General features: G+C 74.1%; 52 protein-coding genes (1 of these 52 only partly in view). 18 read left to right on the top strand and 34 right to left on the bottom strand.

From position 1 onward, the window contains the following. From ACGFZL_RS00260 to ACGFZL_RS00240, 5 genes are all read left to right on the top strand, one after another. On the top strand, positions 1–555 hold the 3' portion of the coding sequence (locus tag ACGFZL_RS00260) for a radical SAM protein (RefSeq protein WP_393687761.1). 318 nt of this gene lie to the left of the window's left edge; only the last 555 of its 873 coding nucleotides appear in the window; its start codon lies off the left edge, out of view; its stop codon occupies positions 553–555. 7 nt (positions 556–562) lie between these two features. Beyond that, positions 563–1,369: a protein kinase gene (locus ACGFZL_RS00255; protein ID WP_393687759.1), complete on the top strand. Its 807-nt coding sequence runs from the start codon at positions 563–565 to the stop codon at positions 1,367–1,369. Positions 1,370–1,501: 132 nt separating this feature from the next. Continuing rightward, complete coding sequence (locus ACGFZL_RS00250; protein ID WP_393687757.1) at positions 1,502–2,878, top strand: alpha-amylase family protein; 1,377 nt, start codon at positions 1,502–1,504, stop codon at positions 2,876–2,878. A gap of 133 nt (positions 2,879–3,011) precedes the next feature. Beyond that, the gene (gene pulA / locus ACGFZL_RS00245) at positions 3,012–8,447 is read left to right on the top strand and encodes a pullulanase-type alpha-1,6-glucosidase (protein ID WP_393687755.1); all 5,436 of its coding nucleotides are present in this window, start codon (positions 3,012–3,014) and stop codon (positions 8,445–8,447) included. Positions 8,448–8,515: 68 nt separating this feature from the next. After that, positions 8,516–8,866 carry a 5-carboxymethyl-2-hydroxymuconate Delta-isomerase gene (locus tag ACGFZL_RS00240; protein WP_355166807.1) on the top strand — a complete coding sequence of 117 codons (351 nt, stop codon included), beginning with the start codon at positions 8,516–8,518 and terminating at the stop codon, positions 8,864–8,866. Between the two features lie 31 nt (positions 8,867–8,897). Here the strand turns inward: ACGFZL_RS00240 and ACGFZL_RS00235 are convergent, their stop codons facing one another. The 5 genes from ACGFZL_RS00235 to ACGFZL_RS00215 form a co-directional block, all read right to left on the bottom strand. Further along, positions 8,898–9,596 (bottom strand): TetR/AcrR family transcriptional regulator, encoded by a 699-nt coding sequence (locus ACGFZL_RS00235; protein WP_355166809.1) that lies wholly within the window; start codon positions 9,594–9,596, stop codon positions 8,898–8,900. A 36-nt stretch (positions 9,597–9,632) separates the two neighbouring features. Next, the gene (locus tag ACGFZL_RS00230; protein ID WP_393687752.1) at positions 9,633–10,718 is read right to left on the bottom strand and encodes a PDR/VanB family oxidoreductase; all 1,086 of its coding nucleotides are present in this window, start codon (positions 10,716–10,718) and stop codon (positions 9,633–9,635) included. Beyond that, on the bottom strand, positions 10,718–11,629 hold the full coding sequence (locus ACGFZL_RS00225; RefSeq protein ID WP_393687750.1) for a metal-dependent hydrolase: 912 nt from the start codon (positions 11,627–11,629) through the stop codon (positions 10,718–10,720). The genes ACGFZL_RS00230 and ACGFZL_RS00225 overlap by 1 nt, the downstream gene beginning before the upstream one ends. 61 nt (positions 11,630–11,690) lie before the next feature. Then, entirely contained in the window at positions 11,691–13,643 is a 1,953-nt protein-coding gene (locus ACGFZL_RS00220; RefSeq protein WP_393687748.1) for a hypothetical protein, read from the bottom strand. Between the two features lie 45 nt (positions 13,644–13,688). Beyond that, positions 13,689–14,234, bottom strand: coding sequence for a tetratricopeptide repeat protein (locus ACGFZL_RS00215; RefSeq protein ID WP_393687746.1), 546 nt, complete (start codon positions 14,232–14,234; stop codon positions 13,689–13,691). A gap of 95 nt (positions 14,235–14,329) precedes the next feature. On the opposite strand from ACGFZL_RS00215, the gene ACGFZL_RS00210 reads away from it, so the two are divergent. Further along, positions 14,330–14,731, top strand: a complete 402-nt coding sequence (locus tag ACGFZL_RS00210) for a hypothetical protein (RefSeq protein ID WP_393687744.1) — start codon at positions 14,330–14,332, stop codon at positions 14,729–14,731. 64 nt (positions 14,732–14,795) lie between these two features. On the opposite strand, the gene ACGFZL_RS00205 is transcribed toward ACGFZL_RS00210, so the two are convergent. The 7 genes from ACGFZL_RS00205 to glnII all read right to left on the bottom strand — a co-directional run bounded on the left by ACGFZL_RS00205 (position 14,796) and on the right by glnII (position 21,434). Continuing rightward, positions 14,796–16,268: a DUF1996 domain-containing protein gene (locus ACGFZL_RS00205; RefSeq protein ID WP_393687742.1), complete on the bottom strand. Its 1,473-nt coding sequence runs from the start codon at positions 16,266–16,268 to the stop codon at positions 14,796–14,798. Positions 16,269–16,344: 76 nt separating this feature from the next. Next, on the bottom strand, positions 16,345–16,998 hold the full coding sequence (locus ACGFZL_RS00200; RefSeq protein ID WP_355166823.1) for a response regulator transcription factor: 654 nt from the start codon (positions 16,996–16,998) through the stop codon (positions 16,345–16,347). Beyond that, the gene (locus tag ACGFZL_RS00195) at positions 16,983–18,290 is read right to left on the bottom strand and encodes a sensor histidine kinase (RefSeq protein WP_393687740.1); all 1,308 of its coding nucleotides are present in this window, start codon (positions 18,288–18,290) and stop codon (positions 16,983–16,985) included. Before ACGFZL_RS00195 ends, ACGFZL_RS00200 begins: the two co-directional genes overlap by 16 nt. A gap of 51 nt (positions 18,291–18,341) precedes the next feature. Continuing rightward, on the bottom strand, positions 18,342–19,361 hold the full coding sequence (locus tag ACGFZL_RS00190; RefSeq protein ID WP_393687739.1) for an NAD-dependent epimerase/dehydratase family protein: 1,020 nt from the start codon (positions 19,359–19,361) through the stop codon (positions 18,342–18,344). A 61-nt stretch (positions 19,362–19,422) separates the two neighbouring features. Next, entirely contained in the window at positions 19,423–20,004 is a 582-nt protein-coding gene (locus ACGFZL_RS00185) for a winged helix-turn-helix domain-containing protein (RefSeq protein WP_393687737.1), read from the bottom strand. Between the two features lie 131 nt (positions 20,005–20,135). After that, entirely contained in the window at positions 20,136–20,258 is a 123-nt protein-coding gene (locus ACGFZL_RS00180; RefSeq protein WP_393687735.1) for a hypothetical protein, read from the bottom strand. Positions 20,259–20,402: 144 nt separating this feature from the next. After that, a complete protein-coding gene (gene glnII / locus ACGFZL_RS00175) occupies positions 20,403–21,434 on the bottom strand; it encodes a glutamine synthetase (RefSeq protein WP_355166831.1) in 1,032 nt (343 codons plus the stop codon). Between the two features lie 287 nt (positions 21,435–21,721). Here glnII and ACGFZL_RS00170 point away from each other — a divergent pair, with 287 nt between their 5' ends. After that, a complete protein-coding gene (locus ACGFZL_RS00170; RefSeq protein ID WP_355166833.1) occupies positions 21,722–22,036 on the top strand; it encodes a hypothetical protein in 315 nt (104 codons plus the stop codon). Positions 22,037–22,312: 276 nt separating this feature from the next. Here the strand turns inward: ACGFZL_RS00170 and ACGFZL_RS00165 are convergent, their stop codons facing one another. Together ACGFZL_RS00165 and ACGFZL_RS00160 are read right to left on the bottom strand one after the other, a co-directional pair. Beyond that, complete coding sequence (locus ACGFZL_RS00165) at positions 22,313–23,497, bottom strand: winged helix DNA-binding domain-containing protein (RefSeq protein ID WP_393687732.1); 1,185 nt, start codon at positions 23,495–23,497, stop codon at positions 22,313–22,315. A 3-nt stretch (positions 23,498–23,500) separates the two neighbouring features. Next, entirely contained in the window at positions 23,501–23,764 is a 264-nt protein-coding gene (locus ACGFZL_RS00160) for a hypothetical protein (protein WP_393687730.1), read from the bottom strand. Between the two features lie 227 nt (positions 23,765–23,991). On the opposite strand from ACGFZL_RS00160, the gene ACGFZL_RS00155 reads away from it, so the two are divergent. Then, a complete protein-coding gene (locus ACGFZL_RS00155; RefSeq protein WP_393687728.1) occupies positions 23,992–24,381 on the top strand; it encodes a nuclear transport factor 2 family protein in 390 nt (129 codons plus the stop codon). A 72-nt stretch (positions 24,382–24,453) separates the two neighbouring features. On the opposite strand, the gene glnA is transcribed toward ACGFZL_RS00155, so the two are convergent. Next, the gene (glnA, locus tag ACGFZL_RS00150; RefSeq protein WP_355166839.1) at positions 24,454–25,863 is read right to left on the bottom strand and encodes a type I glutamate--ammonia ligase; all 1,410 of its coding nucleotides are present in this window, start codon (positions 25,861–25,863) and stop codon (positions 24,454–24,456) included. Between the two features lie 209 nt (positions 25,864–26,072). Here glnA and ACGFZL_RS00145 point away from each other — a divergent pair, with 209 nt between their 5' ends. Then, on the top strand, positions 26,073–26,543 hold the full coding sequence (locus ACGFZL_RS00145) for an RDD family protein (RefSeq protein ID WP_393687726.1): 471 nt from the start codon (positions 26,073–26,075) through the stop codon (positions 26,541–26,543). A gap of 82 nt (positions 26,544–26,625) precedes the next feature. On the opposite strand, the gene ACGFZL_RS00140 is transcribed toward ACGFZL_RS00145, so the two are convergent. The 4 genes from ACGFZL_RS00140 to lipB all read right to left on the bottom strand — a co-directional run bounded on the left by ACGFZL_RS00140 (position 26,626) and on the right by lipB (position 29,696). Further along, positions 26,626–27,330: a DUF4191 domain-containing protein gene (locus ACGFZL_RS00140; RefSeq protein WP_355166843.1), complete on the bottom strand. Its 705-nt coding sequence runs from the start codon at positions 27,328–27,330 to the stop codon at positions 26,626–26,628. A gap of 45 nt (positions 27,331–27,375) precedes the next feature. Further along, entirely contained in the window at positions 27,376–27,591 is a 216-nt protein-coding gene (locus ACGFZL_RS00135) for a hypothetical protein (protein WP_355166845.1), read from the bottom strand. A 215-nt stretch (positions 27,592–27,806) separates the two neighbouring features. Further along, positions 27,807–28,784: a lipoyl synthase gene (gene lipA / locus ACGFZL_RS00130; protein ID WP_393687724.1), complete on the bottom strand. Its 978-nt coding sequence runs from the start codon at positions 28,782–28,784 to the stop codon at positions 27,807–27,809. Between the two features lie 111 nt (positions 28,785–28,895). Continuing rightward, positions 28,896–29,696 (bottom strand): lipoyl(octanoyl) transferase LipB, encoded by an 801-nt coding sequence (lipB, locus tag ACGFZL_RS00125; RefSeq protein WP_393687722.1) that lies wholly within the window; start codon positions 29,694–29,696, stop codon positions 28,896–28,898. Between the two features lie 213 nt (positions 29,697–29,909). On the opposite strand from lipB, the gene ACGFZL_RS00120 reads away from it, so the two are divergent. Beyond that, a complete protein-coding gene (locus ACGFZL_RS00120; protein ID WP_393687720.1) occupies positions 29,910–31,397 on the top strand; it encodes a regulator in 1,488 nt (495 codons plus the stop codon). Positions 31,398–31,403: 6 nt separating this feature from the next. Here ACGFZL_RS00120 and ACGFZL_RS00115 read toward each other — a convergent pair whose 3' ends face one another. Then, entirely contained in the window at positions 31,404–33,083 is a 1,680-nt protein-coding gene (locus tag ACGFZL_RS00115; RefSeq protein WP_393687718.1) for an FAD-dependent oxidoreductase, read from the bottom strand. A gap of 192 nt (positions 33,084–33,275) precedes the next feature. Then, a complete protein-coding gene (locus ACGFZL_RS00110; RefSeq protein ID WP_355166855.1) occupies positions 33,276–34,172 on the bottom strand; it encodes a TIGR01777 family oxidoreductase in 897 nt (298 codons plus the stop codon). Between the two features lie 72 nt (positions 34,173–34,244). On the opposite strand from ACGFZL_RS00110, the gene ACGFZL_RS00105 reads away from it, so the two are divergent. Both ACGFZL_RS00105 and ACGFZL_RS00100 read left to right on the top strand, forming a co-directional pair. Next, positions 34,245–34,736, top strand: a complete 492-nt coding sequence (locus ACGFZL_RS00105; protein ID WP_393687715.1) for a GNAT family N-acetyltransferase — start codon at positions 34,245–34,247, stop codon at positions 34,734–34,736. 71 nt (positions 34,737–34,807) lie between these two features. Next, positions 34,808–35,608 carry a peptidoglycan recognition protein gene (locus ACGFZL_RS00100; protein ID WP_393687713.1) on the top strand — a complete coding sequence of 267 codons (801 nt, stop codon included), beginning with the start codon at positions 34,808–34,810 and terminating at the stop codon, positions 35,606–35,608. Positions 35,609–35,614: 6 nt separating this feature from the next. On the opposite strand, the gene ACGFZL_RS00095 is transcribed toward ACGFZL_RS00100, so the two are convergent. Continuing rightward, positions 35,615–36,136 carry a DUF4240 domain-containing protein gene (locus ACGFZL_RS00095; RefSeq protein WP_393688633.1) on the bottom strand — a complete coding sequence of 174 codons (522 nt, stop codon included), beginning with the start codon at positions 36,134–36,136 and terminating at the stop codon, positions 35,615–35,617. 151 nt (positions 36,137–36,287) lie between these two features. Between ACGFZL_RS00095 and ACGFZL_RS00090 the strand changes: the two genes are divergently transcribed. Further along, positions 36,288–36,680: a hypothetical protein gene (locus tag ACGFZL_RS00090; RefSeq protein WP_355166861.1), complete on the top strand. Its 393-nt coding sequence runs from the start codon at positions 36,288–36,290 to the stop codon at positions 36,678–36,680. A 40-nt stretch (positions 36,681–36,720) separates the two neighbouring features. On the opposite strand, the gene ACGFZL_RS00085 is transcribed toward ACGFZL_RS00090, so the two are convergent. From ACGFZL_RS00085 to ACGFZL_RS00055, 7 genes are all read right to left on the bottom strand, one after another. Further along, positions 36,721–37,695, bottom strand: a complete 975-nt coding sequence (locus ACGFZL_RS00085) for a helix-turn-helix transcriptional regulator (RefSeq protein ID WP_393687711.1) — start codon at positions 37,693–37,695, stop codon at positions 36,721–36,723. 56 nt (positions 37,696–37,751) lie between these two features. Further along, the gene (gene aceE / locus ACGFZL_RS00080; RefSeq protein WP_393687709.1) at positions 37,752–40,454 is read right to left on the bottom strand and encodes a pyruvate dehydrogenase (acetyl-transferring), homodimeric type; all 2,703 of its coding nucleotides are present in this window, start codon (positions 40,452–40,454) and stop codon (positions 37,752–37,754) included. Positions 40,455–40,758: 304 nt separating this feature from the next. Further along, positions 40,759–41,382: a GntR family transcriptional regulator gene (locus ACGFZL_RS00075; RefSeq protein ID WP_355166867.1), complete on the bottom strand. Its 624-nt coding sequence runs from the start codon at positions 41,380–41,382 to the stop codon at positions 40,759–40,761. Between the two features lie 205 nt (positions 41,383–41,587). After that, on the bottom strand, positions 41,588–43,423 hold the full coding sequence (gene sucB / locus ACGFZL_RS00070) for a 2-oxoglutarate dehydrogenase, E2 component, dihydrolipoamide succinyltransferase (protein ID WP_393687707.1): 1,836 nt from the start codon (positions 43,421–43,423) through the stop codon (positions 41,588–41,590). Between the two features lie 64 nt (positions 43,424–43,487). Then, positions 43,488–44,876 (bottom strand): dihydrolipoyl dehydrogenase, encoded by a 1,389-nt coding sequence (gene lpdA, locus ACGFZL_RS00065; RefSeq protein WP_355166871.1) that lies wholly within the window; start codon positions 44,874–44,876, stop codon positions 43,488–43,490. A gap of 288 nt (positions 44,877–45,164) precedes the next feature. After that, positions 45,165–46,685, bottom strand: a complete 1,521-nt coding sequence (locus ACGFZL_RS00060) for a leucyl aminopeptidase (RefSeq protein WP_393687704.1) — start codon at positions 46,683–46,685, stop codon at positions 45,165–45,167. 156 nt (positions 46,686–46,841) lie between these two features. Continuing rightward, positions 46,842–47,627 carry an adenosylcobinamide-GDP ribazoletransferase gene (locus ACGFZL_RS00055; RefSeq protein ID WP_393687702.1) on the bottom strand — a complete coding sequence of 262 codons (786 nt, stop codon included), beginning with the start codon at positions 47,625–47,627 and terminating at the stop codon, positions 46,842–46,844. Between the two features lie 69 nt (positions 47,628–47,696). On the opposite strand from ACGFZL_RS00055, the gene ACGFZL_RS00050 reads away from it, so the two are divergent. Continuing rightward, positions 47,697–48,455 (top strand): hypothetical protein, encoded by a 759-nt coding sequence (locus ACGFZL_RS00050; protein WP_393687700.1) that lies wholly within the window; start codon positions 47,697–47,699, stop codon positions 48,453–48,455. 185 nt (positions 48,456–48,640) lie between these two features. On the opposite strand, the gene cobT is transcribed toward ACGFZL_RS00050, so the two are convergent. Further along, entirely contained in the window at positions 48,641–49,699 is a 1,059-nt protein-coding gene (cobT, locus tag ACGFZL_RS00045) for a nicotinate-nucleotide--dimethylbenzimidazole phosphoribosyltransferase (RefSeq protein ID WP_355166879.1), read from the bottom strand. A gap of 149 nt (positions 49,700–49,848) precedes the next feature. Between cobT and ACGFZL_RS00040 the strand changes: the two genes are divergently transcribed. After that, entirely contained in the window at positions 49,849–50,622 is a 774-nt protein-coding gene (locus ACGFZL_RS00040; RefSeq protein ID WP_393687697.1) for a methyltransferase domain-containing protein, read from the top strand. Between the two features lie 6 nt (positions 50,623–50,628). Here ACGFZL_RS00040 and ACGFZL_RS00035 read toward each other — a convergent pair whose 3' ends face one another. Then, complete coding sequence (locus ACGFZL_RS00035) at positions 50,629–51,408, bottom strand: response regulator transcription factor (protein WP_393687695.1); 780 nt, start codon at positions 51,406–51,408, stop codon at positions 50,629–50,631. 149 nt (positions 51,409–51,557) lie between these two features. Here ACGFZL_RS00035 and ACGFZL_RS00030 point away from each other — a divergent pair, with 149 nt between their 5' ends. Both ACGFZL_RS00030 and ACGFZL_RS00025 read left to right on the top strand, forming a co-directional pair. Beyond that, complete coding sequence (locus tag ACGFZL_RS00030) at positions 51,558–51,983, top strand: ATP-binding protein (protein ID WP_393687693.1); 426 nt, start codon at positions 51,558–51,560, stop codon at positions 51,981–51,983. Positions 51,984–52,066: 83 nt separating this feature from the next. After that, positions 52,067–52,747 carry a Pr6Pr family membrane protein gene (locus ACGFZL_RS00025; RefSeq protein WP_393687691.1) on the top strand — a complete coding sequence of 227 codons (681 nt, stop codon included), beginning with the start codon at positions 52,067–52,069 and terminating at the stop codon, positions 52,745–52,747. 77 nt (positions 52,748–52,824) lie between these two features. On the opposite strand, the gene ACGFZL_RS00020 is transcribed toward ACGFZL_RS00025, so the two are convergent. After that, the gene (locus tag ACGFZL_RS00020; RefSeq protein WP_393687689.1) at positions 52,825–54,024 is read right to left on the bottom strand and encodes a bifunctional adenosylcobinamide kinase/adenosylcobinamide-phosphate guanylyltransferase; all 1,200 of its coding nucleotides are present in this window, start codon (positions 54,022–54,024) and stop codon (positions 52,825–52,827) included. A gap of 132 nt (positions 54,025–54,156) precedes the next feature. Between ACGFZL_RS00020 and ACGFZL_RS00015 the strand changes: the two genes are divergently transcribed. Continuing rightward, the gene (locus ACGFZL_RS00015) at positions 54,157–54,369 is read left to right on the top strand and encodes a hypothetical protein (RefSeq protein WP_355166889.1); all 213 of its coding nucleotides are present in this window, start codon (positions 54,157–54,159) and stop codon (positions 54,367–54,369) included. A gap of 39 nt (positions 54,370–54,408) precedes the next feature. On the opposite strand, the gene ACGFZL_RS00010 is transcribed toward ACGFZL_RS00015, so the two are convergent. Both ACGFZL_RS00010 and ACGFZL_RS00005 read right to left on the bottom strand, forming a co-directional pair. Continuing rightward, complete coding sequence (locus tag ACGFZL_RS00010) at positions 54,409–55,482, bottom strand: S1C family serine protease (protein WP_393687686.1); 1,074 nt, start codon at positions 55,480–55,482, stop codon at positions 54,409–54,411. 69 nt (positions 55,483–55,551) lie between these two features. After that, positions 55,552–56,016 (bottom strand): integrase core domain-containing protein (locus tag ACGFZL_RS00005; RefSeq protein ID WP_393687684.1); only part of this gene is annotated, 465 nt, incomplete at its 5' end.

The following is a 56,016-nucleotide window of genomic DNA, read 5'->3' as shown; positions in this document are numbered from 1 at the left end:
TGGTGGAGGCTGCTGCGGCGGGAGGGCGTCAGCCTGGCCACGTCGTACTACGGCCCGGAGAGCACTCACAACTCCTTCACCCGGCGGAACAGCCACGCCCGCACCCAGGCGAACATCGCTGCGGCCGTTCAGGCGCAGGTCCCTCTCCGCGTATCGGTGATCGTGTCCGACCCCTCCGACACCGGCGACGAGGCTCGGCGAGAGTTGGCGGCCCTGGGAGTGGAGTCGGTCCGTGTCGACCGGGTTCGGCCCTTCGGGCGCGCGGCAACCGGGCAACCGCCATGCACGGACGGGCTCTGCGGCCGGTGTGGAGACGGGCGCGCGTCCATTGGCCCGAACGGGTCGGTGTCTCCATGCGTGTTCTCCACCTGGATGGGCGTGGGTAACGTCCAGGACGCCTCGCTCGGCGCTATCCTCGGCGGTCCTGAGATGGCGCGCGCCAACGCGGCCGTCCGAGCGGGACGGAACTTCGGCGGCGGTGAGTCATGCAGCCCCGACACGGATGACGAATGCTCGCCGGGGACCCCCGGAAGTGAGTGCACTCCGAGGAACTGATGGGCTGATGGATACCGACCTCTCCGCGTCCGCGATTCTCCCGCTCATCCAGGAGCGCACGGGCCGGGCGGTCGGTATCCAGCGGACCGCACGCGGGTTCAGCTCTGATCTGACGGCAATCGTCGAGTGCGAGAAGGGCCCCTTCTTCGTCAAAGCCGTCCGCAACCGGCCCGGTGGGCGACGTGATTCCCTCATCAGGGAACGGGAGATCAACGCCCACCTCACAGGCATCGCGCCTTCGCTGCTCTGGGATGTCGTGGACGACTGCTGGCTCGTCCTCGGCTTCGAGGCGGTGGAGGGGCGCTCATCAGACTTCGCCCCCGGCTCTCCCGACCTGGCCGAGGTGGCCGATCTGGTGGGCCGCATCGGTGAGACGCCCCTCCCTGCTGTCGCCCGGGGCTGGGCGGAGACACGTTGGGATCGTTTTGCCGGGGACTCCGCCGAGGCGCTGGCCTTTCGTGGAGACTCCTTGCTCCACACGGACATCAATCCGAGCAACGTCCTCGTCGGGGAACGCACCTGGGCCGTCGACTGGGCCTGGCCCACTCGCGGGGCCGGCTTCATCGACCCGGCGCTTCTGGTCATCCAGCTGATCGCGGCCGGACATGATCCCGCTTGGGCGGAGCAGTGGGCGTCCCGGTGCCCGGCGTGGCAGCGGGCCGACACCGGGGCGGTCGATGCCTTCGCCGCTGCCAACCTGCGCATGTACCGGGCCCGAGCGGCACGCAAGCCGGAGGCGCCCTGGCTGACGGCGATGGTCGAGGCATGCCTCGCCTGGAGCGATCACCGGGGCGTTGCCACATTCCCCCGTTGAATCTCGTACCGCCCCCTGCCCTTCCGGGCGACGGGCCCTTACGATCTGCGGCACCGCAAGTTGCCGGAATGTTTCAGCAAGAGCCTGCAACGGCACCGGCACCCGTCCCCCTTCAACGACGAAGGACCCCCCATGCCCCGCAGATCCCTCACCGCGGCCGTCGCCCTCGTGGCCGCTGCCCTCGTCATGACCCCGACCCCGCAGGCGCAGGCCGCCCCGCCCGGCGGCAAGGACGTCACCGCCGTCCTCTTCGAGTGGGACTTCGCCTCCGTCGCCCGCGAGTGCACCGGCACCCTCGGCCCCGCCGGGTACGGCTACGTGCAGGTCTCGCCGCCCGCCGAGCACATACAGGGCGCGCAGTGGTGGACCTCGTACCAGCCCGTCAGCTACAAGATCGCCGGTCGGCTCGGGGACCGGACCGCCTTCCGGAACATGGTGAACGCCTGCCACGCCGCCGGCGTGAAGGTCGTCGCCGACTCCGTCGTCAACCACATGTCGGCGGGGAGTGGGACGGGCACCGGCGGGTCCGCGTACACCAAGTACGACTACCCGGGGCTCTACTCCTCCTACGACTTCGACGACTGCACCGGCCAGATCACCAACTACCAGGACCGCTGGAACGTCCAGCACTGCGAACTGGTCGGCCTCGCCGACCTCGACACCGGCGAGGAGTACGTCCGCAAGACCATCGCCGGGTACCTCAACGACCTGCTCTCCCTCGGCGTCGACGGCTTCCGGATCGACGCCGCCAAGCACATCCCCGCCGCCGACCTCGCGAACATCAAGTCCCGGCTGAGCAATCCGTCCGCGTACTGGAAGCAAGAGGTCATCTACGGCGCCGGCGAGGCCGTCCAGCCGGGGGAGTACAGCGGCACCGGGGACGTGCAGGAGTTCCGGTACGCCTACGACCTCAAGCGGGTGTTCCAGAGCGAGAAGCTGGCTTATCTGAAGAACTACGGGGAGGGGTGGGGGTACCTCCCCGGCGGCGGGGCCGGCGTCTTCGTCGACAACCACGACACCGAGCGCAACGGCAGCACCCTCAACTACAAGAACGGCGCCGACTACACCCTGGCCAACGTCTTCATGCTCGCCTGGCCCTACGGCGCCCCCGACATCAACTCCGGCTACGAGTGGTCGAACGCCGATGCCGGCCCGCCCAACGGGGGCCGTGTCACCGCCTGCTGGCAGGACGGCTGGAAGTGCCAGCACGCCTGGCCGGAGATCCGCTCCATGGTCGCCTTCCGCAACGCCACCCGGGGGCAAGCCGTCACCGACTGGTGGGACGACGGCGACGACGCCATCGCCTTCGGGCGGGGAGCCAAGGGGTACGTCGTCGTCAACCACGAGGCCGGCAACCTGAGTCGGAGCTTCCAGACCTCCCTCCCCGCCGGGACCTACTGCGACGTACAGCGCAACGCGACGGTCCAGGTGGACTCCGCCGGCCGCTTCACCGCCACCCTCGGCGCCAACACCGGCCTCGCCCTGTACGCCGGCCGCTCCGCCTGCTGAACCCCCGTCCCACGCAAGGGTCGTGAAATCTCTTGCCGCTGCTTTCACGACCCTTGCTGCAACCCTTGCACGGGCGCTACCGTCACGCCGGGGTCGGACCCAGATGAGCCGCGAACACGAGGAGTTCACACCCGTGATACCGAGATGGCCGGCGCCCCGCGCGCGCCGCCGCACCACCACCTCCGCCGCCCCGAGGGTCGCGACCGTCGCCGTCGCCGCCCTCACCGCGGCCCTCCTGCCACCCCTCGCCGCCCGGGCCGACGCCCCGCCCGCGCCCCCGTCCGACGCCAAGCTGGCGAAGACCGCCGCCCGGCACGACGCCACCCGCGAGCAGTTCTACTTCGTCCTCCCCGACCGCTTCGCCAACGGCGACCCCCGCAACGACCAGGGCGGCCTCACCGGCTCCCGCCTCGCCACCGGCTACGACCCCACCGACAAGGGCTTCTACCAGGGCGGCGACCTCAAGGGCCTCACCAACAAGCTCGACTACATCAAGGGGCTCGGCACCACCGCCATCTGGATGGCGCCCATCTTCAAGAACCAGCCCGTGCAGGGGACGGGGGCGAACGCCTCCGCCGGCTACCACGGCTACTGGATCACCGACTTCACCCAGGTCGACCCCCACTTCGGCACCAACGCCGACCTGAAGAAGCTCATCTCCACGGCGCACGCCAAGGGCATGAAGGTCTTCTTCGACGTCATCACCAACCACACCGCCGACGTCATCGACTACGAGCCCAAGTCCTACGACTACCTCTCCAAGGGCGCCTTCCCCTACCTCACGGCGAAGGACGGCGAGCCCTTCGACGACGCCGACCACGCGGACGGGCGGCACGGCGGCTTCCCGTCCGTCGACACCGGCTCCTTCCCCCGCACCCCCGTCGTCCCCGCCGGCAAGCGGCACGCCAAGGTGCCGGACTGGCTCAACGACCCGACCATGTACCACAACCGCGGTGACTCCACCTACGCCGGCGAGTCGGCCACGTACGGCGACTTCTCCGGTCTGGACGACCTGTGGACCGAGCGCCCCGAGGTGGTGCGCGGCATGGAGCGGATCTACCAGCGCTGGGTGAAGGACTTCGCCGTCGACGGCTTCCGCATCGACACCGTCAAGCACGTGAACATGGAGTTCTGGACCCAGTGGGCGACGGCGCTCGACGCCTACGCCGCCGACCACGGCCGCGACGACTTCTTCATGTTCGGCGAGGTCTACTCCGCCGACCCCGCCGTCACCTCCCCGTACGTCACCCGGGGCCGCCTGGACGCCACCCTCGACTTCCCCTTCCAGGACGCCGCCCGCTCCTACGCCTCCCAGGGCGGCAGCGCCCAGAAGCTGGCCCAGGTGTACGGCGACGACTACCGCTACACCACCGACAAGGCCAACGCCTACGAGCAGGTCACCTTCCTCGGCAACCACGACATGGGCCGCATCGGCACCTTCCTCAAGCAGGACAACCCCGCCGCCGGCGACGCCGAGCTGCTGAAGAAGGACCGGCTCGCCAACGAGCTGATGTTCCTCGGCCGCGGCAACCCCGTCGTCTACTACGGCGACGAGCAGGGCTTCACCGGCGCCGGCGGCGACAAGGACGCCCGCCAGCCGATGTTCGCCTCCCGCACCGCCGACTACCTGGACGACGACCAGCTCGGCACCGACCGCACCCACGCCGAGCCCGCCTACGACACCGCCGCCCCGCTCTACCGGCAGATCAGCGCACTCAGCAGGCTCCGCAAGGCCCATCCCGCCCTCGCCGACGGCGTCCAGCAGGAGCGCTACGCCGCCGACGGACCCGGCGTCTACGCCGTCACCCGCACCGACACCCGGACGCGCACCGAGTACGTCGTCGCCTTCAACAACGCCACCGAGCCCCGCACCGCCGCCTTCGCCACCGACACCCCCGGCGCCGCCTTCCGCGGGATCTACGGCACCGACGCCACCGCCCGCACGGACGGCGACGGCCGGACCTCCCTCACCGTGCCCGCCGGTTCCGCCGTCGTCCTCAAGGCCGACCGCCCCGTCCCCGCCCCGGCCACCGCGCCCGCCCTCACCCTGCGCGCCCCGGCCCCCGGCGCCACCGGCACGGTCGAGCTGAGCGCCGGCGTCACCGGCGGCCGCCTCAACCGCGTCGTCTTCGCCGCCCAGACCGGCGACGGCAGGTGGCGCACCCTCGGCTCCGCCGACCACGCCCCCTACAAGGTCACCGACACCATCGGCGAGGACGTCCCCGCCGGCACCGCCCTGCGCTACAAGGCCGTCGTGGTCGACTCCGCCGGCCGCACCGCGAGCGCCCTCGCCGCGAGCACCACCGGCACCCCGCCCGTCGAGCAGCCGCCCACCGCCACCTCCCGGGACTACGCGGTCGTGCACTACAAGCGGCCCGCCGGGGACTACGCCGACTGGGGCCTCTACGCCTGGGGCGACCTGGCAGAGGGCGAGGCGACCACCTGGCCGGCCAGCCACCCCTTCACCGGCCGCGACGCCTACGGCGCCTTCGCCTACGTCAAGCTCGAGCCCGGCGCGACCAACGTCGGCTTCCTCGTCGTCGACAAGGACGGGAACAAGGACGTCGCCGCCGACCGCGCCGTCGACGTCACGAAGACGGGTGAGGTCTGGATCGAGCAGGGGAAGGACGAGGTCCGCACCGAGCGGCCCGCGTACCCCGCGCCGGACACCGGCAAGGCCGTCCTCCACTACCACCGCGCCGACGGGGACTACGACGGCTGGGGCCTGCACGTCTGGACCGGCGCCGCGAACCCCACCGACTGGGCGAAGCCCCTCCCGCCGACCCGCACCGACTCCTACGGCGCGGTCTACGAGGTCCCGCTCACCGCGGGCGCGACCAGCCTCGGCTACATCCTCCACAAGGGCGACGAGAAGGACCTGCCCACCGACCAGTCCCTCGACCTCACGACCCACGCCGGGCACGAGGTCTGGCTGCTCGGCGGCCAGGACAAGCCCCTGCTCCCGCAGCCGGCGGGCGGCTCGGCCGCCCTCGACCTGAAGACGTCCAAGGCGATCTGGATCGACCGGGACACCGTGGCCTGGAACGGCACCGAAGGGGCCGCCTCCACCCAGCTGCTCTACTCCCGCGACGGCTCGATCAGGACCGAGAACGCCACCCTGACCGGCGACGACACCCGCTACCTCCGGCTGACCCGGACCACCCTCACCGACGCCCAGAAGGCCAAGTACCCGCACCTCGACGCGTATACCGCCTGGTCCGTCGACCCGCGCGACCGCGACCGGGTCCGCCAGGCCCTGCGCGGGCAGCTCGTGGCGGCGCAGCACGCCGCGAACGGCGCCGTCCTCGCCGCCACCGGCGTGCAGACCGCCGGGGCGCTTGACGCCCTCTACCCGGGCGCCCGGAAGGCCGCCCTCGGCCCCGTGTTCCGGCACGGGAAGCCGACCCTGTCCGTCTGGGCGCCCACCGCGCAGCAGGTGTCCCTGGAGATCGGCGGCGACACCGTCCGCATGCGCCGCGACGACGCCACCGGCGTCTGGTCGGCCACCGGCCCGGCGTCCTGGAAGGGCAGGACCTACCGGTACGCCGTGACCGTGTGGGCGCCCAGCGCCGGCAAGGTCGTCACCGACCGGGTCACCGACCCGTACTCCCTCGCGCTCACCACCGACTCCGAGCGCAGCCTCGTCGTGGACCTGGCCGACAAGTCCCTGGCCCCCAAGGGCTGGACGGGCCTCGCCAAGCCGGCCGCCGTGCCGCTGCGGGACGCCCAGATCCAGGAGCTGCACATCCGCGACTTCTCCGCCGCCGACGACACCGTCCCGGCCGCCGACCGGGGCACCTACCGCGCCTTCACCGACAAGGACACCGACGGCTCCAGGCACCTGCGTGAACTGGCGCAGGCCGGTACGTCCTACGTGCACCTGCTGCCCGCCTTCGACCTGGCCACCGTCCCGGAGAAGAAGGCCGACCAGGCCGTCCCCGACTGCGACCTGGCCGCCTACCCGGCCGACTCCGACCGGCAGCAGGCGTGCGTGGCGAAGAGCGCCGCGAAGGACGCCTACAACTGGGGCTACGACCCGTACCACTACACGGTCCCCGAGGGCTCCTACGCCACCGACCCGGAGGGCACCGCCCGCACCGTGCAGTTCCGCGAGATGGTCAAGTCCCTGAACGAGGACGGCCTGCGGGTCGTCATGGACGTCGTCTACAACCACACCGCCGCGAGCGGGCGGGAGCGGGGCAGCGTCCTGGACCGGATCGTGCCCGGCTACTACCAGCGGCTCCTGGCCGACGGGTCGGTGGCGAACAGCACGTGTTGCGCGGGCACCGCCACCGAGAACGCCATGATGGGCAAGCTGGTGGTCGACTCGATCGTCACCTGGGCCAAGGAGTACAAGGTCGACGGCTTCCGCTTCGACCTCATGGGCCACCACCCCAAGGCCAACATCCTCGCCGTCCGCAAGGCGCTGGACGCGCTGACCGTCGCCAGGGACGGGGTCGACGGCAAGAAGATCATCCTCTACGGCGAGGGCTGGAACTTCGGCGAGGTCGCCGACGACGCCCGCTTCGTGCAGGCCACCCAGCAGAACATGGCCGGCACCGGCATCGCCACCTTCTCCGACCGGGCCCGCGACGCGGTGCGCGGCGGCGGCCCCTTCGACGAGGACCCCGGCGTCCAGGGCTTCGCCTCCGGCCTCTACACCGACCCCAACTCCTCCACAGCCAACGGCACCCCGGCCGAGCAGAAGGCCCGTCTGCTGCACTACCAGGACCTCATCAAGGTCGGGCTCTCCGGGAACCTGGCCGGCTACACCTTCACCGACACCGCCGGCAAGGAGGTCAAGGGCAGCGAGGTCGACTACAACGGCGCCCCCGCCGGCTACGCCGCCGCCCCGGGCGACGCCCTCGCCTACGCCGACGCGCACGACAACGAGTCCCTGTACGACGCGCTGACCTACAAGCTGCCGGCCGGGACCGGCGCCGCCGACCGGGCCCGTATGCAGGTCCTCGCGCTCGCGACCGCCGCGCTCTCGCAGGGCCCGGCGCTCTCCCAGGCAGGCACCGACCTGCTGCGCTCCAAGTCCCTGGACCGCAACTCCTTCGACAGCGGCGACTGGTTCAACGCGATCCACTGGGACTGCGCCGACGGCAACGGCTTCGCCCGCGGGCTGCCGCCGGCCGCGGACAACGCCGCGAAGTGGCCATACGCGAAGCCTCTGTTGAGCCAGGTGCCGGTCCCGGGGTGCGCCCAGATCGAGGGCGTCTCGGCGGCCTACCGCGACCTGCTGAAGATCCGTACGACCGACAAGGCGGACTTCTCCCTCGCCACCGCCGGCCAGGTCCAGTCGCGGCTCTCCTTCCCGCTCTCCGGGACGGACGAGACACCCGGCGTGATCACCATGCGCCTCGGCGGCCTGGTCGTCGTCTTCAACGCCACGCCCGACGAGCAGCGCCAGCGCGTCACGGCGGCGGCCGGCGCTCGCTACCGGCTGCACCCGGTCCAGGCGGCCGGCGCGGACCCGGTGGTGAAGCGGTCGGCGTACGCGGCGGACACCGGCACGTTCACCGTCCCGGCCCGCACGGTGGCCGTCTTCACCCAGGCCCGCTGACGGCCTGACCAGGCGGTTAGGGTGGGCCCTGCTGTTCACGCACGGCTGTGCACGCAACGGGAGGGCCCATGCCGCAGATCACCGTCGACTACTCCGCCGAACTGGCGGACGGCTTCGACCGCCCCGCGTTCGCGGGCGCCCTGCACACGGCCGTGGTCGAGATCGCCGCCGCCCGGCCCGCGGCCTGCAAGACGCAGTTCCGCCGGGCCGAGGACACGGTCGTCGGCCCCGACGCCGAGGGCCACGCCGTCGTCCACGTCACCCTTGGCCTGCTGGCCGGCCGCACGGAGGAGACGCGGAACCGGCTCGCCGAGACCACCCTGGAGCTGCTGCGCCGGTACGCCGTCCCGGCCGCGGGCACCACCCTGCACGTCTCCGCCGAGGTCCGGGACCTCGACCCGTCGTACCGGAGCGCGTGACCGCGCTGGATCGCCGCGACCCGCGCCCGCGTCAGCCCCGCGGCTCCGCCAGCGTGACCAGCCGGCCGACCAGGTCCCCGAACGGGCCGTCGGCCGGCTCGTCGGCGATGAGGCGGCGGACCAGGGACGCCATCTCCGCGTCGTAGGCGGCGCTGACCGCCGTCAGGGCCGCGAAGTCGTGCACGAGCTGGGCCTCCAGCTCGGCGCGCGGGATGCGGCGGCCGTCCAGCCAGATCAGGGCGGTCGACTCGGCCAGCGAGATCCAGGAGCGGACCACCAGCTCCAGGCGGGCCGGCGGGTCGGTGACGCCCAGGTGGGACAGGATCTGCACGTAGGCGGCCTGCCGGACCGAGTCGACCAGCGCGTTGGTGGTCGATGAGCCCACCGCCGGGCCGCCGCGCATCAGGGCGGCGAAGCCGGGGCCGTGCTCGTCCACGAAGTCGAAGTACCGGGCCATCACGCGCAGCAGCCGCGTCCCGAGCGGCCCCTCGGCGGGCTCCACGAACCGGGCCGCCAGGTCATCCGAGGCGCGCTGCAACGCGGCCTCGTACAGGCTGAGTTTGCCGGGGAAGTAGTGGTAGACCAGCGGGCGCGAGATGCCCGCCGCCGAGGCTATCTCGTCGATGGAGACCTCGTCCGGCGAGCGGCGGCTGAACAGGTCGAGCGCGACGCCGATCAACTGCTGCCGCCGCTCCTCGACGCCCATGCGCCGGCGTACCCCGGTAGTCATACGAACACCTTACCGAGCGGCTCTCGCCCCGCCGGTTCACATGTCCAGCACCAGCCGCCCGCCGCGCGCCCGCGAGACGCAGATCAGCATCGAGTCGGCCCGCTCGGCGTCCGTCAGCAGCTCGTCCCGGTGATCGATCTCGCCCTCCACCACCCGCTGTTGGCACGTCCCGCACCAGCCCTGCTCGCAGGAGTACGGCGTGCCCGGCAGCGCGGCGCGCACCGCGGCGAGGACCGAGCCGTCGGGCGGCACGGTGAGCGTGCGCCCGCTGCGCCGCAGCTCGACCTCGAACTCCACCTCGCCGTCCGCCGAGACGCGCGGCGCGAACCGCTCCAGGTGCAGCGGCGTGTCCTCGGGCAGCCGCGCCTCGACGGCGTCCATCAGGCCCTGGGGGCCACAGCAGTACACGGCGGTACCTGCCGGGAGTCCGGTCCCGGTCCCGGTTCCGGCTCCGGTGAGGAAGGCGTCCAGGTCGGGCAGCCCGGCCTCGTCCTCGGCGACGACCGTGACCCGCTCCCGCTCCGGGTCCAGCTTCGCCAGCTCCTCCAGGAACGGCATCGAGGCGCGGGATCGGCCCCCGTACAGCAGTCGCCACTCGGTGCCGCGCGGCAGGGCGCGCAGCATCGGCAGGACCGGGGTGATGCCGATGCCGCCGGCCACGAAGAGGTAGCCGGGGGCGTCGACGAGGGGGAAGCGGTTGCGCGGGCCGCGGACCTCCAGCTCCATGCCCTCCCGCACCTGCTCGTGCACCTCGCGCGAGCCGCCCCGCCCGGCCGCGGCCAGCCGGGTCGCCACCGTGTAGGAGGAGGTGTCCTCCGGGTCGCCGCACAGGGAGTACTGGCGCACCAGGCCCGAGGGGAGGACCAGGTCCAGGTGCGCCCCCGGCTCCCAGCGCGGCAGGTCGTGGCCCTCCAGGCGGAGCCGCACCACGCCGTCGGCGACCTCCTCGCGCGCGGTCACCAGCAGGCGCAGGGCGCGCGAGCGGGGTCGCCCGGAGACCGGCGGGTCGAGGGCGGGCAGCGGCCACAGGGGCGACGCCTGGATCCGGCGCCGCAGCGCCCGCCGGACGACGAGGGCGGCACCGGCGCCGGCCACGGCGGCCACCGTCCGCCCGCGCGGCATCACGCCCGCTCCTCGGCGGCCTCGGCCGCGCGGGCGGCGGGAGAGGCCGCCAGGTAGGCGACGGCCTGCTCGGTGGAACCCTCCTGGGAGGGGTGGTAGGCACGGTTCAGATAGCGCGGGATCGAGCGGGCCACCGCACCCGTCGAGGGCAGCAGGCCGCTGCGGCCACGCCGGTGGAAGTCCCGGAAGGAGGCCCGGCCGTCGGTGAGCGTCGGGTCGTTGGCCATGAAGAAGCGGGACCCGCGCTGCCACAGGAACACCAGCGCCGCGAACGCCGTCGCCCAGGTCCGCGCCCGCCGCGCGTATCCGCCGTCCACGTGCTGGAACAGCTCGAAGGCGACCGAGCGGTGCTCGACCTCCTCCGCGCCGTGCCAGCGCAGCAGGTCCAGCATGGTCGGGTCGGCGCCCCGCCGGTCGAGCGCCTCGGCGTTGAGCACCCAGTCGCCGAGGAACGCCGTGTAGTGCTCGATGGCCGCGATCAGCGCCACCCGCTCCATCAGCCACCAGTGGCGCGCCCTGCCCGGCGGCAGGGTGCGGTCGCCCAGCAGCTTCTCGAACAGCCAGTCCACCTGCGCGGTGTACGGCGTCGGGTCGAGGCCCTGCTCGCGCAGGTGCGGCAGCACCTCGTCGTGGGCCTGGGAGTGCATCGCCTCCTGGCCGATGAAGCCGACCACGTCCTCGCGCAGCCGCTCGTCCCGGATGAGCGGCAGCACCTGCTTGTACACGTGCACGAACCAGCGCTCGCCGGCCGGCAGCAGCAGGTGCAGCACGTTGATGGTGTGCGTGGTGAACGGGTCCCCCGGCACCCAGTGCAGCGGGGTGTCCTCCCAGGCGAAGGACACCTTCCGCGCCTTGAGCGGTATCCGCTCGGACTCCACCGGCCGGGGCTGCCGGGCCTGCGTATTAGACATGGCGTCAATGTACTGACGGGTACGGCTCCGGGGAACCCCTCGGATCCGGGGAACCCGCGCGTCACCGCAGGCCGCTGATCGTCTTCCCGTCCGCCAGCCGCCCCGTCAGCTCCGCCCGCGCGCCCTGCTCGGCCTTCGCGGTCAGCAGCCGCCCCTCGCCGGAGGCGTTCACCCCGCCCGAGGCCTTCAACGACTCCGTGCCCCGGCCCGCGGCGGCGAGCAGGTACCAGTGGCCGCCCTGCGACTTCCACAGCACCCCGGCGAGCACCTGCGGATCGCGCGGCCCGCAGGCCGGCCCGTCCTGCGCCCGCGCCGCCACCGCGCCGTACCGCCCGCCGGGCGTCTGGAACTGCGCCTGCACCACCGGTCCGTCGCCGCGCCAGGTCTCCGCCCGCGTGCACACCCAGGACGCCGTCCCGCTCGCGTCGGGCAGCGGCTGCTCGGCGAACTGCCAGGCGTTCACGCTCCGTACGCCCTGCCCGCGCACGCTCCCCAGCGAGCAGGCGTACGGCGCCCAGGTGCGCAGCGCCGCCGCGCCGGAGACGTCCTTCGCCGAGCCGGGACGCCCGGCGGTCAGGCGGGCCGGCACCAGCTCGCCGAGGTCGGTCATCAGCCGGGTGCGCGAACCGTCGGTCAGCTCGAGGACGTTCCACGAGGCGCACGCGCCCGGCTGCTCCCGCACCGGGCCGGCCAGCGGCGCGGTGACGCCGTCGGTGAGGTCCAGGTCCATGGCGCCGGCACCCGGCTTCGCCAGGTCGCGCTCGGCGGCCTTCGTCACCCAAGGGGCGGTCAGATAGCGCACGTTGCCGTCGGCGCGGCCTAGGACCAGCGCGCCCGCCTCGGCCCGCCCCGCCCCGTCGGCCCGCGCGAAGTCCAGGGCCGCGCCCGCCGTGCCGTCCTTCGGCTCGGCGTAGCGGGCGATGCGCAGGCCGTCGGTGAGGATCACCACCCGCGCGCTGTCCACCTCCCCGGCGAAGAGGAGCTGCGGCGGTCCGGCCGGGCCGCCGGTCTGGGTGCCGGGCGTCGCGGACAGCCGTACGGTCTCGCCGGGGCGGGCCCACACCGCGAGGGCCCGGCGCAGCAACTCGTCGTCGCCGGTGAGGCCGCCGCGGGCCGGCCACACGGAGAAGTCGGTGCGCGCGGAGGTCTTCCACGCGCCGGGCGCGGCCTCGACCAGCCGGCCCGGGTCGAGGGCGGCCTCGGCGGCGGCGTTCTCCGCGTACGGCGGGGCCGCCGCGCCGTCCGGACCCCAGCCGTCCCCGCCGGGCAGCCCGAGCAGCGCCCCGCACACCACCAGGGCGGCCCCCGCCACCAGGGCGGCCCTGGTGTGCTGGCGGCGCCGCATCAGGTCGGTCGGCCTGGCCTGCAGCGCGCAGGGGTCGAACTCCGGCGAGGCGAGCAGCGCGTGCGCCTCGGGCACCTCGTCGGCCTCGGCGAGGGCCGCGCCCGGGTCGGCGGCGCCGGCGGCCGAGAGCACCTGCCGGACCTCCTCGTCGGGCAGCCGCTCCAGGCCGCGCAGCACGTACGCCGCCCGGCCGGGCCCGGACAGGGCCGACAGGTGCTGGTCGAGGGCGAGTTCCTCGGCGCCGCCGCTGCGCGGGAAGAGCTTCAGGCCCCACACCCGGGGCAGCGCAGGCGGCAACTGGGAGCGCCGCGGCAGCCCCCGGCGGCGCAGCGGCCGGCCCGCCTCCAGGGCGGTGCGCACCACCCGCAGGCGGATCAGCGCGTACCCGGGGTCGCCCTCCCGGCCGCCGCCCTGGGCGGGGATCACGGGGGTGGTCGTGCGGTTCCTCGGCAGCGCGCGCTGGGTGAGGGCGTGGGCGGTCAGGACGCGGCGGCTGCGGCCGAGGTCCGACGGCAACACCAGGTAGGCGAGCCGCACCAGGCGCGGATAGTGCTCGACGAGCGCGGCCTCGGCCTGCTCGACGTCGACGACCGGATCGGCGCCGGGGGTGAAACCGGTACCGGTGGCGGGGCTTGAGGCGGGGCGCGGGGCGACATCCTGTGGCTGCACGTCCAGCGCAACGAGCGAACCCGCCTCAGGTCACCGCCGCCCGGCTCACTCCGCCGGCTCGACCAGCGCCCGGGCGTAGTTGGCCATCGAGCGCTGGTAGCGCGGGAGATGGGGCGCCAGCGCGCCGAGCACCAGGGACAGGCCCTCCCGGTCCCGGCCGAGGCCGGACAGGCACAGGGCGAGACAGGCCCGTACGGCGTCGTCCAACTCGTCCGACGGAGCGACCAGTTCCGGCGACAGCAGGGCCACGCCCTCCTCCGGATGCCCGGTGTTGCGCAGCGAGCTGGACAGCTGGATCTTGGCCCGGCGGCCCTTGTAGCCGCTGGCCTCGCTCAGACCGGCCGCCAGCGCCGCCCGGTACAGCGGCACCGCCTTGTCCGAGTGCCCGGTGGAGTCCCACGCGCAGGCCCGCTCGAAGGCGCCGAGCGGGCTGTCCGGGGGCAGCTCGCCGGCCAGCGCGTCGATGACGGCGCGGAACTGCCCGGCGTCCTCCTCGGCGTAGTCGTCGAAGGTCGCCCAGGCGGCGTTCACACGGTCTTCCCAGTCCTGATCCACGGCGCCACTCTCACACGGAGAGCGCACCGAGGTCATCCCCTTTCCCGCGACCGCGCCTGAGCGCTGCGCCGCCCGTGCCCGTATCGAGTACGGGAGCCCCGCCCCGGGGTTCGGACGGACCGGAGGAACACATGAGGCTGACCCGACCGACCCTGGCGCTGGCGGCACTGGTCCTCACCGGTTGCGGGGCCGGGTCGCACGGCGACGGGCACGCGGCCATGCCGGCCACGGCGACCGGCAGCCTGGAGCACCTGGCCGCGCGGGCGCGCTGCGAGCCGGACATGCAGACGGACGCCGACACCATCCGGCAGGCACTCTGCCGGCGGGGCGCCGAGACGTACGTGCTGGCCACCTTCGCCACCGACCGCGGACAGCGCGACTGGATCGACACGGCCGAGGACTACGGCGGTTACTACCTGGTCGGCCCCAAGTGGGTCGCCGTCGGCCACCAGGACGTCGTGGCCGGGCTGCGCGGGCGGCTCGGCGGCACGCTCGAGCGGGGCGCCGACCACGGGGGTCATCACGGGGGCTGAGCGGCGGCACGGCGAGGGGCCGGCGGCGTGACATCCCGCCGCCGGCCCCTCGCCGTGTGCCGGTCTAGCGGCAGTCCTTGCCGCTGTTCACGCACTCCACGACCCGGTTCATCAGGTCCTCGTCCATCACGTTGATGAAGTCGTTGTGGTCGGTGACCGGCTTGTGCAGCTGCTCCGGGAAGCCGTCCACGGCGTACGGGGCGCGCACCCGGCCGCCCGCGACCTTCGGCGCCGGCACGGCGTACACCAGGCGGATCTGGAGCTGCGGGATTGCCTGGAAGCCGTTCGGGCAGCTGCCGTCCGGCTGCACGAAGGCCACGTGGTCGCGGTGGTTGGCGCTGTCGATGTTGCGGCCGTCCCAGCAGCTCTGGAAGTTGGCCGTGCGCACCACCTTGCTGCCCCGGGGGCACAGCACGTACTTGTCGGTCACCTGCCGGTCCTCGAAGCCGGTGCAGCTGAAGGAGCTGTTGGCGTTCGCGACGCCGTTGGTGAATGCCTTGGCGTCGCCGGTGATGACGCGCAGGAACCTGGGCATCGCCACCACGTCGCCGCGCTTGTTCCCGACGAACCTGATCTGCGCCTGGCTCGCCCTGAGGATCCGGCCGACGTTGCCCTCGGCGCCGCCGCCCAGGTCGCCGGCGTCGAACTCCTTGGTGCCGTCCTGGAGGCGCAGCACCGGCCAGTAGTAGGTGGAGCGGTCGGCCCGGTTCCGGCACGTGGTGTCCGCGTTCGCCAGGTCCTGGTCGCTGGAGAAGGCGTCGTTGTCCTGGTTGCCGACGTAGTCGTGGGTGTGGTGGGCGCCGTTGTCGACGCCGGGGGCGACGATGATGTTGTCGCTGTTGTGGAGCTTGTTGCCGTTCACGCCGCAGGCCGTGGTGAAGGAGCCCGTCGAGCCGGTGTCGCCGTTCGCGGCCAGGCCGTTGGCGGCGCCGCGGGAGTTCGGCGGGACCTTCTTGATGTCGACGAAGTCGGCGGCGACCGGCCCGGCGGCACCGGCACCGCTTCCGGCTCCACCTCCGGTACCGGCGCCGCCGCCGCTGTCCGGACGTCCCGCCGGCATCCCCTTGCATCCGGCGAGCCGGCCCAGCCAGCCCGGCGTGCTGCCGCCCACACGGCGGAAGTTGACGCCGATCCGGTCCAGGGACGCGGTCCGCCGGGACTTCAGCGGCCCGAGAATCGCGTTCTGGACGTACGCCGCGTCACCCGCCTGCGCGCCGCGGGTCGCCGCGAGCCGGGCGTACGCCTCGGTGATCTGCCGGTCCAGGACGGCCAGTTCCCTGTCCACGCCGGCCCGCGCCCCGCGCGGCACGTTCCGCAGCCATTGGCCCACGTCCGGGCACTTGATGGTGGCGACCGGTGTGCCGGCCGCCGCCGTGGTGCGGCCGTGGGCCCCGCCGCCCGGCTCGTGCGCCGAGGCGTGGAAGTCGGCCCACAGCAGCCCGCCCCCGCCGACGGCCAGGGCCGCCGCCCCGGCGATCATCCTGGTCGCCAGCGGCGCACGGCGCCGTCTCGTGTTGCGTCTCGTGTCGCGTCCCATGGGAGTCCATACGCGGGCGCCCCCACGGGTGTTCAACGCGCGCCGTGATTCAGGGGGCCGGCGGGACGGCCGGGGCTCAGCGACCGCGGTCCAGGTAGGCGAGGACCGCCAGCACCCGCCGGTTGTCGTCGTCCGAGACCTCCAGGCTCAGCTTGGCGAAGATGTTCGCGGTGTGCTTGGCCACCGCCCGCTCGGTGACGACCAGCTTCCCGGCGATAGCCGCGTTGGTCCGCCCCTGCGCCATCAGCTCCAGGACTTCCAGCTCCCGGGGTGTCAGCCGCTCAAGGGGCTGGTCCGCCGCCGCCCGCCGGGACAGCAGCTGCTGGATGACCTGCGGGTCCATCGCCGTGCCGCCCGCCGCCACCCGCCGTACGGCGTCCACGAACTGCTCCGCGTCGAACACCCGGTCCTTCAGCAGGTACCCCACCCCGCCGCTGCCGTCGGCCAGCAACTCCCGCGCGTAGAGCTGCTCCACGTGCTGGGAGAGCACCAGGACCGGCAGTCCGGGGCGGCGCCGGCGGGCCTCCAGGGCGCACTGGAGGCCCTCGTCGGTGTGCGTGGGCGGCAGCCGTACGTCCACCACGGCGACGTCCGGCGCCAGTTCGGCCAGCGCCCGGGACAGCTCGGGGCCGCTCTCCACGGCCGCGGCGATCTCGAAGTCGTGGGCCTCCAGGAGCCGGACCAGACCGTCGCGCAGCAGGAAGAGGTCTTCGGCTAGGACAACGCGCAAGGGATCTCCACGGTGACCAGGGTGGGGCCGCCCGCGGGCGAACTGACGGCCAGGACGCCGTCGAATGTACCCAGTCGCCGCTCCACGCCGGTCAGCCCCGAGCCCGCCCCGAGCACCGCCCCGCCCCCGCCGTTGTCGGTCACCGTGACCCGCAGCCGCCCGCCGCCCGCCGGCTCGTGGTGCACGTCGACCCAGATCCGGTCGGCCCCCGAGTGCTTCACCGCGTTGGTGAGGACCTCGCTGACCGCGAAGTACGCCGCCGACTCGACCGGCGCCTCCGGCCGCCCCGGCAGGTCCACGGCCACGTCGACCGGCACCGGCAGCCGCAGCGCGAGGGCTCGAACGGCGTCGCCGAGGCCGCGCTCGGCGAGCACGGGCGGGTGGATGCCGCGCACCAGGTCGCGCAGCTCGGCCAGGGCGTCGGCGGAGGACCGCCGGGCCTGCGCGAGCAGCTCCCGGGCCTTGGCCGGGTCCTTCTCGATCAGGGCCTCGATCGTCCCGAGGTCCATGCCCATGGCCACCAGGCGGGCCTGCGCCCCGTCGTGCAGGTCCCGTTCGATGCGGCGCAGTTCGGCGGCGGAGGTGTCCACCGCGTCCCGCCGGGTCTCGGTCAGCACCCGTACCCGCTCGGCCAGTTCACCGGCGTTCGGCCCGAGGGCGGCGGCGGTCAGCCGGAAGTGGGCCCGCAGCAGCAGCGGGGTCAGCCACTGGGCGGCGACCAGCAGCGCGGCCCCCAGGGCGGCGGCGCCGAGCGCGGACGCCTGCCCGGTCACGTGCACGAAGCCGTACCAGTAGCCGTCGGGCAGCACCCGCCACAGCGCGACGGCGATGGCGAACCCCTCCAGTGGGTAGAGCGCCAGGGCCCAGGTCAGCACGGCGGTCACGAATCCCGCCGTCATGTCGGCGAGCAGCCACCGCAGGTCCCGCCAGGTCGCCGGGTCGCGGAGCATGCCGAAGGTGCGGGCCCACGGGTTGGCGTCGGCCGGCAGCGGCCGGTAGGCCGGGGGGATCCGCACCCCGCCCCAGCGGGCCGCGAGCAGCCGCCGCCGGTTGGCGAAGGCGCGCACCCGGTCCAGGACGAGCGGGGTGGTGACGATGCCGACGCCGATCGGGACGAGGGCGATGGACACCACGGACAGGCAGAAGCACACCACCGACACCGGCAGGCCGACCAGCGTCAGCACGAAGGCCCGGCCGGCCGCCGTCGCCGTGGCCCGCAGCCGGGCCCGCACCGTCCCGCCGTCCGGGTCCCGCCGCTTCGCCGCCAGGTCCGTACCGTCTCTGAGATCCATGCCGACAGTCTCGGGCAGGCGCCCGGCCGGGTCACTGGCCCGACCCCCCGGTCAGGGGGTGGTGCCAGGTACACCCCCGCCGGCCGCAAGGATCTTCGCCTCGGTCTCCGGGTCGACGCCCTTGAGGGTCCGGTCGGGGCGCTGCGGCGCCACTCCGCCGATCTCCGTCAGCCACCGCCAGGTGTCGGCCACCGTCTCGGCGGCCGGCCGGCACACCAGGCCCGTCGCCAGCGCCCGCGAGACGTCCGCGCGGTGCACGGCGTCGTACATCTCGCCGCCCGGCGGCACCCACACCGGCAGCTCGGTCCACGGCTCGACCCCGGCGTCCAGGATCGGCTGCGGGTCGGTCCAGCGCAGGTCCGCGTCGGCGCCGGTGGCGGCCACGCACGTGTCGAGCAGCTCGCCCATGGTGGCGTGGCCGGCCGGGCTGACCAGGTTGTACGGCCCGCTCAGTTTCTGCTCCAGCGCGCCGAGCAGCCAGTCGGCGAGGTCGCGTACGTCGATGTACTGGATCGGCAGGTCGCGCGGGCCCGGGGCCAGGACCGGGCCGCCGCGGGCGATGCGGGTCAGCCACCAGGGCAGCCGGCCGACGTTCTCGTACGGGCCGAGGATCAGGCCCGCCCGTACCAGCAGGGAGCCCGCCGCGCCGAAGGCGCCGACGGCGGCCAGCTCGCCGCCGCGCTTGTCCTTCGCGTACTCCGTCGCCTCGGCGTCGGCCGCCGCGCCCTCGACCAGCGGGGTGTCCTCGCCGGCGCCGGCCGGCCAGGGCCAGCGGTACACCGACCGGCTGGAGACGTAGGCGTACCGCCCGGCCCGGCCGCGCAGCAGGCGGGCCGTCGCGTCCACGGCCCGGGGCGCCGCCGACCAGGTGTCCACGACCGCGTCCCAGGTGCCCTCGGCCAGCGCGGCGAGGCCGTCGCCGGCGGTGCGGTCGCCGTGCAGCGACCGCGCGCCCGGCGGCGGGGCGTGCCGGCCGCGGTGGAAGACGGTCACCTCCCAGCCGCGCCCGAGCGCCGCCTCCACCACGGCCCGCCCCACGAACTCCGTACCGCCCAGCACCAGTAGCCTCATGCCGGCCACTGTGCCGGACGCGGGGCCGCCGGGGGGAGCGGATCTGCCGAGGGCAGAGGCGTCAGTCCGCGCGCGGGGGCGTGTACTTGTAGCCGACCCGCCGCACGGTGGTGATCGCCCCCCGGTGGGCGGCGCCCAGCTTGCGCCGCAGCCGGGCCACGTGCACGTCGACGGTGCGGCCGTCGCCCACATGGCCGTAGCCCCACACCGTGGTGACCAGCTGGTCGCGGGTGTGCACCCGGTGCGGGTGCGCGACGAGGTGGGCGAGCAGTTCGAACTCCAGGTACGTGAGGTCGAGTTCGCGCCCGTCGACGGAGGCGGTGCGCCGGGCGGCGTCGATGCGCACGAGGGCGTCGCCGTCGGTGGCGGCCGGCTCCTCGGGCTCCGCCGGCTCGGGGACCGCCGTCACCGGGGCGAACGGCTGCTGCTGGTCGGCGGGGACGAGCAGCAGGTAGCCGACCATCGGCGGGCGGCCGGGCAGCGCCGGGAGGGCGTGCGCGGGCGCGGGCAGCCAGGTCGCGCCCGGCGGCAGCAGGCCCGCCACGTCCGGGTGCGCGACCTCGTCCTGGTCGACGGCGCGCAGGCGCTGCCGGGGCGGCACGGGGGAGGGAGGGACGGGGGAGAGGGATCGGGTGGTCGCCATGAGACGTCAGCTCTTTCGCGCGAGAGGTTCGCCGGGAGGGGCGACGGCCGCGGGAAGAGAGGATCGGCGGCGCGTCGCGGGGACGTACGTCGTGCGCGCCGTGGGGCGAAGGGCCGGGTGGGTACGGCTGCCTAGCGGGCCGGCGCGATCAGCGCGCGGCAACACACCCGGTCGAAGTCGTGGTGCTGACGGGACGGCCAGAAGGGCTCCAGGTCAAGGCGACCCGTCGCTGCGGACTTCCGGAAGCTGGCCATGGGGCCATTGAAGCAGACGCCGGCCCCGCACAGCAGACCGCTCTCACTGCGTGGACGCCGCCGTGGCCGGAAACCGACCTCCGGGGCAGCGCGAAGGGCGCCCACCGCGAGGGTGGACGCCCTTCGAAAGCCCGGGGACGTGGCTCAGACCTGGCCGGCCTTCTCCAGCGCCGCGCAGCAGGTCTCCACCAGCAGGCGGGTCACCACGTACGGGTCGACGTTGGCGTTGGGCCGGCGGTCCTCGATGTAGCCCTTGCCGTCCTTCTCCACCTGCCACGGGATGCGCACCGAGGCACCGCGGTTGGAGACGCCGTACGAGTACTCGTTCCACGGCGCGGTCTCGTGCAGGCCGGTGAGGCGGTCGTCGATGCCGGCGCCGTAGTTCTTGACGTGGTCCAGCGGCTTGGAGCCCTCGCCGAGGGACTCGGCGGCGGTGATGATCGCCTCGTAGCCCTCGCGCATCGCCTTGGTGGAGAAGTTGGTGTGCGCGCCCGCGCCGTTCCAGTCGCCCTTGACCGGCTTGGGGTCCAGGGTGGCGGAGACGCCGAAGTCCTCGGCGGTGCGGTAGAGCAGCCAACGCGCCACCCACAGCTGGTCGGAGACCTCCAGCGGGGCCAGCGGGCCGACCTGGAACTCCCACTGCCCGGGCATGACCTCGGCGTTGATGCCGGAGATGCCGAGGCCCGCCTTCAGGCAGTTCTCCAGGTGGGCCTCGACCACGTCGCGGCCGAAGATCTCGTCCGAGCCGACGCCGCAGTAGTAGCCGCCCTGCGCGGCCGGGAAGCCGCCCTCGGGGAAGCCGAGCGGGCGGGAGCCCTTGAAGAAGGTGTACTCCTGCTCGATGCCGAAGATCGGCTCCTGCGCGGCGAACCGGCCCGCCACCTCGGCCAGCGCGGCGCGGGTGTTGCTGGGATGCGGGGTGAAGTCGGTGTCGAGCACCTCGCACATCACCAGGACGTCCTCGCCGCCGCGGATCGGGTCCGGGCAGGAGAAGACCGGCTTCAGCACGCAGTCCGAGGAACTGCCCTCGGCCTGGTTGGTGGAGGAGCCGTCGAAGCCCCAGATCGGCAGCGCGTCGAGTCCGGCCGGGGCGTCCGTGATGATCTTCGTCTTGGAGCGGAGCTTCGCCGTCGGCTCGGTGCCGTCGATCCAGATGTACTCAGCCTTGAAGGCCACGGGGCCACATCCTTCGGGTGTCTCTCGGCGCACTTGCGGGTGCCAGATGCTGTGCTGGTTGCTGTGCCGCAGTGTGTCAACGGGCGATTTCCCGACCGTTGCTCTCATGTGAATCCCGTGTTACCCCGCGCCGCGCTCACAGGAGCGTCCGCGAGCCCCATCCGTACCACCCCCAAAGCCCCTGTGACCAGGGGAGATTGTCAGTGGGCCGGGGTAGAATAGAAGCAGTGTTCGAGGGTGTCGCCGGGGAGTCCGGTCGGCGCCCTGACCGCGACAGGAGGATGCCCGTGCCCGCTGCCGCACTGAAGCCGAAGCCGCTGCCCACCCAGTCCACCGCCAGGCGGCCCGTCCTGCTCGACCTGCCCTACGAGCCCGTGGAGAAGCGCCCGCTGCCGCCCGGCCGCCCCCGCGAGTGGTACGTCACGCACAACCGCCGACTCAAGGCGATGCGCCTGGCCATCGCCCTGCTCGACTCCGGCGTCTACCTGCCCGGCCAGGCGCGCAACGAGACGATCCGCGGCACCGCCCTGACCATCGGCGTCCACCCGCCGTCCGACACGACGTGCCACATGGTGCGCGCCCTGATGCGCTACTCGCGCTGACCGGAGCGCCCCGACGGTGCCGGCGATCGCCCAGCGCCGGTCTCCGGCACCGCCCGCCTCTCAGCGCAGCACCGCCGCCAGCAGGTCGCCCCCCAGCGCCGTCAGCTCCGCCAGATTGACGGTGTGGCCGTCGAGTGTGCCGACCGCCGACTGATCGCGGCCTCCGTCCGGCGGCCGACGGGCAGCGAACGGGACCGAGCCGCGTGCGGCCCGTGCCGGTGAGCGGGTTCTCGGCCGTGTGTCCGCTGCCCCCGGGCGAGACCCAGCCGCCCGCCCCTACGCCGACAGCTCCCGTTCCAGCGGCGTCCGGAAGCGGGGTGTCACCCGGGTCGTCCCCAGCACGGCCGCCAGGCGTGCCGCCTGTGCGGTGATCGCGGCCTCCGCCTCGCGTCCGACGCCCTCGGTGTCCAGCAGGCGCCAGACGATCCGGCCGTCCGGGGCCTGGGCCCAGCCGCCGATCACCCGGCCGCCCCACCACACCGTCGGCCCCACGTTGCCGCTGCGGTCGAACAGCGCCGGCCGCAGTCCAGGGGACAGGTACCAGTCCCGGTGCCGCCAGCCCATCGCCGTCGGGTCGAGGGCGGGCAGCAGCGCCGCCCACGGCTCGTCCGGCGCGGCGGCCGGCCCGGCGTCACCGGCGACGACCCACCCCGCGCCCTCGTCCAGCGCGACGGCCTCCGCGCCGGTGGCGGCCAGCGCCCGGCGCACCTCGGTCACCCGCCACCCCGTCCACCACTTGAGGTCGTCCTCGGTGGCGGGCCCGCACGCCGCGAGCCACCGGCCGAGCAGCCCGGCCTGCGCCTCGGCGGGGTCCAGCTCGGGGTGCGGGGGCGCGGCGGCCCAGCGGAACTGGCTGGACGTCCAGGAGCCGAGCGGCCGGCCCCGTACGACCTTGCCCTCCACGCCCAGCACCCTCAGCAGCCGGGACGAGACGGTGTGCACGCCCTCGTAGCTCTTGCCGGCCGCGTACGCGAACTGCTCCTTCAGGCGCGGCTCGTCCCTGGCCAGCTCGGCCGCCGTCGCCTGCCCGCGCCGGGCCAGCGCGGCGAGCACCGACGCCTCCACCTCCGCCAGCCACCGCGCGTCCGGGGCCCCGGCGGCCGCCATGTCCTTCACCAGCTTGGCCCGCTCCTTCGCGGCCACGGTCAGGCCGGTGGAGGCGTGCACGACGGCGGTCAGCGCGGTCGGGAAGACGAACACGGTGTGCCGCATGCCGTGCATCCGCACCAGGGTGCCGTCCTCGTACAGCGCCCGCTCGGTCGCCGCCACCGCCCCGGCCGGGTCCGCGAGCCGGGCCGCGACGGCCAGGTGCACCGCGGCCGGATCCGTCCCGTGCAGCGCCACCAGCGCCTCGGCGGCCTCCTCCGGACTCCCCGCCCGGGCCGCGCCCGCCAGCCGGTGCCGCACGGCTAGCCGCCCCCGCCGCTCCTCCGCCCCGATGTGCCTCAGCGCGTCACCCATCGCCTAGTACGGCGCCCGGAAGTCGATGTACCCGAGCAGCACGATCAGCGCCGCCACCGAGCCGAGCACCACGGCGGTGGACACCCAGGACGACCGTCTTCCCGACGCCCTCCCGTACTCCGGTTCGGCCCGGAAGGGCACCGGCCCGGGAGGGTTCTCCTTCCACCGCGCGGCGAGCATCCGTGCCCGCGCCGAGGGCTCCTTGTGCTCGGCGCCCTCGGCCCACCTCAGGTCGAACTCACGCTGACCGTCGCCCTGTTCGGGCATGCCCGTACCCATTTCCCCGCCCCCTGGACCTCGTCTCGGAACAACGGACGCACACTACACAGGCCCTCTGACACCCTCACCCGGGACCTTGGCCTTTTGCCGCATTACCCATCAAATCGTACGCTGAAAGCGCGACAGGACATCACAGCCCCCTGGCTGCGGATCCCGCCGTGAGCCCCGCAGTGCCACCCGGGAACCGATCCCATCGCATCCCGAGAGGTGAACTCATGTCGGATGTGGAGCGCAACAAGCAGGTCGTCGTCGACTACTACCGGACCGCCTTCGGCGGCGACCCGGAGAAGGCGGTCAAGGACCACTTCGGCGACCGCTACGTCCAGCACAACCCCGACGCCCAGGACGGCCCCGAGGCATTCATCGGCTTCGTGCGCTGGCTGCGCGGCGACTACCCGGACCTGAGGCTGGACATCAAGCGCGTCATCGCCGAGGGCGACATGGTCGTCACCCACTCCCACCTGGACCTGGAGCCGGGCAACCCGGACAACCCGGGCCGCGCCCTGGCGGACTACTTCCGCCTGGCGGACGGCAAGGTCGTCGAGCACTGGGACGTCATCCAGGACGTCCCGAAGCAGGCCGCCAACGACAACGGCATGTTCTGACGCCGCACACGGCAAGGGCCGCCGCCTCCGGAGGTACCGGAGGCGGCGGCCCTTGGCGTCGGCCGGGTCGGCTCACACGTCGAAGTACAGCTCGAACTCGTGCGGGTGCGGGCGGAGCTGGAGCGGGGCGATCTCGTTGCCGCGCTTGTAGTCGATCCACGTCTCGATCAGGTCCGGGGTGAAGACGTCGCCCTGGAGGAGGAACTCGTGGTCGGACTCCAGGCGGTCCAGGACCGCGCCGAGGGAGGTCGGGACCTGGGCCACGTTCGCGTGCTCCTCGGGAGCCAGCTCGTAGAGGTCCTTGTCGATCGGCTCGGCCGGCTCGATCTTGTTCCGGATGCCGTCCAGGCCGGCCATGAGCAGCGCCGAGAAGGCCAGGTACGGGTTGCCGGAGGAGTCGGGCGCGCGGAACTCGACGCGCTTGGCCTTCGGGTTCGAGCCGGTGATCGGGATGCGCATCGCGGCGGAGCGGTTGCGCTGCGAGTAGACCAGGTTGATCGGCGCCTCGAAGCCGGGGACCAGGCGGTGGTAGGAGTTCACCGTCGGGTTGGTGAAGGCCAGCAGCGACGGGGCGTGGCGCAGGATGCCGCCGATGTAGTAGCGGGCGGTGTCGGACAGGCCGGCGTAGCCCTGCTCGTCGTAGAAGAGCGGGTCGCCGCCCGACCACAGCGACTGGTGGACGTGCATGCCCGAGCCGTTGTCGCCGAAGATCGGCTTCGGCATGAAGGTCGCCGTCTTGCCGTTCTTCCACGCCACGTTCTTCACGATGTACTTGAAGAGCTGGAGGTCGTCCGCGGCGGCGAGCAGCGTGTTGAACTTGTAGTTGATCTCGGCCTGGCCGGCGGTGCCCACCTCGTGGTGCTGGCGCTCGACCTTGAGGCCGGAGCGCTCCAGCTCCAGGGAGATCTCGGCGCGCAGGTCGGCGAAGTGGTCGACCGGCGGGACGGGGAAGTAGCCGCCCTTGTAGCGCACCTTGTAGCCGCGGTTGTTCTCCTCCTTGCCGGTGTTCCAGGCGCCGGCCTCGGAGTCGATGTGGTAGAAGCTCTCGTTCGCGCCGGTGGCGAAGCGCACGCTGTCGAAGACGTAGAACTCGGCCTCGGGGCCGAAGTACGCGGTGTCGGCGATGCCGGTGGAGGCGAGGTACGCCTCGGCCTTCTTCGCCACGTTCCGCGGGTCACGGGAGTACTGCTCGCCGGTGATCGGGTCGTGGATGAAGAAGTTGATGTTCAGCGTCTTGTCCCGGCGGAACGGGTCGATCCGCGCGGTGGACAGGTCCGGGCGCAGGGCCATGTCGGACTCGTGGATGGCCTGGAAGCCGCGGATGGAGGAGCCGTCGAAGGCCTGCTCGTCGTCCGGGTCGAACGCCTCGGCGGGCAGCGTGAAGTGCTGCATCACGCCCGGCAGGTCGCAGAAGCGGACGTCGACGAACTTGACCTCCTCGTCCGCGATGTACTTCTTGGCGTCGTCGGCGTTCTGGAACATCCAGCTCCTCCTACTCCCGACCGTCCCGCCGGGGTGGTAGATCGTCCGTGCGGCCAGTGCGGGTGGCACACGCTGCCCCCGACCCTAGGGACGGGTGATTTCTCGGGCGTGACCCGTTTGTTTCGCAGAAGTTAACCGGCCGCCCCTCCACCGTAGCCCCGACCCACCCTGGCCGCGGCGCGGGGCGCCGGGCGCAGTACCGTGGTCGGGTGGACAACAGGCAGGCACTCGGATCGTGGCTCTCCGGACCCCGCGCGGCCATGGAGGGCGACGGCGCCGACTTCGGCTACCGCGGCAAACAGCTCGGCCTCCCCGAGGACGGACCGGGCTCCGTCGCCCGCCCGGGGCGGCGCATCGGCGCGCTGGCCGTCGACTGGGGCCTGTGCTTCCTGATCGCATACGGTCTGGTCACCCGCGGCTACGACCCCGGCGCGACCGGCAACTGGACCCTGCTGATCTTCTTCGTGCTGAGCGTGCTCACCCTAGGCACGGTCGGCTTCACCCCCGGCAAGCGCCTGCTGCGCCTGCGCGTGGTGGAGCTGGGCACCGGCCGGGTCAGCCCGCTGCGCGCCCTGCTCCGCTCGGTGCTGCTGTGCCTCGCGATCCCCGCGCTGATCTGGGACCGCGACGGCCGCGGCCTGCACGACCGACTGGCGCGCACGGTGGAGGTGCGGATCTAGTACGTGCCGACGTCGTATGCCGCATACGGCGAGGGGCGCCCGGAATCACTCCGGGCGCCCCTCGCCGTATGAGCCGAAGGCGTCAGCGCTGGCGCGGGTTGCCGCCGCGGGGCATCCGCATGCCCTTGGGCATCGGGCCCTTCGGCAGCGGCATGTTGCTCATCAGGTCGCCCAGGGCGCGCAGCCGGTCGTTGGTGACCGTCACCTGCGGTCCGGACAGCACGCGGGGCAGCTTCAGCATGGTGGTGCGCAGCTTCTTCAGCTCCACCTGGCCCTCGCCGGTGCCCACGATCAGGTCGTGCACCGGGACGTCGGCCACGATGCGGTTCATCTTCCGCTTCTCGGCCGCGAGCAGGGACTTCACCCGGTTCGGGTTGCCCTCGGCGACCAGCACGATGCCGGCCTTGCCGACCGCGCGGTGCACCACGTCCTGGTTGCGGTTCATCGCCACCGCGGGCGTCGTCGTCCAGCCCCGGCCGACGTTGTCGAGCACGGCCGCCGCCGCGCCCGGCTGTCCCTCCATCTGCCCGAAGGCCGCCCGCTCGGCCCGGCGCCCGAAGACGATCGCCATCGCGAGGAAGGCGAGCAGCAGGCCCAGGATGCCGAGATAGATGGGGTGACCGATCAAGAAGCCGATCGCGAGGAAGACACCGAGGACGACGATGCCGACAGCCGCGAGCACAAGACCGATCTTCTTGTCGGCCTTGCGGGTCATCTTGTAGGTCAGAGCGATCTGCTTCAGTCGCCCGGGGTTCGCGGCGTCCGCCGCGGGTTCCTTCCTCGCCATGCCGTGAAGTCTACGTGCCCCCGGAGGCGCTCACGACGGCGGTGGTCAGGGGCGGCCGGCGACCGCCGCCTGGCCGAGCACGCGCTCGCTCTCGACGCGGTCCTTGGCGCGCCGGCGGTCCTCCAGGACGGAGTTCCAGGCGTTGCGCCGAGCGGTGCGCTGGCCGCTGCTCAGCAGCAGCGACTCGACGGCCCGCAGGGCGTCGGTGAACGACGGGATGGCGGTGGCGCGTACGGGCGCGACGGGCGCGGCCTGCTGCATGGCGGAGGTCCCCCCTCGGTGCGGGTGCACGTGGCGTGAGTCCAGGGTCACTGACTGGTGTTACCAGCGCGTGACCCGCGGGTCAAACGGACATGAAGCCGCGATGCGGGCGCCCCCGCACGCGGCCGCGGCCCCGGTCGCGCCCCCAACTGCGGGGACGGGCCGGGGCCGCGGACCCGCGGCCGCTACCGCCCGGTAGGGCCTTGTGCGTGAATTCACACGGCGGCGGGCGCCACCGCCGGGGCGGACGCCTGCGTGCGCTGCTCCATCGCCATCCCGTACAGCCGCCCGGCGCGGTACGAGGAGCGCACCAGCGGTCCGGACATGACGCCGGAGAAGCCGATCTCCTCGGCCTCCTCCTTCAGTTCCACGAACTCGGCCGGCTTCACCCAGCGCTCCACGGGGTGGTGGCGCACCGAGGGCCGCAGGTACTGCGTGATGGTGATCAGCTCGCAGCCGGCCTCGTGCAGCTGGGTCAGCGCCTCGCTGATCTCCTCGCGGGTCTCGCCCATGCCGAGGATCAGGTTGGACTTGGTCACCAGGCCGTAGTCGCGGGCCGCGGTGATCACCTGCAGGGAGCGGTCGTAGCGGAAGCCGGGACGGATGCGCTTGAAGATCCGCGGGACGGTCTCGACGTTGTGCGCGAAGACCTCCGGGCGGGAGGCGAAGACCTCGGCGAGCAGCTCGGGGACCGCGTTGAAGTCGGGGGCGAGCAGCTCGACCTTGGTGCGGCCGGCCTCGCGGTCCGCGGTCTGCTGGTGGATCTGGCGCACGGTCTCCGCGTACAGCCAGGCGCCGCCGTCGGGGAGGTCGTCGCGGGCGACGCCGGTGATGGTGGCGTAGTTCAGGTCCATGGTGACCACGGACTCGCCCACCCGGCGCGGCTCGTCGCGGTCGAGCGCCTCGGGCTTGCCGGTGTCGATCTGGCAGAAGTCGCAGCGCCGGGTGCACTGGTCGCCGCCGATGAGGAAGGTCGCCTCGCGGTCCTCCCAGCACTCGTAGATGTTGGGGCAGCCGGCTTCCTGGCAGACCGTGTGCAGGCCCTCGCCCTTCACCAGGTTCTGCATCTTGGTGTACTCGGGGCCCATTTTCGCCCGGGTCTTGATCCACTCGGGCTTGCGCTCGATGGGGGTCTGGCTGTTGCGGACCTCCAGGCGCAGCATCTTGCGTCCGTCGGGTGCGACTGCGGACACGACCGGCTCCCTAGCGATTGATTCTTCGGCGTTCTTCAGGGTACGCCCGTTGATTTGTCGGCCGGCGGGCGCGCGGGCCCTGCCGTCCCGTCAACGCCGCACGCGCGTGGTTTATGCCACCGGCGTTTTCTCGATCACCCGCGGCTGCGGCTCCGCGCCCTCCAGGACGTCCCGCAGACGGCGTTCCACCACCGGCAGCACCTCCTCGATCGTCACGTTGCGGCCCAGTTCGTTCGCGAGCGAGGTCACGCCCGCGTCGCGGATGCCGCAGGGGATGATCCGGTCGAACCAGACGTTGTCCGGGTTCACGTTGAGCGCGAAGCCGTGCATGGTCACGCCCTTGGCCACCCGGATGCCGATCGCCGCGATCTTGCGGTCCTCGCGGCGCTGGCCCGCGTTGGACGGGGCGTACTCGGGCCCGTTCAGCCGGGCGTCGAACTCCTCGTCGGCCAGGCGCGGGTCGAAGTCCAGGGAGAGGCCGCCGAGCGCCGGCCGGCTCGCCACCGGGTCGCCGAGCACCCACACCCCGCTGCGGCCCTCCACGCGGGTGGTCGCGAGGCCGAACTCCGCGCAGGTGCGGATCAGCGCCTCCTCCAGGCGCCGCACGTGCGCCACGACGTCCACCGGGCGCGGCAGCTTCTGGATGGGATAGCCCACCAGCTGGCCCGGGCCGTGCCAGGTGATCTTGCCGCCGCGGTCCACGTCGATCACCGGGGTGCCGTCCAGCGGGCGCTCGCTCTCGGCGGTGCGGCGCCCCGCGGTGTAGACCGGCGGGTGCTCCAGGAGCAGCACGGTGTCCGGGACCTCGTCGGCGAACCGCGCGGCGTGCACGCGGCGCTGCTCGTCCCACGCCTCCTGGTACTCGACGCGCTCGGCGCCGAACCCCATCCGGACGAACCGCAGCTCACTCACGACACGTGCCTCCCTGGAAGGTCGTCAGGCACGAACGGTGCCCATGCCACTGTACGACCGCCCGCGCGTCGTCAGCCGGGCGGGCGATGCTCATCCGATCGGATGGATCCCGGGCGAAAGGTGAGATGAGGTGCTTACTCCCCGCTACATTCGCGCCGTCCGCGCGCCCGAAGAGCCCGAGCAGCACCGGAGAGCAGGAGACCGCACCGCACCATGACGGATCGACCCGCGCAGCGCAGCACCCGCACCCCCAACAGCCGGCTCGCCGCCCTCATCGCCGAGGCGGGCTTCTCCCACGCGGGTCTCGCCCGTCGCGTCGACCAGCTCGGGCTGGAACACGGCCTGGACCTGAGATACGACAAGACCTCCGTCACCCGCTGGCTGCGCGGGCAGCAGCCGCGCGGCACCGCGCCGGCCCTGATCGCCGAGGCGTTCACCCGGCGCCTGGGCCGTCGGCTGACCCCCGAGGACCTCGGCATGGCGGCCTGCGCCCCCGTCTACGCGGGGCTGGAGTTCGCCGCCGGCCCGGAGGAGGCCGTCGACATCGTCGGCGCGCTGTGGCGCAAGGACTCCGGCAGCCACGCCGAGCTGCGCCGCATCGCCTTCAGCCCGGCCGGCCTCGTCGTGCCCAGCCGGGACTGGCTGATCGGCCGGGCCGACGACAAGGTGGCCCGCGCCGCGCCCCCCGAGCCGCCCGTCCGCGTCCCCGCGCAGGGCCGTGGCCGCCGGGGCGGCGCGCTGGTCCCCGCCCCGTACGACCCCGCCCGCCGGCCGGGCCCGGGCGAGCGCGGCCCCGGGCAGAAGGTCACCGGCGGCGACCTCGCCGCGCTCCGCTCGGTCGCCGAGCTGTTCCGCGGCCTGGACGACCGCTACGGCGGCGGCCACGCCCGCCAGGCCCTGGTCCGCTACCTGGAGCACGAGCTGGAGCCCATGCTGCGCGGCAGCTACGGCGAGCAGACCGGCCGGCGCCTGTTCGCCGCCGCCGCCGACCTGACCCGGCTGGCCGGCTGGACCTCGTACGACATCGGGGCGCACGGCCTCGCCCAGCGCTACTTCGTGCAGGCGCTGCGCCTCGCGCAGGCCGCGGGCGACCGGGCCCTCGGCTCGTACGTGCTGGTCACCATGAGCCGGCAGGCCGTCTACCTCGGGCACGGGCGCGAGGCCGTGCAGCTGGCCCGGGTCGCCCAGCAGGGCATGGCCACCGCCGCGCCGCCGGTGGCGCAGGCCCTGCTGCACGCCGCCGAGGCACGGGCGCACGGGGTGCTCGGCGAGGTGCGGGCCTGCACCTCGGCGCTGGTGCGGGCCGAGCGCGCGCTGGGCGCCGCCCGGCCGGGCGACGAGGTCCCGCACTGGGCGCGCTTCTTCGACGAGGCGCAGCTCGCCGACGAGTTCGGCCACTGCCACCGCGACCTCCAGCAGTTCCGCGCCGCCGCCCAGCACGCCGAGCGTTCGCTGCGGCTGCGCGCGCCCGGCTACGCCCGCAGCCGCCTGTTCTGCCAGGTCGTCCTCGCCACCGCCCGGCTGGGCCTCGGCGAACTCGACCAGGCGTGCCTGCTCGGCGCCGACGCGGCCGGGCAGGCGGCCGAGATGCGCTCGGCCAGGGCGACGGAGTACGTCCGCGACTTCGAGCGCCGCCTCGAGCCGTACCGGGACGCGGCGCCGGTGCGCGGCTACCGGGAGAAGGTCGCCGCGCTGCCGTAGACGTCCCTAAGCGGCCGTCGGCAGCGGGTCCGCCGTGTGCATCGGACGGTCCGCGCCCAGGTCGGCCAGGATCGCCGCCGAGGCCCGCCGCCCCGAGCGCAGGGCGCCCTGGACGGTGCTGGTGTCGCGGTGGTCGCCGCAGACGTACAGGCCGGCGAGGAGACGCACCGGCCGCCGGGGGTCGTGCGGGGGACGCATGACCGGCACCGCCTCGGCGGTGTGGTGCACGGCGAGGGTCTCCCAGCGGGCGGTCGGGGTGCCGTAGAGGCGGGCCAGGTGGCCGCGCACGGCGGTGTCCACGTCGGCCGGCGGCGGGCCGAGGACGGTGGAGGAGACCAGGGCCCGGCCGGCCGGCGCGCGGGACGGGTCGACCTCGCTGACCACCGCCGTGTGCGCGACCGGGCCGCCGCGGTCGGCGTCGAGCAGCAGCCAGGCGCCGGTGGCGGGCGGCTCGTCGGTGGTGTGGTGCACCACTGTCACCGGGTGGAAGTCCGGCACCCGCAGCCCGGGCAGCAGCTCGGCGGCGGCCCCGGCGTCGGTCGCCACCAGCACCGCCCGGCACCGCACGACCCCGTGCTCGGCCGTGGTCACGGCGTTGGTCGCCACCGACACGGCCCGCACGCCGGTGCGCACGGTGCCCGGCGGCAGGGTGCGCGCCAGCAGCTGGGGCAGCGCCTCGGCGCCCCCGGCGGACAGCCCGAGCCGCCCGCTCGCGAAGGCGCGCAGTGCGAGGTCGGCGCACCGGCTGGAGGTGGTGAGGTCCGGGTCGCACAGCAGGGCGGCGAGCAGCGGGCGCAGGAAGCCGTCGACGGTGCGGGCGGGCAGCCCGCGCGCCGCCAGCGCCCGCGCGGCGGGCAGTTCGGGGCGGGCGAGCAGCCGCTCCACCGGCGTGTGCGCGAGCCGGGCCAGGGCGGCGCCGAGCCGTGCCTGGTCGACGGCGGTGCCGAGCGGGGCGGCGGCCCGGGCGCGGGGCACGGACGCGAGGCCGACGGTTCCCCGCCCGGAGGTCCGGCCAGGTGCCCATGCGGGGGTCCTGCCGGGTTCCCCCGCAGGGGTCCTGCCGGGTTCCCCCACCGGGGTTCCGCCGGATCCGCCTACCGGGGTTCCGCCCGATCCCCCCACGGGCGTGCCGCCGGATCCCCCCGTCGGGGCCCGGCCCGGTGCCCACCCCGGCGTCCGGCCCGGGACCCGGGCCGGGGCCCGTCCCGGGATGCGGCCCGGGGCCCAGCCCAGGACCCGGCCCGGTGTCCACCCCGGCCCGGGGAGCACCGGGGCCGGGTGCCGCGCGGCCGGGAGCGCTCCCGCGGGACCCGGCCGGGGCGCGCCCGCCAGGGCCCGCACGGCGTGCAGCGCCCCTCGTGCGCCCCGTGCGCCCCCCGTGCCCGCGGGGGCGCCCACGCGGTGGTGGCGGCCCTCGCCGTGCAGCAGGACGCCGGGCGCGAAGGGCAGCACCGCCAGGCCGTCCAGGGCGGGGACGCGGTGCAGTTCGGGGTGGGCCGTGGACAGCAGGTGGCCGATCCGGTCGAGCCGGAAGCCGTCGACCTTCTCGGTGGTCATCCGGCCGCCCACCCCGTGGGCGGCCTCCAGGACCACGGTCCGCACTCCTGCGCTGGTCAGCCGATGCGCCGCGGCGAGTCCGGCGATCCCGGCCCCCACGACGACGACGTCCGCCTGGTGCTCGTGCACGTGCCCCTCCTAGGGGTTGCGCGGTCGCTGGGGACGTCATGCCCCCGACCGGCTTGAGGGATACCCGAGTTCGGCACGAGGTTAGGGCGGTGACCGGTCTTCGTCAGTCGCGCGGGAGCAGAGCACGGTCGCACAGCGGTCGCATGCGGACGCGAAACGGTCGCCCCCGATCGCGCGGATCGCCCCGGCGCGTCACAGCGCCGCGCGGATCGCCCCGTCGATCTCCGGGAACGCGAACCGGAACCCCGACTCCTCCAGCCGGGCCGGCACCACCCGCTGGCTGCCCAGCACGTCGCCCGCCATCTCCCCGAGCGCGGCCCGCAGCACCGGGGCGGGCACCGGGAACGGCGTCGGCCGGTGCAGCACCCGCCCCATGGCCGCGGTCACCTCACGGTTCGTCACCGGGTGCGGGGCCGTCAGGTTGAAGGGCCCGGACAGGTCGGCGCGCTCGAGGAGGTGCCGCAGCGCCGCCACCTCGTCGTGCAGCGCCACGAACGACCAGTACTGCGAGCCGTCCCCGAGCCGGCCGCCCAATCCCGCCCGGAACAGCGGCATCAGCCGCCCCCAGGCGCCGCCCTTGGACGAGACGACCAGCCCGGTGCGGGCGAACACCGTGCGCACCCCCGCCTCCCGGGCCGGCGCCGCCGCGGCCTCCCACTCCACGCACACCGACGGCAGGAAGCCCTCGCCCGCCGGGGCGCCCTCGTCCACCTGCCGGTCGCCGGTGTCGCCGTAGTAGCCGATGGCGCTGCCGTTGAGGAGCACCCGTGGCCGCAGGTCCGGCTCGATGGCGGCCAGCGCCTCCGCGAGCGCCGTCGTGCCGTGCACCCGGCTGGCCCGGATCCGTGTCTTGTACGCCTCCGACCAGCGGCGGTCCCCGATGCCCGCCCCGGCCAGGTTGACCACCGCCGTGCAGCCGGCCAGGCCCGCCGCGTCCACCCGCCCCGCCTCGGGGTCCCAGCGGACCTCGGAGGCCCCCTGGGGCGGCCGTCGGACCAGCCGCACCACGTCGTGTCCGTCGGTCTCCAGGGACCGCACCAGGGCGCTGCCGATGACGCCGGACGCGCCGGCCACCGCGATTCGTTCCATGGACTCATCCTGCCCGGCACCGCCGCGAAATCCCGTGACCCGGCGCCCGGACCGCGTCGTACAGTGACCGCCATGTCCGCAGCACACATACGTCCCGGCCGGTACGACGACGACGGGCCGCTGCGCCGGCTCGACGCGGAGACCTGGTCCCCCCTGCACGCCGTCTCGCCCCGGCCGGAGCCCGACGAGCCCTTCTTCCGCGAGCACGCGAGCCCCGCGGACCACCTGGTCGCGGAGGTCGACGGCACACCCGTCGGCTACGTCCGCCTCGGCTTCCCCACCCCCCTGGCCTCCAACACCCACGTCCGCCAGATCCGCGGCCTCGCCGTCTCCGACACCGCCCGCGGCAGGGGCGTCGGCCGCGCCCTGGTCCGCGCCGCCGTCGCCGAGGCCCGCCGGCTGGGCGCCCGCCGCATCACGCTGCGCGTACTGGGCCACAACACGGCGGCCCGCAAGCTCTACGAGTCGGAGGGCTTCGTCGTCGAGGGCGTCCAGCCGGAGGAGTTCCACCTCGCCGGGGAGTACGTGGACGACGTCCTGATGGGGCAGCGGCTGCACCCCTGAGCGGGCCCCCGGTTCCACCGGGTGGCACAGCACGCGTCGCGCACCGGGCGCGGGCGGCGGACAGTGGGGACATGTCGGTCTCGGGAGGACGGGGAACGCGGGGGCGCGGCGCCGCCCGCGCCCGGGGGGCCGCCCTCGTGCTGCTCGCCTGCCTGCCGGGGCTCGCCGCCGTCGCCGCGCTCGGGCTGTGCGCCGCCGGGGTGGAACACGCGGTGGACCGCACCCGCACCACCGCCGCCGCACGGCCCGCCGCCGGCCACCGCGCGCCCCGCCCGCCCGTCGTGCCCCGCTCGGCCTGGCTGGGCGACGCCGCCCGCAAGCAGCCCCCGCCGCGCTACGACGACTCCGTGCACGCCGTCTTCGTGCACCACACCGACACCCCCAACGACTACGACTGCGCCGACACGCCCGCCGTCCTGCGCGGTGTCTACCAGGGCCAGACCGGCGCCCGGGACTGGGACGACATCGGGTACAACTTCGTCGTCGACCGCTGCGGCACGATCTACGAGGGCCGGGCCGGCGGCATCGACCGGGCCGTCACCGGCGCCCACACCCAGGGGTTCAACCACCGCACCGCCGGCATCGCGGCCCTGGGCACCTTCACCGCCGGGGTGCCGGTGCCGAAGGCGCTGACCGACGCCATCGCCGCGGTGGCCGCCTGGAAGCTCGGCACCACCGACACCGACCCCCGCGGGCGGGTGCGCCTGGTCTCCAGCAACGGCCTGAGCCGGTTCGCGGCCGGCGCCACCGCCACGCTGCCCGCCCTCGCGGGCCACGGCGACGGCTACCAGACCGACTGCCCGGGCGCGGCCCTCAGCGCCCGCCTCCCGCACATCAGAGAGGTCGCCGCGCGCCTCCAGGGCCGCCCCTGAGCGCCGTCAGCCGTCCCCGAACCGCTCCCACAGCCGGGGCAGCCGCGCCGCCAGGGCGCTGTCGTCCTCCAGGTCGACCGGGGCGCCCAGCGGCTCGGCCGGGGCGGGGGAGATGCCCAGTTCGGGCGTGACGGTGCCGGTGAGCTGCTCGTACGCCTCGTCGGCCGCGTAGCCGATCTCCTCGCCGTCGCCGTCCAGCTCCTCGTCGAAGTCGTCGAGCAGCTCGGCGAGCGCGTCGGGCTCGTGCACGGCGCCCTCGTAGACCTCGCGGCCCTGGCCGATCAGCCAGCAGCGGAAGGCGTCGAAGGCGTCGTCGCTCGCCCCGCCGAGCAGGATCCAGGCGGCGGCCCACAGGTCCCAGGTGCAGGCCCGGTTGTAGCGGGCCTCGAAGTGGCGGGCGAAGTCCAGGACCATGTCCGGGTCCAGGTCGAGCAGCCGCTCGGTGAGCAGGTCGGCCTGGTCCTCGGGGTCGCCGTCGGCGGCCCGGCGGGCGGTGTCGATCAGCTCCCAGAACTCCGTCTCGTCCATCACGGGTCCAGCATCGGGCCTCGGCGGGCCGTACGCACGCGGAGTGGGGCGGATCGTTATGGAGGCAGACGGGGGAGCGGGCCCGGGTACTCAGATCAACCTGAGTACCCGGGCCCTGGCCGGGGCCCGGGGGCCCGGCGACCCTGGAGTCATGCGCCGAGAGCAATGGACGAAACCCGCCCTGCACCTGCTGTCGATCCCCGCCCTGGCCGTCGTGTCGGCGGCCCTGTGGGCGGCCTGGCTGGGCTGGGACCAGCACCGCGACACCCACCCCGACGGCAGCGAGACCGGCCCGTACGCCGGCTGGCAGGTGGCCGGCCTGGTGCTGACCCTGCTGGCGGCGGTGGCCTGGACCGCCTACCGGCACCACTTCGTGGCCGCCGTGCTCGGCACCTCGGCCGGCCTGACCGCCGCCGCCTTCGCCGACTGGTCGGACGACTCCAGCGGCCTCTTCGCCATCGGCGTCGGCCTGGTCGCGCTGGGCAGTCTCGCCGGGACGATGGTGGTCACCGCGGTGATCGACACGGCCACACGTCAGTCGTGACGGCCACACGTCAGCCGTAGCGGGCCCTCCGGGGCCGGGCTCAGACCCCGTACATGCCCCCGAGCCGCCGCGCCGCCGACGCCATGCGGGCGCGCAGCGCCTCGGGGGCCAGCACCTCCACCTCCGCGCCCAGGGCGGTCAGGTGGGAGTGCGCGACCTCCTCGGACTCCACCGGCAGGGTGACCGTGAGCCAGCCGTCCGGGCCGGGGTCCGGCGCCGCGGCGAGGGACTCCTCGGCCGGGACCGCGCCCACCACGTGCGGCAGGACGCGGGCGCCCTCGGGGGAGAGGCGGACCGTCACCTCGGCCCGCAGGATGGAGCGGGCGAACTGCTCGGCGCGCTCGGCCCAGAAGGCGGGCAGGTCGAAGTCCTCGACCCGGGTGAAGCGCTCCTCGCCGGGGTCGACCGAGGTGAAGCGGTCGATGCGGTAGACCCGGAAGGAGCCGGCGTCCGCCGCGCGGGCGCACAGGTACCAGACACCCGCCTTCAGGACGAGCCCGTACGGCTCCAGCTCCCGCACGACCTCCTCCCCGCCCCGCAGATAGCGGGCGGCGACCCGGCGGTCGTCCCACACCGCGTCGGCGACCGCCGGCAGCAGCGCGGGCGTCTCCGGCTCGCGGAACCAGTTCGGGGCGTCCAGGTGGAAGCGCTGGGCCGCCGTGCGGGAGGCGTCCCGCAGCGAGGGCAGCAGCGCGGCGGAGACCTTCAGGCGGGCCGCCGAGGCCGCGTCCTCCAGGCCCATCTCGCGCAGCGCCCCCGGCACCCCGGACAGGAACAGCGCCTCCGCCTCGCCGCGGGCCAGGCCGGTCAGCCGGGTGCGGTAGCCGCCGACCAGCCGGTACCCGCCGGCCCGGCCGCGCTCCGCGTACACCGGCACGCCCGCCTCGGACAGCGCCTGCGCGTCCCGGGTCACGGTGCGCTCCGAGACCTCCAGCTCCCGGGCCAGCTCGGCGGCGGTCATCGACGGCCGGGACTGGAGCAGCAGCACCATCTTGATCAACCGGGCAGCGCGCATGGTCCACATCATGCAGGAGGCCCCCCGCCACCGGCGGGGGGCCTCCTGCACAGGTCTCAGAGACCGTAGCGCTCGCGCGCCTCCTTCACGGACGCCGCCTGCACCTCGCCGCGCTTGGCGAGCTGGGCGAGGGCCGCGACCACGATGGACTCCGCGTCGACGCCGAAGTGGCGGCGGGCGGCCTCCCGGGTGTCCGACAGGCCGAAGCCGTCGGCGCCCAGCGAGGACCAGTCCTGCTCGACCCACTGCGCGATCTGGTCGGGGACCTGGCGCATGTAGTCGGAGACCGCGAGGACCGGGCCCTCGGCGCCCTGGAGCGCCTGGCGGACGAACGGCACCCGCTCCTCGCCGCGCAGCAGGGCCGCGTCGGCGTCCAGCGCGTCGCGCCGCAGCTCCGTCCAGGACGTCGCGGACCACACGTCGGCGGCCACGCCCCACTCCTCGGCGAGCAGCTTCTGCGCCTTCAGCGCCCAGTGGATCGCCGTGCCCGAGCCGAGCAGCTGGAGACGCGGGGCGTTCGCCGCCGGGGTCAGGCCCGCCGACTCCGCGGTGTTGAAGCGGTACAGGCCCTTGACGATGCCCTGGTCGACGCCGGGCGCGGACGGCTTGGCCGGCTGCGGCATCGGCTCGTTGTAGACGGTGAGGTAGTAGAAGACGTCCTGGTCCTCGCCGGGCGCCGCCTCGCCGTACATCCGGCGCAGACCCTCCTTGACGATCGCCGCGACCTCGTAGGCGAAGGCCGGGTCGTACGTCAGCGCCGCCGGGTTGGTCGCCGCGATGGCCGGGGAGTGGCCGTCCGCGTGCTGGAGGCCCTCGCCGGTCAGCGTGGTGCGGCCGGCCGTGGCGCCGACCAGGAAGCCACGGCCGAGCTGGTCGCCGAGCTGCCACATCTGGTCGGCGGTGCGCTGCCAGCCGAACATCGAGTAGAAGATGTAGAACGGGATCATCGCCTCGCCGTGCGTCGCGTACGACGACGCGGCGGCGATGAAGTCGGCCATCGAACCGGCCTCGGTGATCCCCTCGTTGAGGATCTGGCCGTTCTTGGCCTCCTTGTAGTACATCAGCTGGTCGCGGTCGACCGGCTCGTACGTCTGGCCCTTGGGGGAGTAGATCCCGAGCGACGGGAAGAGCGACTCCATGCCGAAGGTGCGCGCCTCGTCGGGGACGATCGGCACCCAGCGCTTGCCGGTCTCCTTGTCGCGGACCAGGTCCTTGACCAGGCGGACGAAGGCCATGGTGGTCGCCACGCTCTGCGAGCCCGAGCCCTTGTCGAAGGCGGCGAACGCCTTGTCCGCCGGGGCGGGCAGCGGGCCGACCGGGTGCAGGCGGCGGGCCGGGGCCGGGCCGCCGAGCGCCGCGCGGCGCTCCTGGAGGTAGCGGACCTCGGGGGAGTCGGCGCCGGGGTGGCCGTAGGGGACCACGCCGTCGACGAAGTCGCTGTCCTTGATCGGCAGGCCGAGCAGGTCGCGCATGCCCTTGAACTCGTCCACCGTCAGCTTCTTCATCTGGTGGTTGGCGTTCTTGGACGCGAAGCCCTCGCCGAGGGTGTGGCCCTTGACCGTCTGGGCCAGGATCACGGTCGGCGCGCCCTTGTGGGCCAGCGCCGCCTTGTACGCGGCGTAGACCTTGCGGGCCTCGTGGCCGCCGCGCGAGAAGTGGAAGCACTCGAGGATCTTGTCGTCGGACAGCAGCTTCGCCATCTCGGCGAGCGCCGGGTCCTTGCCGAAGAAGTCCTCGCGGATGTAGGCCGCGTCGCGCGTCTGGTACGTCTGCACCTGCGCGTCCGGTACCTCGCGCAGCCGGCGTACCAGGGCGCCGGTGGTGTCGAGCTGGAACAGCTCGTCCCAGGCGGTGCCCCACAGCGTCTTGACGACGTTCCAGCCGGCGCCGCGGAACTGGGCCTCCAGCTCCTGCACGATCTTGAAGTTGGCGCGGACCGGGCCGTCGAGGCGCTGCAGGTTGCAGTTGATGACGAAGGTCAGGTTGTCCAGGCCCTCGCGGGAGGCGAGCGTGAGCGCGGTGGTCGACTCCGGCTCGTCCATCTCGCCGTCGCCGAGGAACGCCCAGACGTGCGACTCGGAGACGTCCTTGATGCCGCGGCTGGTCAGGTAGCGGTTGAACCGCGCCTGGTAGATCGCGGAGATCGGGCCGAGGCCCATGGACACCGTCGGGAACTCCCACAGCCAGGGCAGCCGGCGCGGGTGCGGGTAGGACGGCAGTCCGTTGCCGCCGGCCTCGCGGCGGAAGTTGTCCAGGTGGGACTCGTCCAGCCGGCCGTCCAGGAAGGCGCGGGCGTAGATGCCGGGGGAGGCGTGGCCCTGGACGTAGAGCTGGTCGCCCGAGCCGTCGCCCTCCTTGCCGCGGAAGAAGTGGTTGAAGCCGGTCTCGTAGAGCCAGGCCGCGGAGGCGAAGGTGGCGATGTGGCCGCCGACGCCGTGCTTGCTGCCGCGGGTCACCATCGCCGCGGCGTTCCAGCGGTTCCAGGCGGTGATCCGCTGCTCGAGCTCCTCGTCACCGTCCACGGCCGGCTCGGCGCCGGTCGGGATGGTGTTGACGTAGTCCGTCTCCAGGAGCTTCGGCAGCGCCACGCCGGCGCCCTCGGCGCGCTCCAGCGTGCGGCGCATCAGGTACGCGGCACGGTGCGGCCCGGCCGCCTTCGTGACGGCGTCCAGGGAGGCCCGCCATTCGGCGGTCTCCTCCGGATCGCGGTCCGGGAGCTGGTCGAGCTCGCTCGGCTGGATGGCCTTGGGGTCGGTCATGTCGCCGCCTTCCTCAGTCGAAGGGGTTGCCCTAAGTCTTTGGCAGGACAGGGCAGACTCGGGCTCCTGTGGAAGCCCGTCGGTGACTGTAACTCCCTGATCGATGATCGATCAAAGGTTGGGGGGCCTAAAGCTTTCGAATCGGCAAAAGTCGGCACGGCGTGCCTTCGGTGATGGCACGGGGTGACGGTCAAATCGGGCGTTCGCGCAGGTGCCCAGGGGCGCGGGGAACTGCGCGAACGGGGGTTCGGGGGCGGAGCCCCCGGGGACGGGACGGGTAGGGGCGGCGGGGGCGAAAGAAGCCCTACGGACGCGGGGCGCAGCCCAGGACGTGGGACTTGACCAGGTCGGCGATCAACGGGTCGCGGCGCCGGAACGCGGCGACCAGGTCCTCGTGCTCCTCCGCGTACGACTGCTGCACCGTCCCCAGCCACCGTATCGACAGCGCCGTGAACACCTCGATCCCCAGCCCCTCCCACGTGTGCAGCAGCACCGAGTTCCCGGCCGCCCGCACCAGCTCCCGGTGGAACCCCACCGTGTGCCGCACCTGGGCCGTTCCGTCCGCGTCCCGGTCCGCCTCGTACAACGCGGCGACATGCGGCTCCAGGGCCGAGCAGTCCACCGCCAGCCGCTCCGCCGCCAGCTCCGCCGCGATGGCCTCGAGACCGGCCCGCACCGGGTAGCTCTCCTCCAGGTCCGCCGAGGTCAGGTTCCGCACCCGCACGCCCTTGTTCGGCGCCGACTCGATCAGCCGCAGCGACTCCAGCTCGCGCAGCGCCTCCCGCACCGGCGTCTGGCTGACCTCCAGCTCGGTGGCGATCCGGCGCTCCACGATCCGCTCGCCCGGCTGCCAGCGTCCGCTGATGATCCCTTCCAGGATGTGCTCGCGGATCTGCTCGCGCAGCGAGTGGACGACGGGCGCGGTCATGAGGGCTCCTTCGAATGGGGCTCTGACGGCCCCCGGGGGCGTTGACGTAAAGACAATACGGCGGCCACGCCGGACCGGAAGGGCGCACGGGGGCGCTTTCACGCAGGTGAGACGAGACTTACACGGCGTCACGGCCCCGTCATGCGGAAGCCCCCGCCCGGAGCAACTCCGGACGGGGGCACCCGCTGGACCCCGAGGCCAGGGGTCAGAGACCCAGCTCGACCTCGAACTCGCCGGCCTCCAGGATCGCCTTGACCGCGTTCAGGTAGCGCGCGGCGTCGGCACCGTCCACCAGGCGGTGGTCGTAGGACAGCGTCAGGTACGTCATGTCCCGGACGCCGATGACCGTGCCCTCCTCGGTCTCGATGACCGCCGGCCGCTTGACCGTGGCCCCGAGCCCGAGGATCGCGACCTGGCCCGGCGGCACGATGATCGTGTCGAACAGCGCGCCGCGCGAACCGGTGTTGGAGATGGTGAAGGTCGCGCCGGACAGCTCGTCCGGGGTGATCTTGTTGCCGCGGACCTTGCCCGCCAGCTCCGCCGTGGCCTTGGCGATGCCGGCCAGGTTGAGGTCGCCGGCGCGCTTGATGACCGGGGTCATCAGGCCCTTCTCGGAGTCCACCGCGATACCGATGTTCTCGGTGTCGAAGTAGGTGATCGTGCCCTCGGACTCGTTGATCTTGGCATTGACGGCCGGGTGGGCCTTCAGCGCCTGGGCCGCCGCCTTGACGAAGAACGGCATCGGGGAGAGCTTGACGCCCTCGCGCGCGGCGAAGGAGTCCTTGGCCCGCCCGCGCAGCTTCATCAGCCGCGTGACGTCGACCTCGACGACCGTCGACAGCTGCGCCTGCTCGCGCAGCGCCTTGACCATGTTGTCGCCGATGACCTTGCGGATCCGCGGCATCTTCACGGTCTGGCCGCGCAGCGGGGACGCCTCCAGCTTGGGGGCCTTCTTCGCGGCGGGCGCGGCGGCGGCCGGGGCGGCCGGAGCCGCGGCGGCGGCCTTCGCGGCCTCGGCGGCGGCGATGACGTCCTGCTTGCGGATGCGGCCACCGACGCCGGTGCCCTTCACCGAGGACAGGTCGACGCCGTTCTCCGAGGCGAGCTTGCGCACCAGCGGGGTGACGTAGGCGCCGTCGTCGCCCGCGCCGCCGGCCGGGGCCGGGGCCTGGGCGGGGGCCGGCGCGGGCGCCGGGGCGGACGGCACCGGGTCGGGCGCCGGGGTGGTCTGCTGCTGCGGGGCCGGCGTCGTCGGGGCCTGCGGGGCGGGCGCCTCCTTGGCCGGAGCCTCCTGGGCGGGGGCGGGCTGCGCGGGCGCGGGGGCCTGCTTGGCCGGCTCCTCCTTGGCGGGCTCGGGCTCGGCCGGGGCCGGCTGCTCGGCCTTGGCCGGGGCCGCGCCCTTCTCGCCGATGACGGCCAGCTTGGCGCCGACCTCGGCGGTCTCGTCCTCGCCGACCACGATCTCCAGCAGGGTGCCGGAGGCCGGCGCCGGGATCTCGGTGTCGACCTTGTCGGTGGAGACCTCGAGCAGCGGCTCGTCGGCCTCCACGTCGTCGCCGACCGACTTCAGCCAGCGGGTGACGGTGCCCTCGGTGACGGACTCGCCGAGCGCGGGCAGGACCACGTCGGTGCCCTGCGCGGAGCCGCCGCCGGACGCGGAGTCGGCCGACGGCGCGGGCGCCTCGGCGGACTGCTCGGTGGACGGGGCGGCGGAGGCGGGCTGCTCGGCCGGCTGCTCCGGCTCGGCCGGGGCCTGCTCCTGCTCCTCCTGCGCCGGGGCCTGCTGCTCGGCCGGGGCGCCGGAACCGTCGTCGATCAGCGCCAGCTCGGCGCCGACCTCGACGGTCTCGTCCTCGGCGACCTTGATCGAGGACAGCACGCCGGAGGCGGGCGCCGGGATCTCGGTGTCGACCTTGTCCGTCGAGACCTCGAGCAGCGGCTCGTCGGCCTCGACGCGCTCACCCTCGGCCTTCAGCCAGCGGGTGACGGTGCCCTCGGTGACGCTCTCACCGAGCGCCGGAAGGGTTACGGAAACCGCCATGGTTTCGGTTGCTCCTTACGAAAGTGCGGAAGTCTGTGTCGTCGCGCCCGAATGACCGAAGGCGTCAGTCGTGCATGTGCAGCGGCTTGCCGGCCAGCGCCAGGTGGGCCTCGCCGAGCGCCTCGTTCTGCGTCGGGTGGGCGTGGATGAGCTGGGCCACCTCGGCGGGCAGCGCCTCCCAGTTGTAGATCAGCTGCGCCTCGCCGACCTGCTCACCCATGCGGTCGCCCACCATGTGCACGCCGACCACGGCGCCGTCCTTGACCTGGACGAGCTTGATCTCGCCCGCGGTCTTCAGGATCCGGCTCTTGCCGTTGCCGCCCAGCGGGAACTTGATGGTGACGACCTTGTCCGCGCCGTAGACCTCCTTGGCCTTCGCCTCGGTGACACCGACGGAGGCGACCTCCGGGTGGCAGTACGTCACCCGCGGCACGCCGTCGTAGTCGACGGGAACGACCTTGAGGCCGGCCAGCCGCTCCGCCACCAGGATGCCCTCGGCGAAGCCGACGTGCGCGAGCTGGAGGGTGGGGACCAGGTCGCCGACGGCGGAGATCGTCTCCACGTTGGTGCGCATGTACTCGTCGACCAGGACGAAGCCGCGGTCGGTCGCGACGCCGGCCTCCTCGTAGCCCAGGCCCTGCGAGACCGGGCCGCGGCCGATGGCGACGAGCAGGATCTCCGCCTCGAAGGTCTTGCCGTCGGCGAGGGTGACCCGGACGCCGTCCTGGGTGTACTCGGCCTTCTCGAAGAAGGTGCCCAGGTTGAACTTGATGCCGCGCTTGCGGAAGGCGCGCTCCAGGAGCTTGGAGCTGTTCTCGTCCTCGACCGGGACGAGGTGCTTGAGGCCCTCGATGACCGTGACGTCGGTGCCGAAGGACTTCCACACCGAGGCGAACTCGACACCGATCACGCCGCCGCCCAGCACGATCGCGGACTTCGGCACGCGGTCCAGCTTCAGGGCGTGGTCGGAGGAGAGGATCCGGTCGCCGTCGATCTCCAGACCCGGCAGCGACTTCGGCACGGAGCCGGTCGCCAGCAGGACGTGGCGGCCCTCGACCCGCTGCCCGTTCACGTCGACCGAGGTCGGCGAGGACAGCCGGCCCTCGCCCTCGATGTACGTGATCTTGCGGGAGGCGACCAGGCCCTGCAGACCCTTGTAGAGGCCCGAGATCACCTCGTCCTTGTACTTGTGCACGGCCGGCACGTCGATGCTCTCGAACGTGGCCTTGACACCGAACTGCTCGCTCTCGCGGGCCTGGTCGGCAATCTCACCGGCGTGCAGCAGGGCCTTGGTGGGGATGCACCCCTTGTGCAGGCAGGTACCGCCGACCTTGTCCTTCTCGATCAGGGCGACGTCCAGGCCCAGCTGCGCCCCGCGCAGCGCCGCGGCGTAACCACCGCTGCCACCGCCGAGGATCACTAGGTCGAAAACGGTGCTGGCGTCGTTCGCCACGTCACGTCCTCCATGCATGTGCGCCACGCCGGTCTCCAGTGACCGGTCGGCGGCTGGTGTCCGGCCGCTCTTGATCTCGGCCCTTAGGTGGGGGCCCTGTCCTGCCAGGCCCCATCTTCGCACTTACACCAGCAGAACGAGACGCCGGGCTGGAGTGTGAGACACCCCACGTTCGCTTGCAAGGGGACGGCGCGGACAACGCCCTGAGGGGCGCGGGGAACTGCGCGACGAGCCACGACGCACTCGCAGCCGCACAATCACCCGCACCCCCGGGCTGGTAGGCGAACCTCAGCCAAGATCCCCGGCGGCCGTCAGCTCGGCCAGCCGCACCAGCGTCCGCACCGCGGTCCCCGTCCCGCCCTTGGGCGTGTACCCGAACGGCCCGCCCTCGTTGAACGCGGGCCCGGCGATGTCGAGGTGCGCCCAGGTGATCCCCTCACCGATGAACTCGCGCAGGAAGAGCCCGGCGACGAGCCCCCCACCCATCCGCTCACCCATGTTCGCGATGTCCGCGGTGGGGGAGTCCATCCCCTTGCGCAGGTGCTCCGGCAGCGGCATCGGCCACGCCGGCTCGCCGACCTCCTCCGCAGCCTCGTGCACCGCGGAGCGGAACGCGTCGTCGTTCGCCATGATCCCGTACGTCCGGCTGCCCAGCGCCAGCACCATCGCCCCGGTCAGCGTCGCCACGTCCACGATCGCGTCCGGCTTCTCCGCCGAGGCCGCCCACAGGGCGTCGGCGAGGACCAGCCGGCCCTCCGCGTCGGTGTTGAGCACCTCGACGGTCTTGCCGCTGTACATGCGCAGCACGTCACCCGGGCGGGTGGCGGAACCGGACGGCATGTTCTCGGCCAGCGCCAGCCAGCCGGTCACGTTGACCTCGAGGCCGAGCCGGGCGGCGGCCACCACCGCGGCGAACACGGCGGCGGCGCCGCTCATGTCGCACTTCATCGTCTCGTTGTGCCCGGCCGGCTTCAGCGAGATGCCGCCCGAGTCGTAGGTGATGCCCTTGCCGACGAAGGCCAGCGACTTCTTCGCCTTGGACGAGGTGTACGACAGCTTCACCAGCCGCGGCCCGGCCGCCGAGCCGGCGCCGACGCCGAGGATGCCGCCGTAGCCGCCCTTGGTCAGCGCCTTCTCGTCGAGCACCTGGACCTTCAGGCCGTGCTCCTTGGCGGCGGTCACGGCGAGCGCGGCGAACGCCTCGGGGTCGAGGTCGTTCGGCGGGGTGTTGATCAGGTCGCGGGCGCGGTTCAGCTCCTCGGAGACGGCCGCGGCGCGCTCGATGACGGCCTTGTACGCCTTGTCGCGCGGCTTGCCGCCGAGCAGCACGGCCTCGGCCAGCGGCGCCTTGCCGCCCTTGGCATCCTTGCCGTGCTCCTTGTACGCGTCGAAGGAGTACGCGCCGAGCAGCACGCCCTCGCCCACGGCGCCGGCGTCGGCGGCCTCGGTGAGCGGCAGCGCGAAGCCGGCCTTCTTCGCGCCGGTCAGGGCGCGGGCGGCGACACCGGCGGCCCGGCGCAGCGTCTCCGCGTCGAAGCCGGCGCCCTTCTCGGGCTCGGCGCCCAGGCCCACCGCGAGGACGACGGGCGCCTTGGAGCCGGACGGCGCGGGCAGCTTGGTCACCTCGCCCTCGGCACCGGCGGCGCCGAGGGTCTCCAGGACGGCGGCCAGCTTGCCGTCGTACGCCTTGTCCACGGCCTCGGCGCCCGGCGCCAGGACCGGGCCGCGGGCGCCCTTGGCGACACCGATCACGATCGCGTCGGCCCGCAGGCCGGGCGCCGCGGCGGTGGAGAGAGTCAGAACAGTCACGGTGGTGAGTTCTCGCTTCCGTACGAAGTCTGGTGTGGCCGAGTGCGGGTGGGTCGACCGGGCCCGACATCCGACCCTAGATCCCTCCTGCGGACGGTCCGCGCCCGGGCGGGCGCGAACCCGACCCGAGCCTACGCTCGCCGACGCGTCCGGCGGTCAGCGGCCGAGCGCCAGGACCACCAGCGCGGCCGTCGCCGCCGTCTCGGCGACCGCGCCGAACACGTCGCCGGTGACGCCGCCGAAGCGCCGTACGCAGCGGCGCAGGAGCAGTTCGGCGGCGGACAGGGCGAGTACGACGGCGGCGGCGGCCCGGACGGCCTCGGCCGGGCCGAGCGCCGCGCCCGCCGCGGCGCCGGCCAGCGCGACGGCCGCGGCGGCGGCCAGGGCGCCGCCCCGCGGGACCACGCCGGCCACCGCGGCGCCCAGCCCCTCCGGGCGGGCCGCCGGCACCCCGGCGCGGGCCGCGAGGGTCAGCGCCGCCCGGGCGGCGGTCGCCGCGAGGGCTGCGGCGAGCGAACCGGACGCCCAGGAGGCGTCGTACGCCCGGGCGAGGGCGGCGGCCTGGGCGAGCAGCACGAGGACCAGGGTGAGCACGCCGAACGGTCCGATGTCCGACTGCTTCATGATCCGCAGCGCGTCCTCGGCGGGCTTGCCGCTGCCGAGCCCGTCGGCGGTGTCGGCGAGGCCGTCCAGGTGCAGGCCCCGGGTGAGCAGGGCCGGGACGGCGGTGGCGGCGATCCCGGCGAGGAGGGGACCGGCGCCCAGGAGGAGCAGCAGGACCCCGGCGGCGGCCGATGCGGTGCCGACGACCAGACCCACCAGCGGCGCGCACAGCATGCCGGCGCGCGCCGCCGGGCGGTCCCAGCGGGTGACCCGGACCGGGAGCACGGTGAGGGTTCCGAAGGCGAAGCGGAGGCCGTCGGCGGAGGGGGTCTCGGACATCGGCGCAGACTACCCGGCGGTCGGAAGGGCAGCCGCGACGGGCGGGGCGGCCGGGACTAAAGTGCACATATGGGAGATTGGTGGCAGCGCAACATCCTGGAACCGGGCAAGCTGCCGCTGCTCCTCGCGCTGACGGCCTTCGTGCTGACCTTCGTGATCACCCGGATCGTCACCCGGGCCATCCGGGCGGGCAAGGGGCCCTTCGGCAACGTCGAGGCGGGCGGGGTGCACATTCACCACGTGGTGCCCGGGATCGTCCTCACCCTCGTCGGCGGCTTCGCGGCGGTCGCCGGGGGGCGGCACGGGTGGGGCTCCGCGCTGGCGGCGGTGGTCTTCGGCGTGGGGGCGGGCCTCGTGCTGGACGAGTTCGCGCTGATCCTGCACCTGGACGACGTGTACTGGACGGAGGCGGGGCGCAAGAGCGTGGAGGTCGTGGTGGTCACGGCCGCCCTGGTCGGCCTGGTGCTGGTCGGCTTCACGCCGTTCGGCGTGGACGAAGTCTCGCAGGGGGAGTTGCAGGACCGGGCGGGCGTGGTCAGCACGGTGGCGGTGAACTTCCTCTTCTCGCTCCTCGCGCTGAGCAAGGGCAAGGCGCGGTTGGCGATCTTCGGGGTGATCGTGCCGCTGGTCGCCCTCGTGGGTGCGGTGCGCCTGGCCCGGCCGGGCTCGCCGTGGGCCCGGCGTTTCTACGGCCGCCGCCCGCGGGCTCGCGCCCGGTCCCGGCTCCGTGCCTACCACCACGACCGCCGCTGGGCCGGCCCCCTCCGCACCGCCCAGGACTGGATCGGCGGCCGCCCGGACCCGGTCCCGCAGGTGGAGCGCCGGTGATCTGCCGACTGCGGGCACGTCGCGGCCGGTCGCGCAGTTCCCCGCGCCCCTGGGTCCGCTGAGCTGCGGGCAGTCGTGACGCGCCCGCCCACCCTCCCGCATAGCTGCGGGCAGTCGTGCCGCTGGGGCGGCACGGGTGGGCGCAGCGGCACCCCGCTACGCCGGGCTGCGCCACGCCCCGCCGGTCAGACCGACTCCGGTGCCCGTTCCGGAAGCTCCGCCGACAACGCCGCCGCTGCCTGGACCAGGGGCAGTGCCAGCAAGCCCCCCGCACCCTCCCCCACCGTCACGCCCTGCGCGAGCAGCGGCTCCAACGCCATCCGGTCCAGCGCCTTCGCCTGCCCCGGCTCCCCGCTGTCATGGGCCGCCAGCCACCAGTCCGGCGCCCGGAAGGCCACCCGCTGCCCCACCAGCGCACACGCGGCGGCCACGACACCGTCCAGAATCACCGGCACCTTCCGCACGGCACTCTGCAACAGGAACCCCGTCATCGCTGTAAGGTCAGCGCCCCCCACCGTCGCGAGCAGCTGCAGCTGATCCCCCAGCACCGGCCGCGCCCGCCGCAGCGCGTCCCGGATCGCCGCACACTTCCGCATCCAGGCCAGATCGTCGATCGCGACCCCACCCCGCCCGGTCACCACCGACGCGTCCGTCCCGCACAGCGCGGCGACCAGCGTGCCCGCCGCCGTCGTGCCGCCCACGCTCACATCACCCAGCACCACCAGGTCCGTCCCCGCGTCGGCCTCCTCGTCGGCCACCGCCATGCCGGCCCGGAAGGCGGCCTCCGCCTCCTCGGGCGTCAGCGCGTCCTCGACGTCGATCCGCCCGCCCCCGCGCCGCACCCGGTGCCCGGCCACCCCGGCCGGCAGCGTCTCCGGGTCGCAGTCGAGGGCCATGTCGACCACCCGCACCGGCACCCCGAGGCGCCGCGCCAGCACCGACACCGGACGCCCGCCGGCCAGCACCTCGCGCACCAGCTCCGCCGCCGTACCGGCCGCCCGCGCCGACACACCCAGCTCGGCGACCTTGTGGTCTCCGGCGAACAGCAGCACCCGGGGCCGCTCCACGGGCCGCACCGGCACCACGCCCTGCGCCGCCGCGAGCCACTCGCCCAGCTCGTCCAGGCGGCCCAGCGACCCGGGCGGCACGACCTGCCGCTCCCGGCGGTCCTCGGCGTCGCGGCGCACCCCGCCGTCGGGGCGCTCGATCAGGTCGGAGAAGTCGTCGAGATTCAGCGAGCTCATTCGCCGAACAGTACCGGCCGTGGTCGAACACGCGGCGGGGCCGGTCCGCACCGCGCCGGGGCGGCGTCGTTACACCGCCGAGCGGCATCCCGTACGTAACGTTTCGCGAGGATTGTCGTCCGCCCCGCACTCTCCCAGGGGAGCCGCCCATGCCCGCACCGTCCGCCATGCCGGCGCCCCCCGAGCCCCCCGAGCCCCCCGAGCCCCCGCGGCCCTCCTACCCGCCGACGGTCGCGCTGCCGGCCGCCCCGCCCCCGCCCCGGCACGGGCCGCGCCGCGCGGACTGCCCCTGGTGCGGCTCCCGTTCGCTGCGCGGCGGGCGGGCCGGGGCGCAGCGCGCCGTGCTGGAGAGGTGCCGGGAGTGCCGGCACGCGTTCCGCAACCCCCCGCTGCCGCCCCGCCCCGGCCACCCGGCCGTCCGCGCCGCCGTCCGCCTGCGGTACGCCGCCGCCGCCCGCGCCGTGCTGCGGCTCCGCCCGGAGCCCGAGAGCTGGCTCGACGCCGGCACCGGCGACGCCGACTTCCCGGCCACCGCCCGCGCGTACTTCCCGTACACCGCCTTCGACGGCCTGGACGCCACCCACCGCGTGCTGCGCGCCCGCGCCGCCGACCGCCTGGAGGAGGCCCACGTCGGGCGGCTGACGGATCCGCACCTCACGGCCCGGCTGCGCGCCCGTTACGACGTCGTCAGCCTCTTCCAGCACCTGGAGCGCGCCGCCGACCCCCGCGCCGAACTGCGCGCCGCGCTGCACGCGCTGCGCCCCGGCGGCCTGCTCCTGCTCGACGTCGCCGACCCGCACCGGCTGCTCGCCCCGCCCGCCGCGACCCGCCCGGCCGGCCTCCGCGCCGAACTGGCCGAACTGGGCTGCACCCTGCTCACCGGCCCCCGCGCCCACCGCGTCCTCGCCCGCAAGGAGGGATGAACGGGGTCAGCCGTCGGGGCCCCGGCCGGGATCGAGCAGGTAGCCGAAGCCCCGGCGCGTGTGCAGGACGGGGTCGCCGGTCGCGTTCAGCTTCTGCCGCAGCCTGCGGACGAAGGTCTCCAGCGTCTCCTGGCCCGCGTGTGCCGTGCCCCAGACCGCCTCCAGGAGCTGGCGTTTGCTCAGTACCTGCCCCGGATGGCGCATGAAGTGCTCGAGCAGCGCGTACTCCGTCGGCGTCAGGCGCAGCGCGGTGCCCGCGCGGGAGATGGTCCGGGTCGCCTCGTCCAGGGTGAGGTCACCCACCGTGGTCCCCTGGGCCCCTGCCGTCGGGGCGTCGTCCCCTCCGCCCCGGCGTGCCCGGCGCTCCCAGGAGGAGCGGCGCAGCAGCGCGCGCACCCGGAGCTGGAGGAGCGTGGCGTCGCCCGGCCAGGTGACGTAGTCGTCCGCTCCCGCCATGAAGCCGCGGACGACGTCCGCGGTCTCCCGGCGGCGCGACACGATGAGCACCGGCACGTGATCGCCCTCGTCGCGCAGCGCGCGGACCACCCGGGGCCCGTCCTCGCCGGGCAGGTCCGCGACGGTGATGATCAGATCCGGTGCGCCGGACCGTGCCAGGGCGAGCAGCTCGGGCCCGCTGACCGCCGTGACCGGGTCGCAGCCGAGGAACTCGCGGCACAGGGCGCGGGCGCGCTCCGGCGGTACGGCGTCTCCGCAGCCGATCAGGATGCGCGCACCCGTCCCCCCGCTCCGGGATGCGGACGAGTGGGGCAGATCGGCGTCGTGCATACCCGCACTCTAGGAGCCCCGGGGCCGGTGCGGGACCTTCGGCCTTTCGACGGGATCGTGCCCCGATACCGCCGGCGGGGGTTCCCGGGTTCTCCGGCGGCGCCGTCTTCCCTGGAAGGAGATCACCGCGCTCACCGCAGGAGGACATCGTGTACGTGCACCGCACCTCGGCCCGTCCGGTCGTGCTGCTCGGCTGGGAGCCTTCGCTGCCCGCCCCGACGGGGCCGGCCCGGGCCCGCCTGCGCGGGGCGTTGGCGCGGGCCGGGGCGGACCGGCCGGCCGTCGACGCCGCGGTGCTGGTCTGCAGCGAGCTGGTCGCCAACGCGCACGAGCACGGGCACGGGCCCTGCGAGCTCCGGCTGACCCTCGGAGCCCGCGTGTGCGTCGAAGTCCTGGAGCGGGGTCCCGGCCCGTCGGCAGGGGTGTGCCGGGAGGCCCGCCGGGCCGACCTGGGCGGCGGTCGGGAGCGCGGGCGGGGGCTGGCCCTGGTGGACCGGCTCACCGCCGGATCCTGGGGAGTCCGCGCCGTGCCCGGTGGGGGAGCGTGCGTGTGGGCCCGCCCTCTCCCAGACTGACCGCCCGGCTCCTCGCGCCCCCGGACCACCGCCCCGGCGGCGCCACCCGCCACCCCGACCCACCACGCTCGAAGGAGCCCCCCGTGCCCCACCCGCCGCACCCGCACCCCGATCGATCCGCCACGGCGTCGCGGGTGTACCACGGCCTGTTGGCCCTGCTGATCGTGGCGGCCCTCGCCACGCAGATCACCCTGCTCCTCACGGGCGGCGCCGACGCCAACTCCGGCCGCGTCGACCCCGGCACCGATGCGGGGACGCGGCTGGTGCGGGTCTTCTCCTACTTCACGGTCGACTCGAACGTGCTCGTCGCCGCGGCCTGCGCCGGGCTGGTGCTCGACCCGCACCGCGACGGCCGGTGGTGGCGCGTGCTGCGGATGACGTCGCTGCTCGGCATCATCGTCACGGGCCTGGTCTTCGTCACCGTGCTGGCCCCGAAGGTCCACCTGTCGGGTCCTGCCCTGCTGTGCACGATCGCGTTCCACTACGTGGCCCCGCCGGCGACGCTCCTCGGCTGGCTCGTCCTCGGGCCCCGCGGGCGCGCCGACCGCGCCACGCTCCGCTGGTCGTTCGCCTGGCCGGTGGCCTGGATCGCCTACACCCTGCTGCACGGCGCCGCGACGGGCTGGTACCCGTACCCGTTCCTGGACGTGACGGCGCTCGGCTACCCGAGGGCGCTGCGCAATGTGGCGGCGGTCCTGCTGCTCGGCGCGGCGCTGGCGCTGGCCCTGGGACGGACCGACCGCGCCCTCGCCCGGCGGCGCTGAACCCTGCCCGGATCCGCGGCACCGCGCCTCGCGTCCCGGCGCGGCCTCCACCACACGCTCCCGACGCCCGGCGGCGTCTACCCCCGCAGCACCACCGCCTGACCCGCCACCACCAGCACCACCTGCTCGCACTCGTCCGCGAACGCCGCGTTCAGCCGCCCCAGTTCGTCACGGTAGCGGCGGCCGGACGCGGTGGCCGGCACGATGCCCGAGCCGACCTCGTTCGACACGGCGACGACCGTGCGCCGGGTCGCCCGCACCGCGTCGGTCAGCTCCCGCACCCGCTCCCGCAGCGCCCGCTCCCCGCCGTCCGCCCACTGGGCGTCGTCCCACGCCCCGACCGCGTCCATCGCGTCCGTCAGCCACAGCGACAGGCAGTCCACCAGCAGCGGCGGCCCGGCGTCCGCCAGCAGCGGCACCAGGTCGCAGGTCTCCGCCGTACGCCACGACCCCGGCCGGCGCTCCCGGTGCGCGCCCACCCGCGCCGCCCACTCGGCGTCCCCGCCGCGGGTGCCGCCGGTCGCCACGTACAGCACGCCGGGGAACGCCGCGAGCCGCCGCTCCGCCTCCACCGACTTGCCCGACCGGGCGCCGCCGAGGACCAGCGTGCGGCGCGGCACGTCCGGGACGTCCTCGTACGCGCCGACCACCAGCGTCGTCCCGTCCGGCACCGCCCGCGCGCCGGCCGCCGCCAGGCGCCGCGCCAGCTCGCGGCCGGGCGGCACCTCGTGGCCGAGGTGCACGGCGACGACGTCCGTCGTCGGGCCCACCGCGCCGGCCGCCCGCAGCCGGGCCAGCGCGTCCGGGCGGCCCACCACGTCCGCCAGGACCAGGTCGTACGCCTCGGCGGGCCCCTCCAGACCGGCCGGCGCCCCGCCCGGCGGCAGGTACAGCAGCCGCTGGCCGTCCGGACCCGTCACCGCGTAGCCCGTGCCCGGCGCGTCCAGCGCCAGCGCCCGCACCCGGTGCCCGGTCAGCAGCGCCAGCTCCCGCCCGTCGGGCACGCGCCCCGGCTGGGGCAGCCCGGCCGGGACCTCCACGGCGGGGCCGTCGTGCGGGTGGGAGAGCAGGACCTGCCGCACGCCGCCCAGGGAGCGCCCGGCCCGCGCGGCGGCGAAGGCGGCGCCCGGCGTCAGGTCGAGGAGCAGCGCCCCGTCGACGAGCAGCGCGGTGGCCGCCCGCGCGTCCGCGCCGTGCGCCGCGGCGCAGGCCGCGCACGGGCAGTCGGGGCGGGGGAGTCCCGCGGGGGCACCGGTTCCGAGCAGCGTCACGTCCACGCCCCGATTCTCACCGGTCACCCGTCGGCGTGCGCGCCCGCGTAGGCTGCGACCGGGGACCGGACCAAGATCCCGGGGACGATCCGGGGTACCGGTTCCCGCAGTACCCGCGCTCACATCTTGGAGGCGTACATGGCGGCATGGACGTGGCGGTTCGAGACGACCGGCGGCACGGAGGTCCAGCCGGCCGTGCAGCCCGAGGAGTTCACCACGCAGGGCGACGCCGAGTCCTGGATCGGCGAGAACTGGAAGGACCTCCAGGAGGGCGGCACCGACCAGGTGCGGCTCTTCGAGGACGCGACGGAGATCTACGGCCCGATGAGCCTGCACGCCGAAGAGGCCTGACGGCGGACGGCGGCCCCGGCATCCTGGGGCCGCCCTGGCTCACTGCTCGCCCAGCGTCACGTCCGCAGTCCGCTCGTCGCCGTCGCGCGTGTACGTGACCTTCGTCCGGTCGCCCGGCGCCAGGGGGGCCAGCGCCTCGGCGAGCGACGTGATCGTGGAGACGTCCGTCCTGCCCACCCGGGTGATGACGTCCCCGGCGCGCAGCCCCGCCTTGCCGGCGGCCCCGCCCTCGCTCACCTCGACCACGGCCACCCCGGCCGGCCGGTAGCCGTCGCCGACGACCGTGCGGGCGGTGATGCCGAGCGCCACCCGGCCGGAGTCGGTGACCTTGCCGTCCTTCACGATCTGGTCGGCCACCGTCTTCACCATCGACGCCGGGATCGCGAAGCCGATGCCGGGCGCCGCGCTGTCACCGAGCCCGGGGTCGGTGGCGGCGAGGGTCGGGATGCCGACGACCTGCCCGTCCAGGTTCACCAGGGCGCCGCCGCTGTTGCCCGGGTTGATGGCGGCGGAGGTCTGCACCATGTTGGCGATGGTCGCGCCGGTGCCGCCGCCGCTGCGGCCCTCGGTGACGGTTCGCCCGGTCGCCGAGACGATGCCCTGCGTCACGCTGGAGGACAGCCCCAGCGGCGAGCCCATGGCCAGCACGATCTGCCCGACCTCGACCCGCTCGGTGTCCCCGAACCGGGCCGACTTCGTCCCCTCGGGCACCTTGTCCAGCTTGATGACGGCGAGATCCTGCTCGGGGTAGGCGGAGACCAGCTTCGCGGTGAGCGGCTCCTCGCTCCGCGCGGTCGTCACCTTGAAGGTCTTGCGGTCCCCGACCACGTGCGCGTTGGTGACGACGTGCCCCTTGTCGTCGTAGACGACGCCCGAGCCGAGGTCGTCCCCGGCCTGGATCTGCACGACGGACGGCAGCACGTCCCGGATCACCCGCACGTAGTCGTCCTGCAGACCCTTCGCGGCGGTCGGCGCGGCGGCGGCCCCCGTCGGCGCCGCCCGCTCACCCCCGGCACCCGGGCTCGCGGCGACGGAGCAGCCGGCGACGAGCGGGGCGACCACCAGCAGGGCGACGGCGACCCGGGGGATCCGGCGAGGAGCGTGAACATCCATGCCCCGAGTCTCACCGCGCCCCCGGCACGCGGCCCGTGGAGCACACCCGAACGTGCTCCGGCCGGGGCTCTAGGTGTATTGACCCGCAGCGTTGTTCACACGGCTGATCGGTGGCTTGCCTCCGAGTGCGGTGTGGCCGCGGTGGTGGTTGTAGGTGTGCAGGAAGTGTGTCAGGGCGTCCGTGCGTTCGGTGTTGCTGGTGTAGGGCCGCAGGTAGGCCCATTCATCGAGCAAGGTGCGGTTGAAGCGTTCGACCTTGCCGTTGGTCTGCGGCCGGTAGGCGCGGGTGAGCTTGCCGGTCGCGCCGAGGTCGTCCAGCGTCTGCCGCCAGGCGAAGCTCTTGCGGTAGGGCCACGCGTTGTCGGTCAGGACGCGTGCGATGCGGGTGATGCCGTGCTCGGCGAAGAAGAGCGCGGCCCGCTGCAGGAAGCCGGCGCAGGTGACGGCCTTCTCGTCCGGGTGGACCTCGCTGTAGGCCAGGCGGGAGTGGTCGTCGACGGCGGAGTGGATGTAGTCGAATCCCATGCTGCTGCG

Origin of the sequence: Streptomyces sp. NPDC048182, from assembly GCF_043202555.1 — a bacterium.
Classification (GTDB): domain Bacteria; phylum Actinomycetota; class Actinomycetes; order Streptomycetales; family Streptomycetaceae; genus Streptomyces.
Note: the sequence above shows the minus strand (reverse complement) of the source record. Positions and strands in the feature narration are given on the sequence as shown.

Coding starts and splice junctions, on each gene's coding strand:
- ACGFZL_RS00255 (WP_393687759.1), top strand. CDS start 563: ATGGATACCGACCTCTCCGCGTCCGCGATTCTCCCGCTCATCCAGGAG.
- ACGFZL_RS00250 (WP_393687757.1), top strand. CDS start 1,502: ATGCCCCGCAGATCCCTCACCGCGGCCGTCGCCCTCGTGGCCGCTGCC.
- ACGFZL_RS00240 (WP_355166807.1), top strand. CDS start 8,516: ATGCCGCAGATCACCGTCGACTACTCCGCCGAACTGGCGGACGGCTTC.
- ACGFZL_RS00235 (WP_355166809.1), bottom strand. CDS start 9,596: ATGACTACCGGGGTACGCCGGCGCATGGGCGTCGAGGAGCGGCGGCAG.
- ACGFZL_RS00230 (WP_393687752.1), bottom strand. CDS start 10,718: ATGCCGCGCGGGCGGACGGTGGCCGCCGTGGCCGGCGCCGGTGCCGCC.
- ACGFZL_RS00225 (WP_393687750.1), bottom strand. CDS start 11,629: ATGTCTAATACGCAGGCCCGGCAGCCCCGGCCGGTGGAGTCCGAGCGG.
- ACGFZL_RS00215 (WP_393687746.1), bottom strand. CDS start 14,234: ATGACCTCGGTGCGCTCTCCGTGTGAGAGTGGCGCCGTGGATCAGGAC.
- ACGFZL_RS00210 (WP_393687744.1), top strand. CDS start 14,330: ATGAGGCTGACCCGACCGACCCTGGCGCTGGCGGCACTGGTCCTCACC.
- ACGFZL_RS00205 (WP_393687742.1), bottom strand. CDS start 16,268: ATGGGACGCGACACGAGACGCAACACGAGACGGCGCCGTGCGCCGCTG.
- ACGFZL_RS00195 (WP_393687740.1), bottom strand. CDS start 18,290: ATGGATCTCAGAGACGGTACGGACCTGGCGGCGAAGCGGCGGGACCCG.
- ACGFZL_RS00190 (WP_393687739.1), bottom strand. CDS start 19,361: ATGAGGCTACTGGTGCTGGGCGGTACGGAGTTCGTGGGGCGGGCCGTG.
- ACGFZL_RS00185 (WP_393687737.1), bottom strand. CDS start 20,004: ATGGCGACCACCCGATCCCTCTCCCCCGTCCCTCCCTCCCCCGTGCCG.
- ACGFZL_RS00180 (WP_393687735.1), bottom strand. CDS start 20,258: ATGGCCAGCTTCCGGAAGTCCGCAGCGACGGGTCGCCTTGACCTGGAG.
- ACGFZL_RS00165 (WP_393687732.1), bottom strand. CDS start 23,497: ATGGGTGACGCGCTGAGGCACATCGGGGCGGAGGAGCGGCGGGGGCGG.
- ACGFZL_RS00160 (WP_393687730.1), bottom strand. CDS start 23,764: ATGCCCGAACAGGGCGACGGTCAGCGTGAGTTCGACCTGAGGTGGGCC.
- ACGFZL_RS00155 (WP_393687728.1), top strand. CDS start 23,992: ATGTCGGATGTGGAGCGCAACAAGCAGGTCGTCGTCGACTACTACCGG.
- glnA (WP_355166839.1), bottom strand. CDS start 25,863: ATGTTCCAGAACGCCGACGACGCCAAGAAGTACATCGCGGACGAGGAG.
- ACGFZL_RS00140 (WP_355166843.1), bottom strand. CDS start 27,330: ATGGCGAGGAAGGAACCCGCGGCGGACGCCGCGAACCCCGGGCGACTG.
- ACGFZL_RS00135 (WP_355166845.1), bottom strand. CDS start 27,591: ATGCAGCAGGCCGCGCCCGTCGCGCCCGTACGCGCCACCGCCATCCCG.
- ACGFZL_RS00120 (WP_393687720.1), top strand. CDS start 29,910: ATGACGGATCGACCCGCGCAGCGCAGCACCCGCACCCCCAACAGCCGG.
- ACGFZL_RS00110 (WP_355166855.1), bottom strand. CDS start 34,172: ATGGAACGAATCGCGGTGGCCGGCGCGTCCGGCGTCATCGGCAGCGCC.
- ACGFZL_RS00105 (WP_393687715.1), top strand. CDS start 34,245: ATGTCCGCAGCACACATACGTCCCGGCCGGTACGACGACGACGGGCCG.
- ACGFZL_RS00100 (WP_393687713.1), top strand. CDS start 34,808: ATGTCGGTCTCGGGAGGACGGGGAACGCGGGGGCGCGGCGCCGCCCGC.
- ACGFZL_RS00095 (WP_393688633.1), bottom strand. CDS start 36,136: ATGGACGAGACGGAGTTCTGGGAGCTGATCGACACCGCCCGCCGGGCC.
- ACGFZL_RS00090 (WP_355166861.1), top strand. CDS start 36,288: ATGCGCCGAGAGCAATGGACGAAACCCGCCCTGCACCTGCTGTCGATC.
- ACGFZL_RS00085 (WP_393687711.1), bottom strand. CDS start 37,695: ATGCGCGCTGCCCGGTTGATCAAGATGGTGCTGCTGCTCCAGTCCCGG.
- aceE (WP_393687709.1), bottom strand. CDS start 40,454: ATGACCGACCCCAAGGCCATCCAGCCGAGCGAGCTCGACCAGCTCCCG.
- ACGFZL_RS00075 (WP_355166867.1), bottom strand. CDS start 41,382: ATGACCGCGCCCGTCGTCCACTCGCTGCGCGAGCAGATCCGCGAGCAC.
- sucB (WP_393687707.1), bottom strand. CDS start 43,423: ATGGCGGTTTCCGTAACCCTTCCGGCGCTCGGTGAGAGCGTCACCGAG.
- ACGFZL_RS00055 (WP_393687702.1), bottom strand. CDS start 47,627: ATGTCCGAGACCCCCTCCGCCGACGGCCTCCGCTTCGCCTTCGGAACC.
- ACGFZL_RS00050 (WP_393687700.1), top strand. CDS start 47,697: ATGGGAGATTGGTGGCAGCGCAACATCCTGGAACCGGGCAAGCTGCCG.
- cobT (WP_355166879.1), bottom strand. CDS start 49,699: ATGAGCTCGCTGAATCTCGACGACTTCTCCGACCTGATCGAGCGCCCC.
- ACGFZL_RS00040 (WP_393687697.1), top strand. CDS start 49,849: ATGCCCGCACCGTCCGCCATGCCGGCGCCCCCCGAGCCCCCCGAGCCC.
- ACGFZL_RS00035 (WP_393687695.1), bottom strand. CDS start 51,408: ATGCACGACGCCGATCTGCCCCACTCGTCCGCATCCCGGAGCGGGGGG.
- ACGFZL_RS00015 (WP_355166889.1), top strand. CDS start 54,157: ATGGCGGCATGGACGTGGCGGTTCGAGACGACCGGCGGCACGGAGGTC.
- ACGFZL_RS00010 (WP_393687686.1), bottom strand. CDS start 55,482: ATGGATGTTCACGCTCCTCGCCGGATCCCCCGGGTCGCCGTCGCCCTG.